Raw genomic sequence first — 57,671 nt, forward strand, 5'->3', positions numbered from 1 at the left:
TTTCTACCCCTTCTTCTGAAGCTGCGTCAAACATCTCCGCTAATGCCTCGCCTGCCTCTTTCCTCATGAGTTTCTTTTCGTGTTTTTCATCAAATGAGAATTTTACCTCAGGAACAACCAAATCTCCCGGACGGTATCCGATTGGGAGGCTATAATCCTTATTGACCAGTACTTGAATATTCTCTGGATTTTGAATAAAGTTTACCCCGTCCTCGGTTTCGATTACATTCAGCATCTCTGCTGTCAGTGCATACTCTTCTTCCGGTGCTGCCTCTTCTTGTTCACCTTCTGTTTCCTGCATGCTTGCCGCTTCTTCTGCTTCTTCCTTGCTCTCGGTCCCCAATAACGAATTATTGCATGCTGTTAGAAGCAATGCCGTTGATGTCATTAATGCAAGAAGTGTCTTTTTCAATGCTCTCATCCCTTATCTTTCAATCTCTATCTTCTTCGTATGTAATGGATAAAGGCTTCGGATTAAACCGAAGCCTTCCACACTCTTTCTATTATACTTCAATAGCAGCGTCTAAAGCTACTTCTATCATATCGTTGAAAGTCGTTTGTCGTTCTTCTGCTGTTGTCTCTTCCCCTGTCAGGATGTGATCGCTGACCGTAAGGATGGACAACGCCTGTCTGCCGTATTTTGCAGCCAATGTATAGAGAGCTGTTGTTTCCATTTCGATAGCCAAGATACCGTATTGTGCCCATAGCTCATGATTGGCTTTATCATTATAGAATTGGTCTGCCGTAAAGACATTTCCCACCTTTAGATTGAGGCCTTTTTGAATACCAGTATCATATGCTTTCTTCAGCAAATCAAAATTGGCAGTCGGCGCATAGTCGATGCCGTCAAACAAGAGTTTATTCATGTTTGAATCGGTTGAGGATGTCATGGCAAGAATGACGTCTCTGACCTTTACATCTTTTTGAATGGCTCCGCAAGTACCGACACGGATTAATTTCTGAACATTATAACTGGACATAAGTTCATTGACGTATATAGAAATGGATGGCACGCCCATTCCAGTCCCTTGGACGGAAACACGTTTACCTTTATACGTACCTGTGTAACCAAACATATTTCTTACTTCATTATAGCAAACAGGATTCTCTAAAAAGGTTTCAGCAATATATTTTGCTCTCAGCGGATCTCCTGGAAGTAGCACTGTTTCTGCGATTTCATTTTCTTTCGCTCCGATATGTACACTCATCTTTGAATTTCCTCCTTACAGTTGGATATAACGTGATTCTATTCAAAGATTACTATATCATAAGCGCTTTAAAATGAAAAAAAGCTGACTATTCAGAATTCAGCACACATGCAAGCGGTTAACCTCAGTCCATCCGCCAGATTGAAGCCTGTAATACCGCTTCTTTTCATAATGGTCTACAATCATGATAATATCTCCGCTCATGACCGTTCTTCCCTGATAGTTTTTAGGGATGAGATCTTTTATATTAAACATTTTAAATACCTTTGTTACTACATCAAAATGGCTTTCCGCATTGATGATTCCGCGGTAAACCATTCGATAGCCCTTTCTATCCCTTGGATGCTCCGTTTGGAACAAGGCTATTTCATAATCTTTTTTCCTCAAGGCTGACCAGCTCAATCTCTTTGATTTCAACATAACTATCCCCTCCTTGAATCATTATGATTATATTAATTGCACATTCTTATCGGAAAATCCTCTGATGAAATTATTCTAGTTTTGTCGAATGCCGATAAGACTGTCAAAATGAAAAAAAAGAACTACTCGAATAGTCTCGAATAGCTCCTAATCTAATGCGGTTCTTTTTTATCCTGCTTCTGACTGACCAGCTTCTTTAATTTCTTAACAGCTGTCTTCATAACCTTCTCATAGCTCTCATCACCGAAAAATTCTTTTAAAATCCGATAATCATTATAAATATCAAGTAGATGATTGACCATGATTTGATGGTCATCCTCTGTCCCTTCAGGATTCGGCAGTTCCAGTAATTCCTTCCGTTTTCGCTTGCCCTTTTGGGTATTCCTCTGTGGTTCTTGATATTTAGCCAGAAACGCATCGGCATCCTTTGCATCTGCCAGGAAATTTAAATCGTCCTCACTGCACTCGAGCCATTCCTCATCGTCAATTCTGGAGAGCTCATAAATGACATCCTCCCAAGATTCCTCCTGGTAGCGCCATATTTCTGTCCGAAACCCAATGACCTTAAATATGTCCTTTCCGTATCCCTTTACCTGTACTAAATCACCGAAAAAAAACTTATAATCAATGTTGATTTGTTCTGCATCAAACAATAAACCTTCAAATTCCTGTAAATGAATGAGTGCGGATTCTGTATATACCCCTTCCGCTCCTTGCACCTCATACAGGAAGGCCTGATTAAACTCTTTTACATTTGAAACGACACCGACAATGCCATTCACTAAGATAACGACGGAATCTCCTACCGCAAACTTCGGTTTATTTCGTTTGCCCACTAGCTGCCACCCCTTGCAGATCGGGTAAAGTTTTTTATCATTATATGCAAGGAAGATTGATGCGGATAGCCTATAATTATCTTATTAATGCATAAGCCTTAAGCTGTTTTCCTTGAACCAGTCGAAAAAAGCAGGCAGCCTTCTTTTGATAAGAAAGCTCCCTGCTCTTCGTATGATTATTTCTTTGCCGGAACGGTCAGTACAATTCTCGTTCCTTTTCCTATCCTGCTCGTTACTTCAAATGAGCCTTCAAGCTCTTCCATTATCTTCATGCTTGTTGCAATACCAAGCCCTGTTCCATGCTCTTTCGTTGTATAAAAGGGTGTGCCAATCTTGCTTAAAACACCCTTTGGCATGCCAGGACCATCATCAGCGATAATAATCCTCACTGTATCATCCGTGCTTTCAAAGGAAATACGGATGCTGCCTTCCTTTTGAAAGGCATCCTTCGAGTTCTGAATCACATTAATAATAACCTGGAATAATCTATTTCGATCCGTGCAGATCAATTTATCACATTCATTCTCTCGCAGAATCTTAATATTCTTCCTGTAAAGTTCTCCTTTTTGCAGAAGAATAATTTCGTCCATGAGCTCATTTACATTATGTTCCTTCACAATCAATTGGTAGGGCTTAGATAAATTCAGCAGCTCTCCCACAATGCCATTCATGCGGTTTAACTCTTCTATAATAATATCAATATAATTTCTAAATACTTTTTCATCATATGGATGGTCCTTCAACAGCTGGAAGAAGCCGCGTATCGTCGTGATAGGATTTCGGATTTCATGAGCTACTCCAGCGGCTAGCTGGCCGACATATTTCAGCTTTTCTGTGCGAATAAGCTCCTTTTCCCTCTGTTCGATTGCTTCCACCATTGACTGAAAGCTGCGATTCAAGACATTAATCTCATGATAGGCGCTTTCTGTGCGAGAGAACTTCTCACCCCTTGAATACTTCTCTACACGTCCAACCATGTCCTCGACCGGCTTTATAATAATCTTCGTCATATAGTATGCAGCAGCAATAATGGCACCAAGTATAGGGATACTGATCAGCAGGTATCGACTGAGCAGCCCTCTTAATGGAGCATAGACTGCTTTCTTTTCCGTTGTCGTCACGATATACCAATCTTCTTCAGCTAGTGCCTTTGTTCGAATAGGATTAACCGTATAAAAACTCTTTCCATCATTTGATTCCAGCAGTTTCCTCTTTAAGGCAGCCTGATGGATAAGCTCAGGCGACAAATCATTCTCCTCGATGAAATTGCGATTCATAATCTCTTTCTCATCTTTATGCGTGACAATCCAGCCGTCCTTATTGATCATGAAGGCAGTATAAGGGAGCTTCTCCCGCTCTAATTCAAGTTTAGCAGCTACAGTCTCCCATAAATAGTAAATATTAAAGGATGGAGCAAATATTCCAGCTATCTCATTATCCTCCGTATACACCGGGGTACTGATCCAAAAGAAAGGTTTCTCTCCCTCCACTGTATAAACCTTTGACAAGAAAGGCTGACCATTCATGGAACGTACAAAGGATTCACTTTCAAGGAGCGCCTCTCCAGTCTCTAAGGGGTACGTTTCCCGCCAAATCTCACCCGCGCTGGTAACATATGTATAACCGGAATAAACCGGCTTCAGCTTTACGTATTCATCAAGTAGTTTCAATGATTCCGTTTTATTATTATTCGTAATGCCGGAGTTTTGACTTAAATATTTCAAGTCATTCATCCGCTCTTCGATAAACATATTGGTTGTATCTGCCGCATGGTAGGAGGCAGTCTTTAAAGTCGCCTTCGCCTGATTTTCCAGCAGATGCTTTTGATTAAGGAAGAAGGTAAACCCAATACACACGATTGGAATAATAGAGATAATGAGCGAATAGTACAGCAGTCGTGTTTGTAATCGTCCTGGCATAAAAAGCACCTGTTTCCTTCCTCAGATTCCAGAACAGAAGTTATAGAAAATCACCCAAGAATTCAAACAGGGAACCATTCATTTGTTCTGCCGGTCCGGTCCATTTTATTCCCCCATATGCTGCAGGTACGCATTCCACGCCTCATCAAAAAGACTCATATCAAGAATATAATCGCCATTCATTTCTAAATAATGGCTGACTTCATGATAATCAGAGGAATTCTTCGGAAACCCGTGGTCATAAAACACATTTTCGGCGAACAAGGACATTTCCGTTTTCTTCAAGGCATTTCTGTATGTCATTAAATATTGATAAAAGGATTTCATCTTATTCATCTCCACTCTCTTGGCTTACTTTTGACCATAATCATCATACATAAATGAGAATGATTATGCTACATCTGGAAAGCTAACAGCCTGCAGCCATTTTGTCAAATAGCGGGCCGATTTCCTGAAACCAAGAGGCATAGCTATGAAACCTATAACTTTTAACCTATCCTGTATGTATCAGTATACATGATTTAAGCCCGTTATGGTAATGAACACCATTTTTGGTCATGAATATTTCTATCTGTTCTCTAAGCTGCAATATGTAAAAAAAGGACGGATTTACCGTCCTTTTTCTCCATCATTAACAGCCACAATAGAAGGAAGCGCCTATAATGACTAACAAGATGAAGAGAACAACAATTAATGCAAAACCAGAACCGAAACCTCCGCCGCAGCCATATCCATAACCGCCACCGTAGCCATATCCGCCACCATATCCATAGCCGCAAGGATTGCAGCCGCCTCCAAAATTACCGTACATTCGAACATCCAACTCCTTTTAAAAGGTCTCAATTACACTGTTACTATATGAGCTAACTGCCCTCTGGGTATGTGCATTCGCCCATATTTAGATTGTTTTTTATCCATAAACTAGGTAATATGGAACCAGATACGTTCGGGAGGGTGGGTTTTTATGACCGTCAAGTTGAAACAACATACTATTTTTGTACTTTCCTTCCTAATTGCCATCATTGTCATCTTAATCCTTTCGTTGCGTCCGGACACGGTCAAAATGGTGGATCAAACCCTATCCGAAAAACTGAACAATGGCAATACCATTTATTATGTAGTTGTTGGTGACAGCATCGGTAGAGGAGCCGGGGCTGAAACAATGCGGGATAGCTGGCACGGCCAACTGGAGAAGCTGGTCAAACAAAGATATGGTGCCAGAATGGAGGGCCAGCATATTGTTCAGAGTGGAGCAACAGCTTTTGAAGGATTATACAAGCTGAGAAACTCAGAACTACTCATTCCTGCCGATATCATTTTCCTGGTTTTTGGAGAAAATGACCGAAAATATATGGAAACAGAAGAATTCGCTAAGCATTATGAGCTATTAATTCGCGAAGCAAAGGTCCGAGCACCGAACGCTGAAATCATAACATTCATTGAAAGCCCTTTAAACGTTCAAGGCTTTGCGGATCAAATTCAAATCTTAAGTGATCACTACGGAGCGATACCAATTGATATGCGAGCAGCATACGCCCAATCAGGCATTTCTGTGAAAAAACTGAATAAGGATCAGGTTCATCCTAACAGACGGGGATATGAACTGTATGCAAACACCATTCTCGCGATGTTGGAGGATTACCCAAACAGGAAAGCACCGGCATTGGAGGAGTCGTTGTACACTCAAGGCGATACTCCTTTTCATCTAACAAAGACGATTGATTCCCAGAAAGGCTTTATGTATGCTGACAGTTACTGGACCGCTGGAGAGAAAGGCAGTTCCATCCGCTATAAAATTGAAGGCAATACGGTAGGTGCCATCATTAAGCGTAATCCAAACGGCGGCATGGTAGACGTCTTCATTGACCATCAGTATTACAAGACCATTAACACGAACTGGCCATTAGTGAAGGAGCGCTATATTATTCTTGCGACAGGGCTCGAGGAAGGGCAGCATCAAATTGAGTTTATGATGAATGACGATGGTCACCGATTTAAAGGACTCGATGAAAAACCGTTCCAATTGGGAGGCATCATATCAGCAAATATTCTCGAAAAGGAAATAATGGAGTAACTATTTCTATAGAAGATATACAAAGACTAAGACACCGTCTAGTCTTCTTTTTTTGATCCTTTCATCCAAAAAAAATCCGCCTGAATCTCTTAGGAGAATCAGGCGGAACGTTTTATAAGCCCCTTTATTCAAATAGCCGTAAATATTCTCCGTAGCCTTCCTTCTCAAGGTCAGCCTTCGGTATAAAACGCAAGGCGGCAGAATTAATGCAGTAGCGCAATCCAGCCGGACCCGGGCCATCCGGAAAGACGTGGCCTAAATGGGAGTCCGCTTCCTTGCTTCTCACCTCAGTCCGAATCATATTATGGCTGAGGTCCTGTTTTTCCAGGATTTCATCCTCATCAATCGGTTTAGTAAAGCTTGGCCAACCGCAGCCGGCATCATACTTATCCTTCGAGCTGAAAAGAGGCTTTCCGGAGACGATGTCAACATAAATGCCATCCTCTTCTGTCCGGTAATACTCATTACGGAACGGCGGTTCTGTCCCATTGCTCTGGGTCACATGGCGCTGCATCTCGTTCAATTGGTTAATGCGTTCCGTGTATTTCCCCATATAGCCTTACCTCCAATTCTCCTTAATGAAGCCGGCTCTGCCAGAGCTGACCTGATAAGATTCATAATGCTCCTTATTCTTTTTGTAGAAATCCTGATGGTAATCCTCTGCCGGATAGAAGGTTTTAGCTGGAAGAATTGGTGTAACAATTTCCTTTTGGAAACGACCGCTTTCAGCCAAGTCTCTTTTCGATTCCTCAGCAGCTGCCTTTTGCTCCTCAGTCATGTAGAAGATTGCTGTTTTGTATGAATCGCCTCGATCACAGAATTGACCGCCTGCATCAGTTGGGTCAATTTGCTGCCAAAATAATTCAACAATGGACTTATAAGTAATAAGACTAGGATCATATGTAATCTCTACAGCCTCAACATGACCGGTTGTGCCCGAACATACCTCTTCATAAGTAGGATTTTCTTTATGGCCGCCTGTATAGCCTGATACAACCTTATGTACTCCAGGGAATGTATCGAAGGGTTTAACCATACACCAAAAACATCCTCCGGCAAAAATTGCTTTTTCCATTCTAATCCCTCCAGTATATTATGTATGATAAATAGCTTGATATCTCCTTACTATACTCCTAATTTGCTTTCTTGCCTATTCTTTAAGTCACCGCTTTCCCTGCTTCCGCATATAGGTAGCATAAATGAACGTAATGACAGGAGTGAGTAATATGGCCGCCAATCCTTATCCGCCTTATCTGTACCCTTCTCAGTCCCTGCCGTCCCGGTCAGGATTCTACCCATGGCTTAACAGACACAACGGCTCAGCAGGGCAGAATTATATGCCTTCTTACCATCACTATACACATAATTTGGAAGAAATAAAAAACATATGCAAGATTCGTTTTTACCACGGTTCCTCTTTTTGCGGTACTGTAGACATGTATATTAACGGCATGAAAACCTTTAAGGATATGCCCTTCAATTCAGCCAGTTCTTACTTATCCTTAACACCAGGCGCCTATTATGTTGAGGTCTTTCCATCAGGAACGACCTATCCTTTAATCATGCACAGGAAAATTACGATTGGCGATACACCTAATACAGTTGTCCTGACGGGGAAAGAGGATGATCCACGGCTGGTCGTGATACCGGAAAACCATACGGTTCCCCATAATGAATCAAAAGTGAAGACTCTTCACCTTGCTCCCTCACATGACATTCTCCAAATCGGCGTGAAGGGCCGGGATGTACTTTATCCGAGTCTTCCCTACAAGCATCAGACAGACTATTTAGGACTGACCCCTATGACCATTGAATTTGAGCTGAAAAATCCCGAAAAAGGCGAGCTTCTTCACCAAAGCGGCTTCATTCAATTTGAACCAGACAAAGTGTATACGATGATTATCTACGAAGATGCAGATGAAACCCTCGGAATCACCCTTCTGCATTAATAAAAAGAGGCATGCAATCTTCATTGCTGCCTCTTTATCATGCTTTTATTCAACGGGAACCAGCAAATTCATCTGGATATCATCATTGCGAAGGTCAAACTTCTTCGCCTCCACTGTTATCCCGCTCTTTAAGTCCATTTCTTTTAATGATAAATAAATGGTCTTCTCAGCCGGGTTGATGGTAACCCATTCCGGCATCTTATATTTCTCATTGATGTAGTTCAGCACGAAAGTGGCCGGCAGATTCATCTCGCCAATTTGGATGGAACGGTGGCGAAGAAGGATATTTCCGTCATCTGTTGTATACGGTTCAAATAATACTTTCAATTGCACATCTTTTCCGAAGGCACTTAATGTACCATACAGCTCCAATTTATCTGTCAGCAATACCTCGTAATCAATCGGACTGTCTGCAGCCTCTTCATCAATATAATGATTAATTATCCTGTTCAAATCTTCCTTATTTGAGGAGAAAGGAATGCTCACCATTTCCTTGTTCTCATTCAGTTTCTCCAAAGCTCCTGTATCCTTTATAGGCCTTGTCATCCAGTAAAACAGCACACCGGCAATCACAAGATTGACGGCTAGCAAGGCAAAGAACAATGACTTCCACAATCCCCACTCACTCATCCACTTCTTCATTATTGGCCACCCCATTCCTTTGTCCAACAGCATACATGTTATCAACAGTCTTTTCTTTCATCTCTTCATAAATGCGAGCAGCAATCAGCTCATACCCCCGATCATTCGGATGAAAATAATCCTCCTGATACAGCAGATTCTCATCGGATGCTGCAAAAATATCATCAATTCGGATAAAATAAGCATTCGAATCTGACTTTGTCACTTCCATGCCAATCTCATTCCAGTCATCCATAATGATGTCAAGCTCACTAAAGGCAGACATCCATTTGCCGAAAGGGTTGTATAGCCCAATATAATAAATTTCAGCCTCCTGATTATATTTTCGGATTGTCTTAAGGATTTTTTCAATTCTTTCCTCATAGCTAACGGAGGCCTCTAAGAAATCTGCCATCGTCAAATTGGTAAATTTCTCTTTAACTACCTTCATAATATCATTGCCGCCAATAGTGATGACAACTGCATCAGCCTGCTCTATGTCACGCTTTATTTGTTCATCTTGAAGCCGATTCAATAAATCACTAGTTCGATTACCACGAACGCCGTAATTTGTAAAAGTTGCTTCCTTTATTCCCCGATTTGTTTCCAGATAGGCAGAAAGATAGGGGATATACCCTTCTTGGTCATCACTTGCGCCAACACCTTGTGTCAGCGAATCACCTACTGATACAACGGATAATTCTGTCGGAATGAAATCATCCGGGATATCCTTCTTAAGTGATTTCGTTAAATAGGATTTGGAGTGCTCCGCAGATTCCTTCCCCTTAAGAAAGGGCAGTCCGCCGCAGCCGGCTAATAATAATGTGACAAGAAATATTGAAATCATTTTTTTGTCTAACATGGATGTCACCTGCCTGAATAGTCCTCTTATTGTATATCATATGTCATAAAGCACCATGCATTATGGAAAACTGGATGGTAATGATTACTTTTTTTATGAACGATTCTGTTCATCTAATTTGTTGCTTTACGGTGCAGAGGTATCTATGAACTACATTTCATCTGTCGCAAAGCCTTTTGATAAAAAAAAGACAGGGATATCCTGTCCATTACAATTGCAACATTTTTATATGCTGAATTATGTCATCCATCGGGATATCATCCAAACCTGAATAGGATTGAACCACTCTACCCTCTTGGTCTACAAGGGAGAAGCTCACAGAATGGATAACCTGGTCATTCCCGTCCGGCTTTTGGACAGTTGCCTTAAAGCTTTCAAGAGAAAAGTCCTCAATCTCATCTTGGCTGTATCCCGTTAAGAAATGCCAATTCGTAAAGTCAACATTAAACTGCTGGCCATATTCCTTTAATACTTCCGGTTTGTCAACCTCCGGGTCCACACTGAAGGAGATCAGCTTAACATCCTCTAATCCTTCCTCCTCAATTCGTTCCTGGAGTTTCTTCATGTTGGCTGTCATCGGCAAGCAAACGGTGTTGCAGTTTGTAAAGACGAAATCAGCCACCCATACCTTTCCCTTCAGGTCTTCAAGAGAAACATCCTTGCCGTCTTGATTGGTATAGGTAAAGGATTCAACCTCATAATCTGTCGCATTAGGAATCTTCTGTTCACTTGAACAAGCGGCAGCTAGAATAACAAACAATAATGGCACTAAAGCTTTAATATATGATTTCATATGAACTGAACTCCCTGTATGCCCCATATTCGTAATCTTTCTTATCTATCTAAATATTAACAAGAATGTGTAGATATAGAAAGGGATTTGCCTTTTTTTCGTAAGGCTCATGTATGCGGTACATAAACCTTGAAAATGCTTCCTACTCCCTTTTGACTGTCCACTTCAATTCTTCCGCCCATCTTTTCCATGATTTGATAGCAGACCATCAAGCCCATGCCTGTTCCTTTATCTTTTAATGAATAAAAGGCCGTTCCTAACCGCTCCACCTGCTCCCTTGTCATGCCTGTTCCGGTATCCTCAATTGAAAAGACGATATAAGGTTCTTCTAATGTGACGGTGAAGCTTAGCTCTCCTCCCTCTTTCATTGCTTCCATCCCATTCTTTATGACATTAATCAGCACCTGTTTCACTTCATTCTTGTAAATATGGATTGGCCTGTCAAAGTCCAAATGATAGTGAAGCTGGATATTGCCAACCATTAAGGCATACCCATTCATCAGGTCAACAATATGCATAACAAAATCAGAAAGTAACAATTCTTCCTTTGATTCAAAATCAGTCTTTGTCATGGATAAATAATCATTGATAATTCCTTCTGCCCGGTTTAATTCATCCATCATTAACTTTATGTATGCTTTTTCCTGATTTCCAATGCTTTGTCTGTCCTCAAGAATTTGGAGAAATCCCTTGACAACTGTCATCGGATTACGGATTTCATGAGCCACCGATGCTGCAAGCTGTCCAATGGCGTTCATTTTCTCCGCCTTTTGTAATTCCTTTTGTATGTACGCATTATAGACAATGTTATCCATTTCTTTGATTGCATCATCAAAGGTACTGATTGGCAGCTCCTCATCTGTCGCTTTTCCTATGCGAGAGGATGTTTCTACTAATTTAGCAAACAGCATTTGGAGCTGTTTCACCATATAGTTAAATTGGTCAAATAACGGCTGAAAGTCCGGTTCCTTAGGCTTAGTGAGTTTAACATGGAAATTACCGTCACTAAGCTTCTTCACTCCCTCGACAAGCACATTAATAGGCTCGAGCAGTCGGTTAAGGAACGCCCGTATGATGAATATCCATATTAGAATAATAAAGACCATAGCAATGATAAAGGTTTTAGCCACATTCCAATCATTTACTTGAACATCCTCCATGTTAATCTTAATGCCAAGAATATAGGAAGAGCCGTCCCCTATCGATACCTTCTTTAATCCGACAGCAGACTCATTGTCAGAGGAATCATAAAGAAAGGAGGCAGAACGACCATTCTTACTGAGCTCATGAAGTCCCTCCCTCGTTTCTTGCCGAGAAAGGCTTGGAAGACTATTCGCTCTTGATGATACAAGATGCTTATAGCTCCCCTCTTCCTTCGAATACCCCAGCAGAAACGCATTCAAAAGAACAGGTGCCTCATGATCAATCACCTCGGATAGATATCCCTTCAGGATATTAAAATCCCTTTCAGTCAATTCATCAGGGTCTCTCTGTAAAATGCCCTCTATCTCTTTCGGTATATAGGAGACATGCAAGTCTGCTATTTCCTCCGCTCTTTGCATTAGTATATTTTCTTCATATTGAATAATCATCCTATAGGCAATTCCCGCCATCAAAATCATACTCGTAATAAGCAGCATCGCCGTAAGAATTAATATTTTCATCTTTACCGATAAATTGGGGACGAGTTGTTTCATCTTTTGTTCCTCACATAAGTCTGTCATCATACTCTACTATTTGACAAAATACCAAAAAAATCCTGTGTTTTATCCTAAGTTAATCAAATAATTTATGAATGAAGACACCATTTCCAAGCTAGGAACCATGCCCATCAGTACAAAAAATCAACTCGACCCCTAGGACCTTTTGATTTGGAAAGACGAAATCGCATTGGTTTTTCCTATGTCTATTCCTTAGATGAAGCGTCCAATCATTTCCTCATCATAAGGTTCGTTATCCAGTATGTATTTCGTACCCAATCCATGGTGACGATATACTCACGACCATCATGTTATAGCGTAAGTAATCTCTATCTTGTTCCTATGTTCAAGTCTTTACGCTTGTTGTTTAGAGCATGTCGGACACATTACGGCCTAAAGCAGATAAACTATTCTGAGGAAAACAAAAAAATACTGCAGACCCGGCACATCGTTCATGCTGATTCTGCAGTAATGAGGTTTCTCTATTCTTACTCAGCGTAATACATGAAGCCAATCGCTCCTACGCCAGTATGTGTACTGATAATTGGCGTTGTAGGGTTGATTGCCACATCATTCAGAGACGTAACGTCTAAAATAGCTTCCTTCAGTTTAGTGGATAATTCCATAGCATCAGCTTCTGTTATTCCGATACCTTTAATTTCTTTTCCTTCTGTATCCTGAAGCATTTGTTTGACGAGGTATTTAACGATTTGACTTTGGCTTCTCACTTTTGCAACAGGTGTGTATTCCCCTGTATCCAGTGAAGCAATTGGTTTTATGTTAAGCAATGAGCTGATCATTGCTTTCCCTTTCCCGATTCGTCCGCCCTTTACGAGGTTTTCGAGCGTATCAACAACAACGAATAGCCTTGTTGCTTTTTGAATCTCGTCCATCCGTTTGATAATCTCTTCAGAGGTTTTGCCCTCTTTCGCCATTTTAGCGGCTTCAAGCACCTGGAAGGCTAAACCGTGGGAGATGTATTTAGAATCTATAACTGTGACTTTGCCCTCAGCCATTTGCGCAGCTGTTTGAGCTGATTGCACCGTTCCGCTCATTTTAGAGGTCATGTGGATGGAGATTACTTCACTGCCGTCTGCAGTCAAGGAGTTGTACACTTCAAGAATCTGGCCTGCGGGAGGTTGTGAACTTTTGGGAAGCTCCTCTGATTGTTTCATTTTCAGGATAAATTCATCAGGGGTAATATCAACACCATCCACATATGATTGGCCATCGATGGTAATTGAAAGCGGCACTACGATGATGTCATTCTCTTCTAGTATCTGCTTTGGCAAATCAAGAGTGGAATCTGTTACAATTTTGATATTTGACATGTTTTCACTTCCTATATTTATACGACTACGAACATTATACACGTTTTGTATCTAAATTTAAATGTGTTCTGTCACATACATAGCAGGATTTTGCCGAAATTTGAATGAATGAAAAACAGGCCTCCCCCGTGCTGGGAAGAGGGCCTGATTTATCTTTATATTCCATGTATCTGGTTGTGCTCCCTTTCGTATTGTGCTTCTTTGCGGAGCTTTCGTTTATAGACGATTTTTGACAGACTGACACTGATTTCATAAAGGAGCAAGAGCGGAACGGCTACAATGAAATCAGACAGGAATTCCGGCGGAGTAATCGATACCGCAATCACAATCAAGACAAAGTAGGCATATTTCCGAATCTTCCCCATGACATAAGGATTGAGAATCCCGAGAGATGTCAGGAACATCATCACAACCGGCAGCTCGAATAGGACAGCAAACGGCAAGGACATATTGATGATGAACTTAAAGTAGCGATCTGCCGTGTATGCCGTTGTCATCACTCCTTCTCCCAGCTCATTCAAGAAATTCAAGACAATCGGATAAATGACAAAATAGCCAAAGCACAAACCCGCGATAAACAAGAGAAACAGGGCGGGTATATAAAAAAGGGCTGTTTTTCGCTCATATTCTTTTAACGCTGGTTTGACAAACAGCCAAATTTGCATAGACAGGACCGGAATCGTGCAGGCAATAGCCACTACCGATGCCAGCATAAAATAAATCCAGACAACATCACTTGGTCCAAGGATAATAAGCTCTTCTGATAAATCCCGGGTGAAAAAACGGTAAATATCCTTCACGAAGAAGAAAGACAGGCATAAAAATAAGATAAAAGCACCTACTGTGATCATCAGCCTTGATCTTAGTTCCTCCAGATGCTCTACCATGTTCAGTTCTTTTTCATTCATCTGTATGAGAATTCACTTCCTTCTAGCAGCAATTTAATAGAGGTGCAAGAATTCCTCACACCTCTATCTAATAGTCATGGACTTATTTTTTTGGTTCCTTCTTTGAATCATCCAAGTCACTCATGACTTCATTGCTCAGGTCTTTAGTCGAATTCTTGAATTCACGCAAGGTTTGTCCGAAGGCTCTCCCAATCTCAGGCAATTTCTTTGGACCAAATATAATTAAGGCTAAAAGCAGGATAAGGATTAATCCAGGTACCCCAATATTTGACAACATTCTATCCCCTCCATTTTGGTGCTCACTTCCCATTATAATAGTTTTCGGAAATATGAAAAGAATTAGTTGCTATTTTCACCAATATTTCAACAAAATAGAGGGAAGTTCAGTCAAGAACACTGTCAAATTAACAATTGATGGAGGCTGCTGCCGCTTTCCACGACAAGGAAGGAAAAGCCCTTTTTCTCCATCCGCTCCATCAATTCCGGATAATCTTCCTTACACTGGAGTTCGATGCCGACCAGCGCTGGACCGTTATCCTTATTGTTCTTCTTCGTATATTCAAACCGTGTGATATCATCTCCCGGGCCAAGCACCTCATCAAGAAATTCCCTGAGAGCTCCGGCCCGCTGCGGAAAATGCACGATAAAATGGTGCAAGAGTCCCTCGTATTGAAGAGAGCGTTCCTTAATATCCTGCATTCTTCCAATATCATTATTTCCGCCGCTGATAACGCACACAATATTCTTTCCTTTGATTTCCTCCCGATAGAAATCCAGGGCGGCCACTGGCAGTGCACCTGCCGGCTCGGCTACGATGGCATATTCATTATACAGCTCAAGAATCGTACTGCAGACCTTTCCCTCTGGAACGACTAGACAATCATGCAGAAGGCTTTGACAAATCTGATAGGTCTTCAAGCCGACCTCCTTTACAGCAGCCCCATCCACAAAGCTGTCAATCTCAGGTAATTTAATGATTTTCCCTTTTATGATGGACTCCCTCATAGAGGCAGCACCTGCTGGTTCCACTCCGATGCACTTCGTGGCTGGAGAGACACTTGCCATATAAGATGAGACACCTGCCATAAGACCGCCGCCCCCTACACTGGCGAACACATAATCCACAGGGACTTCACTATCATGCAAAATTTCCACTGCCACCGTCCCTTGACCGGCAATGACATTCCCATCATCAAATGGATGTATAAATATGCGGCCATCGGCTTCCTCACATTTCTTGGCCTCTGCATAAGAATCATCAAATGTATCACCCGAGAGAATAATCTCCACGAATTCCTTTCCGAACTTCGCTACCTGATTAATCTTCTGCTTAGGCGTTGTCGTCGGCATATAAATCTTGCCGTATACCTTCAGTTCATGACAGGCATAAGCCACACCTTGTGCATGATTCCCCGCACTTGCACACACAACCCCGTTTTTCAATTCCTCCGCTGAGAGACTCATCATGGCATAGAAGGCACCGCGAAGCTTGAATGAACGGACATGCTGCAGATCTTCTCTTTTTAAAAAGACCTGGCAGCCATATTTCTCTGATAACCGCTGATTCAGCTGTAAAGGGGTATGAGCCACCTTTTCCTTAAGTTTCTGGTAAGCAATTAGAATTTGTTCCACCTGTACACCCTGTTTTGCCTTAACTAGATGACTCATTGTCTTTCCTCCAAACTTTTCTTAATTTGTAAATTATAGCAGGTCTCCAAGATAAATCAACAGAATAATTAGAAAATTCACTATTTTAATTTATGCAAAAAAAGCTGCCTAGCTCGTTAATCTCTTCAAACTAGACAGCTTTTTGTTTTATGCACCTTTTAAGTGTTGGTCTCTTTCCTCATTAATGATTGCTTTAATATCATTTGCCACCTGTTCCATACCCGCCTCTTCATAGCGCTCGGCAGGAATAGCCGGAAGGATGACTAATTTCACCGTACCCGGTTTAATACGATTTTGATTATTCTCGAAGATATCGGCCGTCCCTTGAATCATGAATGGGACGATTGGAACTTTGGAATCCTTTGCAAGACGAAGACTTCCAGCCTTGAATTCTCCTAACTCGCCGCCTCTATTCCGCGTTCCCTCAGGGAAGATGAGAACAGAGTGGCCTGCTTTTAGCTGTTTAATGCCATCGCGAATGGATTGAATAGCCGCACGCCTGTCACTGCGATCGAGAAATACGCAGCCCATGACCTCCATCCAGCCAGCTACAATCGGAATTTTTTTGACTTCAATCTTTGAAATAAAGCCAAAAGGCTTTGGAATACCCGCCATTAAGACCGGCACGTCAAAATCACCCTCATGGTTACCGACAAAAAGCACTGGTCCGTCTGGAATATTCTCCAATCCAGTTACCTCAAGCTTGCAGCCTGAATGTCTCAAGAAGCCGGCTGCCCATTTTTTCGGTACTGTTTGGATTTTTTCATCATTTTCCGCCTTGTTAACTGCATGCAGCTTTTTCGCCTTAGCCAGGCTAGGCAGACTGTATAAAAGATAGCCGCATAAATAAAAGAACATATAGATTAATCGAAACAATGATTGCTCCTCCTTACGATATTGGGGTCATTCTTCTATATTCCTGGAAATAATAATCATATGGGTTTTTTTCATCTTTTGGTCCTTTAACCGAGGATATCTGTTCCCATCCCTCCTGGAAATTCACCGGAGGAAAATAGGTATCTCCCTCAAACTCTTCATCAATAAAAGTCAGGTAGATCTTCATTACATACGGCATGAACATCTCAAATAAGGCCTGACCGCCAAAAATAACGCATTCCTTATCAGTCTGTTCAGCAAACTCCATGATTTCTTCTTTCGTATGGAATACCTCCACCCCTTCATGGCTCCAGCTAGGGTCATTCGTCAAAACGACATTTACCCTTCCAGGTAAGGGCCTGCCAATGGAATCGAATGTTTTTCTCCCCATGATAAGGACCTTTCCCATTGTTGTTTTCTTCACATGTGCAAGATCCGCCGGCAGACGCCAAGGGAGTTGATTATTCAAGCCAATTACACGATTCCGATCATAAGCCACGACAATTGAAAACATATGTACCTCCAAATGATTAGTAGTCTCTTACCATTTTAGCAATATATTTATAAGCCATGTACATTATTGTAGAAAAATAAAAAGCCCCTGTAAAGGGGCTTTTATGCTAACATTTTACCCGGAAATAATCCAGTGTATCCTTCACGCTGCCTTGTAACGAATAGCAGGGGACAATCCTCCATTTCTCGGCATACCTGCCAAATAGCTGATTTCCTTCTATTCGCTTCTCCATTGACTCTTCCTCCCCCATCATCCTCATCCGAATGATTACAGGACCTTCAGATAACTTTTTATAGTGATTAGCCAGCTCTTCTAATGTGCAAAGGGTGCCTCCGGCCAGCTCATATACCACTCCAGCCTTCCCCTTATCTAATATATCTTCGTAAGCCTTCACCGCATCACGGACATCTAGAAAGGTTTTCGGGGAAGAAGCCGTGTTGATTTCTAAGATTGCGCCTCCCTCCTTTTCACCCTTTACGATTTTTTTCGCAAATAGGGCACTGACACCAGTTGATGGGCCAGGGCCAATGAGATTAGGAGCCTTAACGACTAAAACATTCATTTGATAGAAATGATGCCAAGCGATGGCTAGTGAAGTTTGCATGGCTTTGGAATAGCCATATGGATGGTTTGGCTTATCCAGTGCTGGACAGACCTCAAGGGCAGAACCAATGATAAGTATTCTAACCTTCGGGCAAATCCTGCGAACAGACTCCAAAAGGTGAAGGGTCCCTTCCACATTTCCCTTCATGAAGGTTTCCGGGTCGATCCAGGAATCGCCGGCATGGTTTTTGCCAGCTAGATGGAGAATGTAATCTGGATTCGCTTTTTTGAGAGTCTGGTCAACCTCTTCCTTCTTGGTTAGATCACAAAGAAGCTCATCTGCGAGAGCCGTTCCCGACCTTTTTGTAGCTATGACCTGATATCCTTGTTTTCGAAAATGGCTGCATGCAGCTGTGCCTGTAAATCCAGTGCCTCCCGTGATGAGAATGGTCTTCATGCATGAGCCATCCATTCGCACAGCTCTGCCATCATGGCTTGATAGGAAGGAACCGTATAGACTATATCCTTACGTGTACTGATTAACGTCTTATCAGATACCATCTCACCGTCAGGGCGAATATTCACGTCATCCTTTAACAGGAATTCTTGAAAAAGCATCAATAATTGGTATTTATTCACCTTCTCAGGAGCATGCAAATGGCAAAGTCCATTCAGCTCATTTTCAATCGCATAATGGATAAATTTCGCCAGTTCAATTGTCGTTACACCGTTCCACCAAACATTTGTATAGCCATATATCGTTCCCTTTTGCTTCAGAAACCAATTCAGCAATCCAATTCCATCCTGCTTCTTTTCGGGCCCGATGATTGAGGTGCGGATGGTTAAATGATTGGTTTCATTTAATTCCCCTAACGCCTTCGTCTTTGCATATAAAGATAATCCGTCTGCCGGTGAATCTTCGGTATATCCCCCCTTTGTTCCACTGAAAATGCAATCTGTGCTGATATGAATCAGCTTGCCTCCGTATTTATCCAACTCACGGGCAAGAAAATGCGGAAGCAAGCTGTTCAGTGTTATCCCTTCATATAAGCTTCGATCAACTCCCTGATTGAGAATGCCTATTGCATTAATGACGAAGTCCGGTCTCCAATCAGATAGGATTGATCCAACATGATCAAAATCTAGTGCATCGCATTGGACCGAATCCTTGCTCGCGCGTCTTCTTGTCGTACGCTGTACCTCATAATCAGATAGACCCATAAAATAAGCAGCAGCCACATGTCCAGCCATGCCATCCCCGCCTAGAATGAGTATCTTCATGAGAGGAACCCACCTTCTTCTAACAGGGTTCGTAATTCATCCTTGTTCATCAAATTTTCACCCGAATTATAATTCTCCATTTCAACTGGTTTATAGCTGGCATAGTACTCTTTCAATCCATCAATCTCAATGCTTGGCAGAATGACGAAATAATGCTGATCATAATGTACTGTACTGGCACTCTCGTATTCTGAAAAGAGGATTTCATGAATCTTCTCACCTGGTCTCTTTCCAAGCTCAATAATCTCGACACCCTCTTTGCCAGAATCCTCGATCAATACTCTAGCTAAATCCAGGATGGTGCATGTCGGCATTTTCATGACAAAAATTTCACCGCCGATACTCTCATAAGTTGCCTTAAATAAAAGGCTAATTGCTTCCTCAATCGTGAGAAAGAATCGGGTCATCCGCAAATCGGTAATACCGACAACCCCTTTTTCAGCAATTTGATTCTTAAAGACATGAATGACACTTCCATTTGTTCCAAGGACATTTCCGCCCCTGACACAAACAAATTTCGTATCTGTGTTCAAGGTATTGGCGTGAATAATAAGTCTCTCTCCCATAGCCTTCGATAATCCGTAGAAGTTGGATGGATTTGCTGCTTTATCAGTTGAAATATAGACTACTTTTTCAACATGATTATATATGGCTGCATCAATGACATTTTGCGTGCCGAGTACATTCGTTTTCAGTGCCTCAAGCGGCTGCTCCTCACATACGGGTACATGCTTCAGTGCTGCCAAATGAAAGACATATTCAACGTCCTGACACGCCTGCATCAAGCCTTCTCGCTCTTTAATATCCCCAATGATGAATTTTAAGCGCTTATCAGAGAACTGCCGCATCATCGCTACCTGACTTGATTCATTACGGGAGAATAACCGAATTTCCTTCGGCTTTTCCTGTAACAGCTGACTTACTAACTCATGTCCCCACGACCCTGTTGCACCGGTAATCAGAATTCGCTTATCCTTAAACAACTCCCTTCACTCCTAACAGGTAATTAATGACTTTCTGTGATACATTTCGATCTTGATAGCCTTGAGGGAGTTCCCAATAGAGCGCCTGTTTCATCATAATCCCCACACTTTCTACTATACTGTCCGCCTTAGTCCCTGACAGGATATTGCTCCCGCACTCCACTGTTTCTGGCCTTTCTGTCGCATCTCTGACCGTCACGGCAGGAACATGCAGAATGCAGCATTCTTCCTGCACGGTCCCGCTGTCTGTCAATACACATGCTGCGTTCTCTTCAAGCTTCACAAAGTCAAACAATCCAAATGGTTCATGTAATTCAACCAATGAATTCAGTTCAAATTCATTCAACACACTTAACCGGGCATTTGTTCTAGGATGGAGACTGCAAATGATTCTCTTCCCATGAATCTCTGCCAGCTGATTAAAGCCTGTGAAGATTTCCTTTAATATTTCCGGTGAATCTACATTCTCAGCCCGGTGTATTGTCGCAAGGAAATAATCCTTCTTTGCAAGTGAAAGTCTCGTCAATATATCTGAGGATTGTATCTTCTTTCGATAATGCATGATCACTTCGTTAATGGGATTTCCCGACAGGAAAATCCGATTAACCGGTACATTTTCATCAAGCAGGTTTTGCCGGCTTTTTTCCGTATAGGGAAGATTATAGCTGCTGACCGCATCCACTACCCTTCTGTTCTTCTCCTCCGGCACCCGTAAATCAAAGCATCTATTCCCTGCTTCCATATGATAGACAGGGATTCCATATCGTTCAAAAAGGATGGCACTCAGGGCACTGTTTGTGTCACCAAGAATCAATACTCTATCAGGCTTATCCTTCTTCAATACTTCTTCAAGAAAGTCATACATGGAAGCCAATTGACCACCAAGATTCATATTCCTCATATGAAGATGGTAATCTGGCTTTCTAATGGATAATTGCTCAAAGAACACATCACTTAAGGAATGCGTGAAATTCTGGCCGGTATAGACAACCGTATGCTTCGTACAAACCTCATCCAGCTTTTTCATAATAAGGCTCAGCCTGATAATCTCCGGCCGTGTCCCTAGTACCGTCATGATATGCACTGCTTTTCCTCCTTCTCGATCACACCTTATCCGCTCCTATAAATTATGTGATTCTTCTAATTTATGAATAGACATTTCACCCTGTCACGGCAAAAAAAGAAAGCCGGCCTTGTTCATGCCAGCTCTGAAAGAAATTCAACCAGTCCATCTACCCTTTGAGCGGTTGAATGCCTTTTTAGAATAAGTTGATAGCCCTGATTAACAATTCGCTCTCTTTCCTCTTGATGGGCGAGATAATACTTCACCTTCTCCACGACCGTATGCTCATCAGCTGCCACATAAGTCTCCCCATCAATAAACCCCAAGTCCTCCAGTTCCCGGGAGGCAGTTGCCACAAGGAGCGTCCTACAGGCAAGCGCCTCAAAATATTTCATTAAAGGCAGCTTCTCCTTAGAATCACATGTAACGAAGATTTTCGCCCGGGCAAGCTCCCTTGCATAAGCATTACCGACATAGTGCTTAGTCTTAGCTGGAAGAGAGCCATAACCCGGATGCTCATGATAGACAAACCCAGGATATGTTTTTAATTGTTCATAAAAGGCGGTTCTCTTCGGGTAGAGCCCCTTCAGCAAAATACCCATCATCAGCACATCAATCTCCCTAGCCTCTCCGTAATCCTTAAAGACATCCACCGGAACATGATGCGGGAACCAAACGAAGCGATTCTTTAGCTCTGGCAGAATTTTTAAGGAGGCATCCCGATAATGTACGAACAAATGCTGGATATTCTCCCGCTCATAAAATTGCTTCCTGCGATAAGGCTTATGATTGATTTCATGAAGAATTGCCCCAACCGGTACCGGACTGGCAGCCAAACCATAAATACGCGGAGAGTAATCGAACTTAAAATCATTTAAGAGAATATAATCTGGGTTTACCGATAGGCTTGAAAGAATAGCTGGAAGATCCCCGTCCTGCTCCCAAATGAATAGATTGACTCTTTGCATTAGTTCAGCAATAAGGTATTCCGTACTTTTCTCCATTCTATGGTGGAATCTTTTCGTACAAAATAGAATGGTTAGCGGCTCACTCATCATAGAACCTCCCTATTAAAAAAGCTTCATGTATACACATGAAGCTTTTTTGTGATTCCTTTATGCTACTTCGAAACCAATGATATCTTGAATTCGGATGGTGATTTGTGCTCCGCCCAAGCTTGCAGATTGCTGGAATGTGACAAAATCGCCGCCAACAGCTACAACCGTTACATTGCTAAGGTCAGGCTCTCCCGGAATTTGGGAGGCAACCGTAAAGACCTCCGCAAGCGTTGTGCCGCTTTGCAAGAATCGTATCAGCAGCTGGCGGATGGAAGTATTGCTAAGAGGCGTAAGAGAAATCGGTTTTGTTCCTGGAGGGAATTGTCCAGGGACAATACCAGATCCCGTGCACCTGCAACGAACTGGAGCATGATGCGGGTGAGGCTTATGATGATTTGACATTTCTGTTCCTCCTATCAAGTATTAGCTTTTCGCTATATACCTTTTATATGACCATTTTCATGTTTAGACTGTATATATGTCATGGTTTCGGAAGAATTCTCTCTCTTTTTTCAGCCTCACCTGCCTGCCCAAACTCTTAACGCTTCCTTTCCATTCCCCCTTTAAGAAAGATGTTCAATTTCTTCAAGGAATCGATTCACACTTCTATCCCACGTCCACTTCAATGACTCCGCATGCCCCGCAAAAGCAATCCTTTCCCTTAAACCCTTATCAAGGATAAGCCTGGCAATATGATCATACAGATTTCGCTCGTATGCGAATGATGTCAAAGCAGTGTCTTCATGACGGCAATATCCTTTATTCCCTCCTGCATAATAGGCAGCGACTGCTGCCCCGCATTTCATTGCTTCAAGCGGCGGCAAGAGTGCAGATTCATGGATTGACGAGGAGACAAAGATATCCGTTTTGTTATACAGGTCGCTTAATTGCTCATCCGTTGTCGGACATTGCAAATTAAACAAACCTAGTTTCATGATTTTTTTTAGCTGGGCGGATAACCGGTATTCATTAGCTGGGACAATACAATTCACCTGTACATATGGATATCCAGCCTTGATGTTGGTTAAGGTTTCCACCAATTCGTCTTGATTCCTTTGCCAAGAGTGACCGCCCTCTGGTCTTCTTAACACGGCAGAAATCGTTAGTGCTGCATTGCTTTGTCTAAGATTTTTATTATGAAACAGATCGCTTACCCCAACAGGAATGATTTTCGCTTGAATGCCATGATTGATCGCAATCAATTCCTTCTGATACTCCGACAGAACAAATATATCCTTCGTGACGTTATATGATGGGAAAGTAATATGCTGGTCACTCAAAAAGATTGGTTCATAACATAAGCTAAGTCTGACATGCCTCCCTTTGCCCGCAAGACTGGCTTCCTGGGCAATAGGAACCGTCGTAAAAAAGTTCGAAATAATAAAATCAGCATAAGGAAAATCTGATTCCATCAAAACCGTTTTATCCGTTCGATGTAATCTTGACCTAATAGGATACTCAACATCACCATGGCGGGGCATCACGATTGTGACCTCATGCCCCCTGTCACTCAATCCATTCGTAATCTCAGCTAACATCCGCTGAGCACCGCCTTTACACAAGGTCAATATCGGAAAGACAAATCTCATCTCTCAGTCCCCCATTCTAATTGCGCCAAAATCCGCTTATACTTGGCACGTAATTCAAGAATTTCCGCTCGCTGGGCACGTGGATACTGTTTTGAACCCATATTAGAATGGACACGATACAAGGTTAATGGCTCATCAAGATAATCAAACGGATAATGCTGCACGACTCTTAACCAATAATCATAATCCTGTGTATATTTATAGGAAGAATTAAACTCCCCCACTTTATCATAGACTTCTTTTTTAAACATGATCGTACATCCGTTTATATGGCAGCCTTTGCTTAAATGACGTACAAAATCTGCTCTATCGGGATAATGTGTTCCTGCCTTTTGTGTCACGACCCTGCTTTTCTCATCGATGACAGAGAAATTTGTATAGCTAATACTGGATTGGAGAGCCTGCATGTAAGCAAGCTGTTTTTCGAGCTTGCGGGGCTGGAATTTATCATCAGAGCTCAGCCAGGCAATATAGTCCCCACTCGCTCTCTTCAACCCTTCATTTAATGCACTGGCCGTTCCTCCATTACTCTTTTCAATATAGATTAGCTTGCCGATAAAAGGGCGAATTTTATCGGCATGGATTGTTGACCCATCATTAACGACAATAATTTCTACATTCCGATAGGTTTGTTTCAAGGCACTTTCAATTGCTTGTGCGACATAGGGGCAATTATAAAAAGGGATAATGATTGTCACCTTTGGACCCATAATTCCATTCACCTTTCCGCCATGTGCTATCTTTTGTCCCATGACTCACACTCCCCTTCCACCCTCTCTGGCGAAAAGGAAGCCTTTCAAACATTGTATGCACCAATTTTCCCATTGTTCTCGCCCAATCAGACGGGGCATTAATTCCCTCAGCCCTCATATAGTTATAAAAACAAATTAAATGGAGGTGATCACCACAATGAGAAAAATGCTGTTTGTATATAACTACCCAAGCGGCGGGGTAGAAACATTAGCAAGACAGCGCAGCATGGCTCTTGCACCGTATAAGATTAAATTTGACCTATTATACTCCTCCACAGGTCCCGGTCTGCAAAACATCACGAATGAAGCAGCCTTTGTCATTACAGACCCTTCTGAACGGCAAAAAATGGTCATGGAAGGAAATTATGAAGCTATTATTGTGTGTTCTACCTATACCGACCTTGAAGTGATTCGGAATTATGGCTACACCGGCATCTTAATTTATGAAATCCAGGGACTTGGGTCAATCCCAGAAGCAAAAGTCTTCTTACAACAGCTAGCAAAGCCATACATCGATCTATATGCTGACGCCATCCTGACACCGCAGACACCCCATTTAATCAATATTACTAACAGAGAATTTCCGAATAAACGAAAATATCATTTTCATAATGGCATTAATACCATTCAATTTACTTACATCAATCCGGAAAAAGAACCCGACCCCATCATTGGCTGGGTTGGACGTATCGAACCGCACAAGAACTGGCGGGAATTCATACAAATTTATTTACATTTAGTCCCGAATAATCCGCGCTTAAGGGCTTGGTTTTTCTTAGACAGCACAATCTTCCTTCCAGCTGATATGAAAGAATTCAAGGAGCTATTAGAAACAAACCCTTCCTTAAAGAACTGTCAAATATTCTATAATATTCCCCACGAACAAATGCCAACTTATTATTCGCGAATTGCCAGCTCTGGCGGCTTTCTATGCTCCACCACCATCACGGAGGGTTTTGGCTATGCGCTGCTAGAGGCTATGTGCTGTCTATGTCCTATCCTAACGACGAATTCTGATGGCATCTCAAGCTTTGCATTCCATAATCGGACCGGTCAGATTTATCAACAGGGTGACATTCAAAAGGCTGTCCTTGAAGGGCAGAATCTCCTTCATAACGAACGTCACCGTAAATTAATTACTCAAAGGGCCGTCCATTATGTGAAAGAGCATTTCTCCCTGCAAAAGTATGCCAACAAATTCCTTGCGATGATTACTGAGCTTAAAAGAATATAAACAGTAAAAAGCCTGATCACATGATGATATCAGGCTTTTTCACTGGTATACCGAATCATTGGGATATGTATCTCCGTATTTCTTCTATTTGTATACCCTATTCAATAAAGCTTTTGTACAAGCATCTCCAGCAAACTGGCAACTGCTGCAACCGATAAGATAGCTAAAACCCAAATCCCAACAGATGGAAGAAGTGAATATAGCACGATCAATAAACCGCTTGTCCATATTCCTGTACACCAAAAGCAGCTGATTAGCTCCCCAATAAATTTTCTCACACCGCTTCCTCTTGGAACTAAATAAATCTCTTCCCCTTCTTGCCCGTTTTCCTGTACCACTTCCTTCATAAAAAAGGCACGTATTTTTTCCGTTATAGCATCAAATACAATTAATCTAGTCAGACGAAAGGAAGCAAGTCCCAGCAGCAAAAGAGAGAAAAAATCCAGCTCAAGCATAAAAAGCACCTCCATATCTCCAGAACCATTACCAAATTGCCGAAAAATAGGCTATTTAATCAAACCAGATAGGTGAAATCTTCATAGTCTGTTAAGGAAATAAAACATCAAGGAGGAAAAATCATGAGTTGCGGTTCTGAGTATGAAACACAAAATTGTATTACTGATACTTTGCTTGCAATTGTGGAAGCTCAAGATAGAGTGGAACCTGGCCAAGAAGGAGCAACTGGCTGTAATCGTGCTATCCAGGAATTAATTGGCGGAATTACAACCTCTGGCTACAATACAATCCCAATCATTCTTCAATTGAAGTGCACAGGATTGCCTTTCATCGGATACGGCGCTGTCAGGGAGAATGTCGCTCCATCGACATCCAGCCTGCTTTATTCAGCCATTTTCCGTGTAGAAGATGTAGATCCGGAGAACAATTGCGCATCCCTGGAATTGCTAAAAAGCTCCAGCACCATTCCATATATTACTGACACCCAGCTTACACCGTCACAGGTTCTATTTGAACTACAAAACGAAGTGCTGACTTGCACAGATGCCTTTATAACAGTCGATTTGAAAGCCTTCGTCTCTGTCTCCTGCCTGCCTCCAATCACACTTACCTAACCATATGTTGGAGACGGCAGAAACATGTTGCCAAATTATCACGAAATCGTTCAACCAGCCTGGGGGCCCTAAACCTCAGGTTGTTTTTTTGATTCCTTTTTACAGATTGGGCTTGGCCGCTTAGAATCAGGATAAGACGGGATTTAAGATGACGGCTTGTCATTCGTCTTTCATTTTCTACTGTATCTTATTAACCAAGCCCTCAATTGGTTTGGACAAATTCCTTATTCTTTCTATTTTTTAGAAGACCAATTGGCAAGAACATAACACCACAAGAGACAATATCTATTTAGGATTGAATTTTCCTTATTCATGTTATTGAAGTTATTTTCCTTTCTCCATTCTGATTCAATCTTTTCTGGAGAGTCATATCCCTTCATAAGAAAACCCCGTACAGCCGTACGGGGAAATGGCAGGTACATTTTATACTATTTTTATATCCTCAATCTCATCTATTGAAAAGGATTTGGTGACTGATCCAACCCGAAGCCTCACCATTTCACCGCGCTTGCTTTCAATGATGGCGTTAACCTTTTCGCCTTGAATCGTCAATTCGCAAACAGGCTTTGGTACAACAAGCGGATACCGTGCCAGGCGGGTGACGGTCATTCTGACAGCTTTTTTGCGTTCTGCTTCAGATTCACTTACCTCTGCCACTGACTTCACCTCGGATGCTATTGGAGCTTCTTTCTCAAGATGAACAGGCTCCTCCTTAACAGCACCAAGCTCCTCCATTTTCTTCATGGCCTCTGCTTGAATATTGACAGGAATGTTAAACTCCGTTGAAATTTGTTTGACTTCCTCTTGAATTTCCTGCATTGACTGAGCCGCTGCAGCTGCAGCTTTTGCATGCTGGGCGTCATCTTGCTCAAGCTTTGCTCCAACAAGCGACGACTCCACGATTACTTCTCTGCTATGATAAATTTCTTGATTATTTTGCTCTGAACGTTTTATTTGGATCTCTGGCTGAATAATATAGAATAAAGGGGCAACCGAGCCGCCGCCATTTTGTTCATTCATATGGACTCCTCCGTTTCTCACGTAAATATCATTCATGATATTTATATGCAGCAGGCGTTTGTCCATTGACTCATGAAACGAAAGAAACCGGGACTGTCATCGTCATTAACGAGACAGCCCCGGTTTTCTCTTGCTGTTATACCGCTATCGGAGCTTTAATGGTCGGATGCGGGTCATAGCCTTCAATTTTCAACTGATCCAAGCTCAATTCGAAGATGCTTGTAAAGGACGGATCAATTACCAATTGCGGAAGCTCTTTCGGCTCCCTTTGCAACTGGGTCCGTACCTGTTCTTCGTGATTCAGGTAAATATGAGCATCTCCTAAAGTGTGAATGAACTCGCCTGCTTCTAGACCGCATTCTTTCGCAATCAAGTGCGTCAATAGGGCATAGCTTGCGATATTAAATGGCACGCCGAGGAAAATATCTGCACTGCGCTGATACAGCTGGCAGGATAATCTTCCATCAGCCACATGGAATTGGAACAGACTATGACAAGGCGGGAGGGCCATATTAGTCGGCACATCCTCTGGATTCCACGCGGACACAATCAATCTCCGTGATGAGGGATTATGCTTAATATCATGGATGACATCCTTCAGCTGGTCAATTGTTTCACCCGTAGAGGTTTTCCAAGCTCTCCATTGTTTCCCGTACACATTGCCCAGCTCGCCATATTTAGCAGCGAAATCATCTTCTTCAAGCACTCTCTTTTTGAAGATTTCCATTTGCTCATCATAGACCTTTTTAAATTCCTCATCCTTTAGTGAACGAATGCCGAAGTCTGTCATGTCAGGTCCTGTGTACTCATCACTTTCTACCCACTTTTTAAATGCCCACTCATTCCAAATATTATTGTTATGCTGAAGCAAGAAACGAATATTCGTATCTCCGTTAATAAACCAAATCAATTCACTCGCAATTAAGCGAAACGGTACACGCTTCGTCGTTAATAAAGGGAAACCATCCTTTAAATCAAACCTCATCTGATGCCCAAAAACAGACATCGTACCTGTTCCAGTCCGGTCTGATTTCCTCGTTCCATTCTCCAGCACATGCCGGCATAAATCTAAATAGGCTTGTTCATTTTTACTCAATGCGATCCCCTCCATGGCGAATTATCTCTATATTATCAAGCAAATTGGGTTAATTCCAGCTGCTCAAAAAACGCAAAGGTCTTTGGCGCATTTGTGTATAAACGGCTGCGCATTTCCTCATCATAATAATAAAGTGTAAATGTTTCAGCAAAGTATTCTTCCGGGTAATCAAGGAAATAATCTCTTCCCGGGAAGACATGAGCAACCTCTTCCTGCCAAATTTGTTTAAATTCTTCTGATTGGCTTCTATCGGATAAAATAATGGAATCGATTGAATGGGCAAGCTCATGCAGTTCAAGATTCATGGAATCATGCCCCATTCCCATATCACTTGAGCCGGCCTTCACCAATACCGTCCTTCCGCCGCCCATGCCCGGCACATCATCCCAGGTTGTAGTCGTATACCCCCTTGGCAGAACACCCTTGAGATGGGCTGCTTCCGGCTGGTCAGTCAATTGATCGGTAAATATTTTCAGCCGAATGCCATTGTCCTTTATTTTTTCCAGCAAACATTCTGGCAGTGAACTGATCCTCGCAACGATCTCTCCTGCCTCGTTCCAATCCTCTTCTTTTTCGGGTAAAATAATGATAGATGATAGGATGGCTGGATTCGAAACCTGGCCACCCTTATCTCGTAGAAACATCGCTTCAGCGTAATAGCGGCTGATCGGCCATATCAGCATTAAACTCATACATAAAACAGCGATAACAGCAATGCCATATCCTTTTCTTCTTCCCAACGTAATCACCTTCTTAGGAGCGAATGAACTATGATACAAGAATTTCAAACACCGCCTGCGCACCATCTCTACTATGCTATCTTTCTATTAATCGAAAAGGAATGCGAGGTTGAAATAGGCAAACTAGGCACCTATTCCTTCCAAAGGGGTGTCTATGTATATGTCGGCAGCGCCAAGCGTAATCTAAAGAAACGGATTGAGCGCCATATATGTAGAGAGAAGAAGAAACGCTGGCATATGGATTATATCCGTCCATATGGAACAATCTTAAAGATTATAACATATGATGATTCTTTATCAGAATGTGAACTTGCTGGTAAATTCATTGCCAAGGGAAAAATTCTCGTGCCGCGGATGGGTTCCTCGGACTGTAAATGTCCGTCCCATTTCATTTATTTAGGGACACCTGCGCTTCCTTTGACAGATGAATATATCAAGAGTTTCAACTATAAATAAAACGGTTCTATACTAAATGTTGGGGTGTCCACAAAAAACGGACATAAAAAAAGAGCACACATGCTCCACTTTTCTTATACTTGAATTGTCGAGAAACAAGTCGAAAAGGAGATGTGTGCTCTTGAATTTTAACATAACATTGCCAGGTTTAGAAGACGTTAAGGTGATAAAGTCCAAGGTAAATGATCATGGTGTTTTTGAAATGACCGTGGAGATGCCCCTGACCCCGCATATTTGTCCAAGATGCGGCGAGAAAACAGGGAAGGTTCATGATTATCGCATCCAGTCCGTTCGACATCTGAAAATGGCGGAACGACCAACGATTCTCCAGTATCGTAAACGCCGGTATGCCTGTCAATGCGGGAAAAGGTTTGCCGAACAGAATCCGTTTGTCGATCGGTATCAACGCTTCTCAAAAGAATGGAACCAACAAGTACAAATACGAGCCATCAAAGCGAAGACATTCAAGGAAATCGCCGCTCAATACCACACATCCGTCAGTACCATCATCCGGCGGTTTGATGCCATTGTCCCGTCCTCCATGAAGGGGAAGTCAGCCTTACCAGAAGTGATTGCCATTGATGAATTCAAGGGGAATACAGGCAAGGAAAAGTACCAGCTCATCATCGCAAATGCCGAGACTCGCGAGCCAATTGACATCCTACCAAACCGGCGAAAGGACACCATCAAGGACTATTTGCGCCAATACGGCGCGAAGGTGAAAGTGGTGGTCATGGACATGAGCCAGGCCTTTAAAGCGGCGGTTCAACAGGCGTTGGATCGTCCCATCATTGTGGCGGATAGCTTTCACTTTGTGCGATATATGAATTGGGCGCTGGATCGGGTTCGAGTGAGGGAACAGGCCAGGTGGCATGAATATGACCGAAAGAAATGCAAGAAAGCCCGCTATATCTTTCATAAAGCTGCTCATAAATTAACGGAGAAAGACCAATGGCTTCTTCAGCGATACTTCAGCTTTTCCCCTGAGCTCCAGAAAGCGTATGAGCTCAAGGAAGCCTTTTATACTTGGTTTTATAAGGCAAAAGAAAATGGAGAAAATGGGATTGTGGAGACGCAGAAAGAACTTCGCAAGTTCTATCAGAAGGTAGAAGAGAGTGGCATTCCTGAATTGAGCAAGACAGTCCAAACGTATCGAAACTGGGAAAGAGAAATCTTAAATCGCTTCGAGTTCAATTACTCGAATGGGTTTGTGGAAGGCTTAAACAATTTGACAAAGGTCATGAAACGGAATGGATTTGGCTATCGGAATTTCACCCGATTCCGCGCGAGAATCCTTCTCCATCATCAATATAAAAACATCGGCGATTCATTAGGATAAGGGATAGAGCAAAAAGACTCTACCCCAACACTTGAAAAAGAACCAATAAAACAAGCGGCAAGAAAGCTGTATGCTCAAGCTCCTTGCCGCTTATCTTTTTTAAGAATGGGCTCTTTCTTGATGGTGTTTCTTCCGGTAATAATGAAGCCCAATCGCTCCGCCGAAGATAACAGCTAAGATAGCAAAGAATAAGCCGTGTCCAATATGGATTTCAAAGATGGATAAAAGCATCTTTAGGGAAATGACGGCAATCAGCACGAAAGCCGCACTTTCCAATTCCGGTATCTTCGTAATCAGTCTCAAGAATACACCAGCTACCCCCCGCATCATCAAGACGCCAAGAATACCTCCAACAAATAAAATCCATACCTTTTGGCTCACACCGAATGCCGCGAGTATGCTGTCAACGGAGAAGGCTATATCCATTAGTTCAACCGAAACGACTGTTCCCCAAAACGGTCCAAAAAGCCGAATAAAAAGTCCTTTCTTGTTAACCTCCAGCTCTTCTCCCTCATTCTTAGGCTTACGGAAGAAATGATCAAAGGCAAGCCAAGCAAGGTAGGCGGCACCAAGGGCTTTCACCCACTCTATCTTGATGAGATAGACGCCAATCCCGATAGCGAGAAAGCGGAAAAAGTAAGCGCCGAGCAAGCCATAAAATAACGCTTTTTTCCTTTGTTTATGCGGCAAGTGCTTGACCATGACCGCAAGGACTAGGGCATTATCAGCTGAAAGCAATCCTTCCATCACGACCAATGTGGCTATCAAGCCCCAGCTGACTGGGTCCGTTAAAACATTTACCCACATTTGCCAATCAAAGAAGGAAGCATATGTGTCAATCAATTGCATTAGAAAGTCATTCATTGATGTATGTCATCTCCTGTTTCTTTACACTAAAAATAAGAAAAATACGTTGTCTCCAACGTATTCTTCCCTAAAGTCCCCATGGCAGAAACATTTTTCAGCTCAGCCATTTTGGCGGGGTATTTTGGCTCCAATAAATTCGTGCAATCGAATGATGATTGGTGAAATCATCCTTATATGTATGGTAGTGAAATTCGAACCAATGACCTTCCCCAGGAGGGTTTTCGCGCCTTACATGGAAACGAATCAGGTCTTTTTTTGTTTCACCGTCATACAAATGGAAGATTTTCTCACCTAAACCACCTGCCGGCTTTTCCGAAACCACGATATCCGAAAGACGTTCATTCGGATATTCAGCGGAGAATTCTTCAAGTGCTGTCTGCATGCCCGGCAGCACGGCAGAATAGAATTCATCTTGGATTATCGGAGCAATCCGCGGACCAAACTTTTCAATCGATTGTGATTCTGCTTGGCTTACCATAAAAGAAAGAAATTCACCTTGCGGGTCGACCGTTTCTGCCGCATCAAATGTCTGTGCGACATCTGTTATGGCATACGGCTTGTCCTTCACATCCTTGGCGCTTGTTCCCTCATACCAATCCTGATACTGGGAAGGAGTGATTACCCCGAAGCTTAAGACCGAAAGACCAACGACCAATGTCTTTTTCAAAAACCTGGACCAATTCTTCATCGATTCACCTGCCTGCTATATGGCTCTATTGAAATGATTTGTCCAAAAATAAAGAACTATTAAATTAATTCTATCACACCAAAATGAAATTTTGCAGACTTTCTTTTCTGTATAGTGAAACCGTATTTCTCAAAACGGCCGCTCCTAAAATGATCCTTTAGAACAACTCGTTTCCTTGCAACTCGCTTTGCATTCTCAATTGCTTCACTCGTTACATCATCATAGGAAGCAAATCCTTTAAGCCCAAACATACCCATGCTTTCCTCAACCGTTTCCGTAAACATAGGATCGAGATAGACCACATCATAGGTATTATCCTCTGCCTCTCGCAGATAATCATTATAATCAGCTCGAATCATCCTGATTCTTTTCAGAGCATCTCCATAAGGTGAATGACTGTCTTCATAATGTTTTCTGCCTTCATTCATGATGAAATGAATATAGGGGTTAACCTCTAAGCCAGTTACCATTCCCGAGCTTCCGACAACATAGGCAGCCACCCAGCTATCCGCCGCCATCCCCATTGTACAGTCAAGAATAGACATTCCTTCATGAAGACCAGTCATGTCGATGAATGGATCCATCTCTCCCCTTTCAATCCGCTTCATACGAATGGCAGCCATATTCGGGTGAAAGAATAAAGGCTTATCGCTGCCGAGGTCATACAATTCCGTACGAGCCTTCCCCACCACAATACATGGCATTTGGAGATCAGCCTGAAGCTGCTTGATTGTCCGCTTCTTTCTTTCCACATAGAGAAGCCCTAGCTGCTCGGCTGACTTCATAGCCTTATCATTCAGTTGTTCATTCGTTCTCTCAATCGTTGTAACAAACAAGCTTCTTACTCCTTTTTTAACGAACGAAAGAGAGACTTCCCAGTTCCGGAAAGTCTCACATCCATTCTTATTTGCAGTATTGGTTAAAGGCACCGAGCAGGTTTTCCCGGACATCCTCAAGCGTGAAGCCCTCAATCTCGTGCCTTGGGATAAAGTGAACCAATTCATTTCCCTTAAAGAGAGCCATAGAAGGACTTGACGGTACTTCCGCGATGTATTCCCGCATCTTAGCTGTTGCTTCTTTATCCTGCCCGGCAAAAACCGTCACAAGATGGTCTGGTTTCACCTCTGCCTGAATCGCCTGAGCAGCAGCAGGTCTTGCAAGTCCGCCTGCGCAGCCGCAAACAGAGTTAATCACAACAAGTGTTGTTCCTTCCGCATTCTCCATGAATGCATCTACTTCCTCAGAAGTTGTCAGTTCTTTAAAGCCGGCTTCTGTTAGCTCAGCACGCATCGGCTTCACCATTTGTTTCATATATTCATCATATGCCATGGACATATTCATACCCCCAAATTCTTACTGTTCTCCTGTTAGGATACATCAGAACACGAGCTGGCGCAAGGATAGAAGAACCATCGGCACACCCAGTTTATCTCTTCACCGTATGCAGTACAGCTTCACCTTCAAATAAATCTGTCACGGCTCCCTTAGAAGAACAGGAAACAAGCCTTGCATACTTGCCAAGCGTTCCATTTGGATGAAGCGGCGGAGCAATCCAGTTCTCTCGGCGGCGGGCAATCTCCTCATCCGAAACATGCATATTGATGATTTGTTCCTCCGCATCAATGCTTACAATATCACCTGTCTGCAAGAATGCAATCGGACCGCCAGCCTGCGCCTCTGGCGCAATATGACCAATAACAAGGCCGTGAGAACCGCCTGAAAAACGACCATCTGTAAGCAATGCGACCGATTCTCCTAGACCCTTTCCGACTAAAATAGCTGAAATGGACAGCATTTCCGGCATACCCGGGCCGCCCTTAGGTCCTTCAAATCGAATCACAAGCACATCACCCGGCTTAATTTCACCTTTTAGTATAGCTTCTGTTGCACTCGGCTCGTCATCAAACACCTTCGCCGGCCCAGTCATTTTTGTTACCTTAAGGCCATTCACCTTTGCTACAGCACCAGAAGGCGCCAAGTTCCCCTTCAATACAACAAGCGGGCCATCCTTTCTAAGGGGTTGGTCAATTGGATAAATAACCTTCTGCCCCTCCTTCAAATCCTCCACTTCCGCCAGATTCTCGGCAATGGTTTTCCCTGTAACGGTTAAGCAATCTCCGTGAAGAAGACCGGCCTCAAGCAATCTCTTCATAACAGCTGGAACACCGCCTGCCTCGTAAAGATCCTGCATAACATATCGACCGCTCGGCCGCATGTCTGCGATATGCGGAACCTTCTTCTGAATGCGGTTAAAATCAGCAAGCGTTAAATCCACGCCAGCAGTGGTTGCAATGGCCATAAGATGAAGGGTCGCATTCGTCGAACCGCCAAGCGCCATAACAACCGTAATCGCATTCTCAAAGGCTTTCTTCGTTAAGATATCCTTTGGCGTAATACCAAGCTCTAATAGCCGATAAACCGCTTGTCCTGCCTTCAAGCAATCCTCCTTCTTATCAGCAGACACAGCTGGATTCGAAGAAGTATACGGCAAGCTCATTCCAAGCGCCTCTGCTGCACTCGCCATTGTATTCGCCGTGTACATCCCGCCGCAAGAACCAGCTCCAGGACAAGCATGACATTCAATCTTATACAAACTCTCGTCATCTAAATTACCCGCATTATGCTGGCCGACGCCCTCAAAAGCAGAAACAATATCAATATCTCCGCCATTCAATTTTCCCGGAGCAATCGTTCCGCCGTAAACGAAGACAGAAGGCAGATTTATCCGTGCCTGAGCAATCAAGCAACCAGGAATATTCTTATCGCAGCCGCCAATAGCGACAAAGCCATCCAGGCTCTCCCCTTCAACCACCGTCTCAATAGAATCAGCAATCAAATCCCGGCTCGGCAGCGAATAACGCATCCCTTCCGTCCCCATGGAAATCCCATCCGAGACCGTAATCGTATTGAAAATGAGCGGAGCTCCCCCTGCCTCTGCCGCCCCTTGCTTCGCTAAACGGGCTAGTTCATCAATATGAATATTACACGGCGTCACCTCACTCCATGTACTAGCGACACCAATCATTGGTTTTTTGAAATCTTCATCTTTAAATCCAACAGCTCTCAACATTGCGCGGTTAGGCACTCTCGTCGGTCCGCCATCACTGATCACTTTACTCTTTACACGCAAGTCTTTCTCCATCTCCCATGCCCCCATATGTAAGTTTCTATTCAATATAGTACTTTTTTCTAAAAATTTCAACTATTTCTTCAATTTAGCAAAGAGTTCGCAGGTGAGGGACGAAATTACATTTTACCCGAGGGAGATAAGGCATGGGTACAGGGTGGACACTGCCTGGCTTTTCCCATACTCCTCGCACCCTTCCCCCTACACCTCCACATAATAAAGAAACGCAGGCATCCCTGCGTTTCTCATTCATCCTCATTCACCCAATAAATGCAGTCTTTTATTTAATATTTTCCCAAACAAGGTTGCGCTTAGCTGCTGAAAGAGCATGCCGAGTACAACTGGTACAGCGGCGGATGGCGGGAAGTAAGTGGTTGCAAGAACAGCTCCAGCGCTGATATTACGCATCCCTCCTGAGAAGGTCATGGAGACGATTGATTCTTTGTTCTGGCCAGTTATTTTGGCGACAACATAGGAGAGAACATAGCCTGATAAGGCAATCCCGAATACAGTGATTCCGACGAGAAGCAATCTTCCGCTGATGGTTTCCTTGATATAAGGTGCGATGACTGCGCCGTTTAGCATGACGACAAATCCGAGTCCAAATTTGGTTATGGGCGTTAAGATCTCGTCGAGGCGGAGGATGACTTCTTTTTTCGTAAAGGAGTTGAAGAGCATACCGGCTAGTGATGGGAAAACAACCATCCAAAAGAGACCTTTCATAATTTGCAGCGAGTCAATATGGACACTCTCTCCGACGAGTACCGCAAGATTAAAAGGTACGATGAAGGGTGATAATAATGAGCTGATTAAAATAATGGCCAATGTTAGAGTACGGTTTCCATGGTAGATGACAACCCAGACAAAGCTCGTGATGCCTGCCGGAATAGTCATAGCCAAAACGATGCCGGTCACGGTATATTGGTCATCCGGGTAAAAGAGCTGCCCTACTCCGTAGGCGAATAAGGGCATGATAATATGTAAGCTGACTAACGTAATGAGGATGGGCCCTGGATGCTTGACGATCCCTTTAAAGGAGGAAAAGCTGGAGTTCAAGCTACCTGAAAAGGTCATGAAGGCAAAGACCCATGGGATTAATCCGGACATCCACAATAGCTGGTCGGTCAGAAAAAAGCCGATGACCAGACAGGCTGGTATGAAGAAGGCCATGATGGAGTTTAGTATTCTATTAATCGATTGAAGCATATGTACATCTCCTTGCTGTGTTTAGATGGATGAACGGAAAAAGGCTGCCGGCAATACCCGGCAGCGAGATTTCTAGTTTATTGGCCTTTACGCGCCTCGGTCATTTGTTTCCAGACAGAGCCCAGTGCTTCTTCCCCTTTTTCAATCCGCTCAATGGCCATCTTCACCTGCAGAGCAACCTCGAATTCTTCATCATTCTCTGCTTGACGCAAGGCTGGCAGCGCGGATTCATCTCCTACTTCATATAGATACATTGCCGCTCTCCAGCGTACAAGTTTACTAGGGTCCTTTAATGCTTCCATTTGGGCAGGAATTGCTTCTTTAAAGCCAAGATCTGAGAGACAATCACCAGCCGTTCTTCTGACTGTAACACTCTTATCCTTTAATCCTTTATACAGGTATGGCAGCACCTTTACATCTTCTATCATACCTAAATAGACAACTGCAAGCCGTCTGATGGAAGCTTTCTCATCTGCAAGTGCTTTGTCGAGCAGCGGAATATCTTCCAAGGTAGGGTCCTCCATAAGGTCGAGGGCCTTAAAGCGCTCCCGCCAATCTGGATGGTTTAAGTCCTCTTCTGTCAGCTTCTTTCGTTGGACTCTCCTGATCTCTATACTATCATTCTTGGAATTCTTCGCATCTTCGACAAGCTGATTCAGACGTTCTGCCGGATACGTTGCAAGCAATTCATCCATGACTTCTTGGCCGATTTGATCTAAATTGCCGTATCTGCTGCCATAATCACTCCATTTCCTGATTAATACGGCATTGTCCGCGGCAAATTGGGCTTGCTTGAATGCATGCAGGAATTCATCCGGCATGGACCATCTCTTTTCCTCGAGGTCGCTGTTTGCCTTGATTTGTATAGGGATTCCCTTAAATACTTGAATTTGAACTTTCACCTCGCCAAATCCTTGTCCTGAGGCAAGTGAGTTCAATCCATTTTGCTGCTCACCATCACCAAAGATGCTCTGAACCTGCATCAATAATGCCGGCCAATCATATTTGGCATTTCTTTCTACGGCGAGGAAATCAGCAACATGATAAACGCCTTTTACTCCTTCAATTTGAAGGATTTCTTTAATGAATGGCGGAGCGGTTTCAGCCATCTCTTTTTTGTAATTAGTGCTTTTGCCCATTGGCAGTTCTTCATTTAAGATGACCTTCATTGTATTTGGGCTTGGTGTTGGTTCAATTGATATTATTTTCATCATAAAAAATCCCCCTGACCACTTAACTCTAGGGGGATTGTAGCATATTTGACAAAATATTTACATTCGTATGATTTTAACCTTCCTGCTTCTCGGATAAATAGGTCCAGCGCTCAATCAAGTGTTCAAGCTCTTCGTTCAAGCTGTTCTCTTCCTCCGTTAGCTTCGCGGCCAGCTCAAAATCACTTCCTGTATTCGCTAGTTCTTCTGCGATTGTTTCCAATCTTTCTTCTACGCCGGCAATTTTATCTTCAATCCCTTCCCATTCCCGCATTTCATGATAGGAAAGGCGTTTTTTCTGCTTTGTCTCATCTTTTCGAGCAGGTTTAGGAGCAGGGTTTTTCTGTTCGGGAACCGTCTCTCTCTCCAGTGATTGACGCCATTCGAAATAATCGGTAGCCTGGCCAAGATATTCATTAATCTCTCCCTGTCCATCAAATATCCACAGCTTTGTACATGTTTTATCAAGGAAATAGCGGTCATGTGACACGGTCACGACAACACCAGGAAAATGCTGCAGGTATTCTTCTAACACCGTCAATGTTTGGATATCCAAGTCATTGGTAGGCTCATCGAGCAGAAGGACATTCGGGGAGCCCATCAAAATCTTAAGCAAATAAAGGCGCCTTCTTTCACCTCCGGACAATTTCCCAATGATGGTCCCATGAGTGTATGGTTCAAACAGAAAGCGCTCAAGCATTTGTGCGGCTGATACCCGCTCTCCATTTGCGAGCGTGATCGCTTCAGCTGTTTCACGAATGTATTCAATCATGCGCTTGTTCAATGGCAGATCTTCATTTTCCTGTGTGTAATAACCGATATTCACGGTTGCACCACGGTCAATCTCTCCGCCGCCAACAGGAATTTCTCCAGCCAGCATCTTCAGCATGGTTGTCTTCCCGCTCCCATTAGATCCGATAATACCGATTCGGTCCCCTTTTTGCAGGATGACGGAAAACGGCTTAAAGAGAACCTTGTCTCCAAATGACTTCCGTACATCTTTCAGCTCAAGTACCTTCTTGCCCAGTCTTGATGAGGAGACGTCCAAGCTGAGGTCCTCTGTGCTCGTTGTTTGGTTTGTTTTCTCCTGCAGGCTTTCGAAACGCTGGATTCTTGCCTTCTGCTTTGTTGTCCGTGCCTTTGCACCCTTTCTCATCCAGGCAAGCTCAGCCGCGTAAAGTCTAGAGAGCTTATGAGCAGCCCGTGCCTCCACCTCGTCACGAATGGATTTAATCTCCATGAACTTCTCATAGTTCCCATCATAGGCATTAAGCATTCCCCTATCAAGCTCCCAAATCTTCTTGGTTACAGCATCCAAGAAATATCTGTCATGCGTCACGAAGAGAACGGAGCCTTGATAGTTTTGTAAATATTCCTGCAGCCAAGCAATGCTCTCATAATCCAGATGGTTCGTCGGCTCATCTAGAATGAGAAGATCTGCTTTTTCCATTAGAGCCTTTGCCAAGGCACATCTTTTCTTCTGACCGCCAGATAAATGCCCCATCTTTGCATTCATGTCTGTAATTCCAAGCTTATTGAGCATAATCTGAGCATTGGAGTGTACTTCCCAGCCGCCCTCAGCATCCATTTTGGCTTGAAGGCTGAACATTTTATCGAGCAAGGCTTGATTATCGGGAGCAAGCTTCATATCTTCGAGCAGTTCCTCGTATTCTTTTACCACACGGAATACGGGTGAGTCATTACGGTAGATAAAGGATAGAACCCTCTCCTCCTCATCCACCTCAAAGGTTTGGCCAAGGAAGGAAATTCGGTAGTCCTTCGGTTTATCAATGCTGCCGCCGTCTGCCTCTTCCACACCTGCAATTATTTTCATTAAAGATGATTTACCGGTTCCATTTAGTCCAATTAATCCAATTTTTTCATTCTCGCTAATAGAGAATTCGATTTGGTCGAATAGCACCTTATCGCCATATTCCTTTTTTAAGCCTATTCCTTTTAGTACTTTCATTCTTTCCATTCCTTTTCAAACTGGCAAAGATAAGACTGCATAAAAGTATGCCTTTCTTCAGCCATTTCTCTGCCTGTATCAGTATTCATAAGGTCTTTGATCACTAGTAATTTATCATAAAAATGAGCAACCGTACTACCGCTTTTCTTCTTTCTATCTTCCTTCCATTCTCCCTGCCTGCAAATGAGCTGGCCGCTTTTCGAGCCGTAAGCGAATGCTCGCGCGATTCCGATAGCCCCGATGGCATCGAGCCGGTCAGCATCCTGAACGATCAATGCTTCTGGTGAGAGCAAGGAACGATTTCCCTTTCGAAAGGAGATATTAGCCGTATCGGTCAGGATCTTCTCCACCATGTCAGACGGGACCTTATTCATTATTAGCCAGTCCTTAAGCGTTAAATCATTCGCGGTTAATGCCAGCTTGTCATCATCCACATCATGGAGAAGAGCAACCAAATCCATGTATAGCGGGTTGCCCATTCGTTCCTTTTCCCAAATCTTGCGAGAATGTCGACGGACTCTTTCCATATGGAGCCAGTCATGTCCTGTGACGTCCTCTTTAAATCGCTCGCTCACAAAGATCTCCGCTTCTTTTATTAGCTGTTCCAATCCATCATTCCCCTTTTATTTTTCCAGCCAGCCAATCCCAACCGTGCCTGTACCTGCATGGAGGGCTAGTGCTGTCCCAAGCGGGTTAGCACTGAGGGAAGCATCCAGCCCTTCCGCTTGTATCATCTCTTTCCATTCGAGGGTTTGCCTTTCATCACGACCATATAGCATAAAGACCTCTTCAATTTTGCCTGATGCCATGGATTCCTTTAAATAGCTGTTTATTTTATCTGTCGCCTGTTTCCACGTCCGTACCTTTGCCTTAATTTCAAGTTTTCCATTCTCTATTGTTACGATTGGCTTAATTTTCATCAAGCTCCCAAGGAAGTACTTGCTCGCTGATAGTCTTCCGCTTTTATGCAGCTGCTGAAGGGAGCCAATCCAAACAAATACCTTCAGCTTTGATTTTATGGCATGAATGCTCTGAATGACAATCTCCGGCTCCTGGAAGAAGTCCCACAGCTTGATGGCTTTTTTGAGCAGAAGCGTCAATGGATAGGACAGAAAGCTTGAATCCACACTGAAGACAGGAATTCCCACCATCTTTCCTGCCTGCACGCTTGAAGAATAAGTACCGCTGAGCTCACTCGACACATGAAAGGAGAAAATGAGATCATACTCCTCCTTTGCAAGGCGCTCATATAACTTTTTAAAGTCCCCTACAGATGGCTGTGAGGAGGAGGGTACTTCTCCATTGTCCAAATGACGGACTAGCTCCTCTGTCGTCAAATCAACTCCATCCAAATAGGATTTCCCATTTATGATTAAGTGAACAGGCAGAACATACACGTGAGGATTTTCCCGCAAACTTTCATCCAGCACAGCAGAACTATCTGTAACCCAGGCTACTTTTTTCATGCTTTTCCTCCTACTATATGAGACTACAACATTTTATTCTTCCTTCAACCTAATATGACGAATCCCTCCCAGGCGGGAGGGATTCCATTAGAGTAATTCCTTGATGCTGTGTTCGACCTCTGACATTTTCGTAGAAGGAGCAAAGCGTTTAATGACATCGCCGTTACGGTCGATCAAAAATTTTGTGAAATTCCATTTAACTGCTTTTGAGCCCATTACACCAGGGGCTTTTTCCGTCAAATATTTATAGATTGGATGGGCACGTTCCCCTCTAACATCAATTTTACTGAACATCGGGAAGGTTACACCGTAATTTGTCTTGCAGAAGGCTTGAATATCCATATCATCCCCAGGCTCCTGTGCCATAAATTGATTACATGGAAAGCCTAGTACGACAAATCCCTGCTCACGATATTTCTGATAGAAATCCTCTAATTCCCTGTATTGAGGGGTAAAGCCACATTTACTTGCTGTATTCACGATTAGGATAACCTTTCCCCGATACTCGCTTAACGAAATATCATGACCTGATATGGTTTTAGCCTGTAAGTCATAAAGGTTCATTATTACCCTCTCCATTCGTGAAAATTGCCGTTTCTTTATTACATTCCTGCACTTAAGATATGCTGTATTTGCTGTACATACGTTTGCAGCAAGGAAACATCTTCTTCATAAATCAGTTTTTCCCGTTCAATCTCAATCGTCACATAGGTTTCATCGCGGTTATGGCCAATTGGCATATGCTTCAAAACCCGGTATTGATGTCCCTTATCCCATGTCTGTTTCAGGATGTGTATGATCCTAAGCGGGTGCTCAGGGTTGATAAAACGGAACATGAATTTAAGCGTACAGCCGGGATTTCTTTTCGTGAAGGCAATGAGCTTCTCTTCAGCAAAGGCAGACATGGAGGCAGATAAAGTAAACGTACATTCCACATCCTTTTCCTTGTCTGCATTCAATCTGGCGATAATCTCAAATTTTCTAGACATATGGGCAAGGTCAACGAGATCATGCCGGTCTATAACAGCTAACTCTCCATCAAGATCCAAGTCATAGAAGGCTCCTTCAGCCACAACCTTTAAGTTCTCAAATACCGTTGGATCAAACAAACGATCACTCCCAATACCCCTGATTTTCCCCGCTTTACCGAACTGTAAGATCGCGCCTCTAAACTTAATATAACGCAGGGTGCTTAGAAGGATGATCATCGGTTCGTGAATCAGCGGAGAAGCTCCCCGCTGATTGAAGTTTTATGTTTTGTTAAAAAAGACCAGCTGCATTACCACTTTCATCGACATCCATTTGAAGGGCTGCAGGTTTTTTCGGCAGACCAGGCATCGTCATGACATCTCCGGTCAAGGCAACGATAAATCCGGCTCCGATAGAAGGCTTTAATTTTCGTATGTTAATGGTGAAGACTTCCGGACGTCCAATTTTGGCTGGGTCGTCAGAAAGAGAGTATTGGGTTTTCGCCATACAAACCGGGAGTTTGCCCCAGCCTTCACCTTCAAACTGCAGAAGCTGCTTCCGGGCTTCCGGGGAATATTCGACTCGATCTGCTCCATAGACAATCTGGGCAATCTTACTGATTTTTTCACTGATTGTGTCTTCATTATTATAGAGCCTTTTAAAGGAGGAAGTATCTTTTTCGATTATTTCCTCAATCTTTTCTGCCAGGTCTATACCGCCGGCTCCACCTTTTTCCCACACCTCAGTTAATGAACATGTATAGTGATATTTCTCGCATAATTGCTGGAATAAAGCAACCTCATTCTCTGTGTCGCCGGAAAATTTATTTAGGGCAATGACAAATGGCAGTCCAAATGCCGTGATTGTTTCACAATGCTTCACTAAATTGGAGAAACCTTCTTCAAGAGCAGCCAGATTCTCATCTTTTAAATCTCCTGCCGGGACACCCCCATGTAATTTCAGGGCTCTAATCGTTGCAACTATCACGACAGCATCCGGCTTTAATCCGCCTGCAGCCGTTTTAATGTTTAAGAATTTTTCTCCGCCGAGATCAGCACCAAAACCAGCCTCTGTCACACAATAATCTCCCAGCTTCAAGGCCATTTTTGTGGCGATGACACTATTGCAGCCATGAGCAATATTTGCGAAAGGTCCTCCATGAATGATGGATGGCGTATGCTCGGCCGTTTGCACGAGATTCGGCTTTATAGCTTCCTTCAGAAGCAAGGTTAAGGCACCTTCTACTTTTAAATCTGCCACGGATACTGGCTTATCTTCATATGTATATCCGATAATAATCTTTCCAAGTCTTAGCTTTAAATCTTCTAGATCATTAGCCAGACATAGGATTGCCATGATTTCTGAAGCAACCGTAATGTCAAAACCATCTTCACGCGGTACACCTTGTTTTGGTCCACCTAGTCCGATGACAATCTGGCGCAGTGCACGGTCGTTCATATCAAGCACTCGCTTCCAAATAATCTTTCTCGGGTCAATATTCAGGTCATTTCCTTGATGGATGTGGTTATCGATGAAGGCCGCTAAAGCGTTGTTTGCCGTTGTAATGGCATGGATATCACCTGTGAAATGGAGGTTAATTTCATCCATTGGGAGCACTTGCGCATAGCCTCCGCCTGTTGCTCCCCCCTTAACTCCCATTACAGGACCAAGAGATGGTTCACGCATGGCAATGACCGCTTTCTTTCCAAGCTGCGAGAGGGCATCGCCTAAACCGACAGTAACGGTTGATTTGCCTTCTCCTGCTTTTGTCGGATTTATGGAAGTAACAAGAATCAAACGGCCATCGGCTGTGTCAGCCTTCTTCTTCAGAACATCCAAAGAGATTTTCGCCTTATATCTCCCATAAGGTTCCCATTCTTCTTCCGTTATGCCCAGCTTCTCGGCAATTTCGGCAATCGGCTTCAATTCCGCTTCCATCGCAATTTCAATATCGGTTTTGACAACTGTGTTCGATTTCATGGTAGTCCCCCTCTTACTTTCTCACCTCTAGTTTAACAAAAATCATATCAGAGACACACATTTTATATTTGCCAGCCAATAAAAATATGAATACAATAGTAAATATTGCAACCATTGATTGAATTTTCCAATTATTATAACTCCATCGGATAATCCATTCGAGGTGAAAAGGAGGCTTCCAGCATGCCAATTACCATTCCTAAGCTTCTTCCTGCGAAGAAAATCTTAGAGAACGAAAATATTTTTATCATGGATGATATTCGAGCGATGAGCCAGGATATCCGCCCGCTCAAGATCTTAATCCTTAACTTAATGCCGGAAAAGGAGAAAACTGAAACCCAGCTTCTCCGCCTCCTCGGAAATACGCCCTTACAGGTGGATATTACCTTTCTTAGGATGCGGACACATGAGAGTAAACATACATCAGCTTCTCATTTAAATCAGTTCTATAAGACATTCCACGAAATTTCTAACAACCGGTTTGATGGAATGATTATTACTGGAGCACCGGTTGAAAAGATGGAATTCGAGGAAGTGAACTATTGGCAGGAACTAAAAGATATCATGGACTGGACAAGGGAGCATGTTACCTCAACGATGCATATATGCTGGGGAGCTCAGGCCGCCCTCTATCATCATTTCGGTATTTCTAAACAATTATTATCAAAGAAATGTACAGGCATTTACAGCCATCATGTCCTTAAGCCGCACGAACAGCTGGTCAGAGGGTTTGATGATATCTTTTACGCTCCCCATTCCCGATATACAGATGTAGAAGCTGAAGAAATCCGCCATCATGAGGAGCTGATGGTACTGGCCGAATCCGACCATGCGGGATTATTTCTCGTCTCATCAAAAGACGGGAAGCAAATTATGGTTACCGGGCACCCTGAATATGAGCTGTCCACATTAGCCCAGGAATATGAACGCGATTTGATAAAGGGAACTGATGCGCCAATACCAGAGAATTATTTCCCTAATAATAATCCAAAGGAAAAACCATTACATACATGGAAGAGTCATGCAAGCCTCTTGTTTGCAAACTGGCTGAACTATTATGTCTATCAGGCGACACCATATGATTGGAATTGATGTTTGCATAACAATGCATAAGGACAATCAAGAATCAGCAGCTTTTCCCACTAATTAAATATTCACTTAATTCGCACGATTCATTTTGACACCATCTATTTAAATATTGTATATTGTAATTGTCATGACCACCCTATTGCGGTTCTGATAATATGTTATTGGCTCATATGGGCCACAGTTTTAGGAGGAATAAAAAGATGCAAACTGGTAAAGTAAAATGGTTTAACAACGAAAAAGGCTTTGGATTCATCGAGGTTGAAGGCGGAGACGATGTATTCGTACACTTCACTGCTATCCAAGGCGAAGGCTACAAATCCTTGAACGAAGGCGAAGAAGTAACTTTCGAAATCGTCGATGGAGAAAGAGGACCGCAAGCAGCGAACGTTCAAAAAGCTCAATAACTACTTAATAAGCAAACAGCCGCCATACTTCCATATGGCGGCTTTTCTTCTTTCTACTCTTCATTCAATCGGCTGCCTATCATTTTCAGCTGCTCGCCGACCGTACATTGTGTAATGCAGAATCTGTGGGCATGTCTCCGTCCATGATCCGACACGAGCTGCTTATGCAAAAAGCATCCATTGCAATACGTATTCAATAAATGATCAACCTGCCGAAACGTTTGTTTCTTTTGACCTCTCTCCCTCATTCGTTCATCCTCCTGCCGGCACTTCAAGCACACTGTTTATAGAGGTACCTTGAAGCGCCTGCTGAGCTAATCGATGTGCTTCTTCATTGGCTTTCCGCTGAACGGGCTCGACCTCATATTCAAGTCCAAGTTCCCTCAGCTTATTCTCAATCCGGTCAAGCCACTTGTTCAATGCTTCATCAAAGCATGGCCATTCCCCTGAGAGCTGATTTAACACAACCTGAGAATCGCCTTTTAGGCTAATGCGCTGATGCCTTGCTCCCATTTCCTCTACTTTAAGACAGGCTGCATATAGGGCACAATACTCGGCTTCATTATTATCCTCGATTTGATCAAAGCGTTCATTATACCTTGCACGGAAGATTTTCCCGTTTTGTTTGTAATATATGACGACACCCGCGCCCGCTGAAGTTTCTCCCGGCACATGGCTTCCATCAAAATAGACAACAAACTCATGCGGGTCTTCCTTTGTTTTCTCCGTCAGCTTGAGGAACTGTTTCTTTGTCCACTCCTGTCCAATCTCATCGATGAATATCATTTCCTTTGCCCGACCGATTTTTTCTAGGTCCGCCGCAATCTGAACGGCGGTTTCACTATCCATTTCCTCTGAAGTAAACAGGACGGAGGGAAGCTTTGATTTCGTATAATTCCATCTTAATGTAACCTTCATTTGGGTCTCCTTTCGAATGAAATGATCACCGTATAACTTCTTATATGCCCCGAAAGCATTACTCATACTTAACGTAACCTTTTTTACGGTCCAGTATAACTATGGACTTTTCCCTTCAACTGAGGTAATTTGTATCTAAAAGCGTTAATTTGGCTGAATAGAAGGATGTTTTAACCATGATAGAAGTATATATTGACGGGGCCGCTAAAGGCAATCCCGGACTGAGCGGGGCCGGTATTTTCATTAAAACCGGTGAGGGTCAGGAACGTTATTCTATTCCCCTTGGTACGCGGGATAATCACGAGGCAGAATATTTAGCCTTGATTCATGCCCTTCGCATTTGCCAGGAGAAGGGCTATGACGATATCATCTCTGTCCGCACAGATTCCAAGCATGTCGCCGATGCGGTTGAGAAGGAATTTGTCAAAAAGGAGCCGTACCGTTCCCTGCTCGCCGAAGCATTGCAGCTCGCCGCAGCGTTTCCTCTGTTTTTTATTAAATGGATTCCTGAATCACAAAACAAGACAGCTGACCAGCTCTCTCGAGAGGCTATCCGTAAGAATGACCAGTAACCCATAAGAAATGGCCCAGATTCAACTGATGAATCTGGGCCATGATATTTAGGAGACCTGTATTCCATATTCCTTCATTAAGTAATAGGCTTCCTTCCTTGAAGAAACCTTATTATTCATTAATGTTTCAAGCAATGACACATAGAAGCCGCCATCAAAGCGTCTTTGCGCTTTCAGTGTGCATTCTATGGCAATATTGGCGATCCAATCTGGCGCCGAAGTCATCTCTTTTCCAAAATAGATAAAACCAATTGCCTCTTCTCCAAGCTTGAACCCCTTTGAAGACAATGTACATATGTATTCTTCTAATTTTTCCATGACCCCTGAAACACACTCCTTCACGTCAATACATGATAATTGTAAAACATTTTTATGGAGTTGGATACAGTTTTTTGTCGAATTGTCTGAATAAGGCCATAACATAGAGGTTGGGACAAAACTTAATCAATGATCCTCAAAAATGAATGATTGTCATTTATTCTTTGTAATCAATAGCAGTTGGAAAGACAAGTCCGTTTCATTTCACGAAATGCACTCGCTTCCCTCTACTTCCCGCAGGAGTCGAGTACATTTCGCTCCATTCCCCTAGTCACTAATAGTAGAAAGCCACAATCAACTCATACAGGGAAAACAACAAATAAAGACCCGAATGATTAGACGATAGAATCATTCCTTTATCGTCTAATCATTCAGGTTTATCATTGACTGAAGTATTTATGTCCCAGCCTTTTTCAGTTTAACGTGTCCGTATATTCAAGTCTAATTTCGACAGCTCTTCCTCTAAGCGGTCATGGTCAGGCATGTACATCAGCTCTTCATGCGTCCAGGCTGTGAATTCCTCGATATCACAGATAATTTGTGCAAGCTCCTTGCTGATAAAGGCTGACTCTCTCCCAGCATGTAATTTCTTTCGGCAGCGGTTGAACTTCGAATCAAGTTCCTCCAGCTGCTCATAAAGACCCTCAAGCGATTCGTAATGCTGGATAAGCGGCAAGGCCGTCTTCTCTCCAATTCCCGGACATCCCGGAATATTATCGCTTGAATCTCCGAGCAAAGCCTTCACATCCACCCACTGCGCTGAATCAATTCCATAATCAAGTCTGAACTGGTCAATAGTATAGTGAGTCTCACCCGCCCTACCGGCAATAATCTGTGTTGTCCGTTCATTGAGAAGCTGGAATAAATCTCGGTCATTACTGTAAATATAGCAGTGCCCAAATTCATTCATGCTCCAAAGCGTCGAGATGGTTCCAATCACATCATCCGCCTCATAGGACGGTACGGAAAGCTGTTTTACTCCTGCCTTATCCAGTACCTCCCGCAATACCTCATATTGCATAATAAGCGGTGCTGGCAGTTCCCCTCTTGTCGCCTTGTAGAAATCATACTTCTGGCGTCTAGAGGACTCTTCCCTCTTCACATCCCAAGCAACAGCCAGATGGGTCACCTCATTTGTTCGCACAAGAGAAAACATTTTCTGGAAGAATACCCGAAGTGCGTTCGTATATACGCCATTGCTGCTTTTATATAATTGGTCCTCTGTCTTGCCGTACGCTGTCGCAAAATAGCCGCGGCTGAGCAGATTGAAACCATCGATTAATAAGAGTGTACGATTGTCCTGCATGATTGCATCCCCTGTTCTCTATTCGGTCTTGAAATAATATCATGATTGCTCCATTTTAGCATAGGAAGCCTCAGGCTGCCCCAAATAAAAATTGCCAGAAGCAAAGGTCTTCCTCCTCAGTTTGTTTCAACAGGGTTTTCATCATAAGAGATCCAATCGCTAAAACTGCCGCCATAGACTTTTACATCCTGATAACCAGCCTGCTTGAGAGCAATGTAGTTAACACATGCGGTAATGCCAGACCCGCAATAAACCATAATGGATGTCTCTCTATCAATATCGGCAAAGCGGCCGGCAAGCTGGCTGTCCTTCAAATAGAGGCCATCATCTAGATTTCCCATCCATTCATAATTGATGGCTTTCGGGATATGGCCGCACTTCGCATCAATTGGCTCATAGAGACCCATGTAACGGCCCTCTTCCCTGGAGTCAATCAAAACACCAGCTGCTTTGCCGGCTGAGAGTGCTTTCACCTCTTCGTATGCAGCCAAGACCTTATTTTCTTCTTCTGGCCAGTAATCAGAAGATGGCAAATTAGGAATTTCGGCTGTTACTGGATAACCCTGCTCTTTCCAAGCCTTCAAACCTCCATTTAAGACGTATACGCCGCTATAGCCATAAAGCTCGCTAAGCCAAAGAAATCGGGCAGCAAAGGCTCCTTCTCCTCCATCATAGGCAATGACGATGGAATCTTGGTCAACGCCTAATTGCTGCATAAAACGGACGAACGTTTCTTTTGAAGGCAGCGGATGCCTGCCCCCATGCTCCAATACTTTTGAGGAAAGGTCTCCTCCAGTATCTGCATAAGCAGCTGAGGGAATGTGCTCTTCATTATAGCTTTCCCGACCCTTCCCCTCATTAGATAGGTCATATTGGCAATCGACGATCCTCACGCGGCTGTCGGTCAATCGCTGGAACAGCCATTCAGGTTCTTGTATAAGTGTCAACCTTTCGATCATTCCCTTCTCTCTTCATTATGCTGCCAAGACGTTCAGCCGCCTGCTCATAAGCAGCCGAATTCGACTGCTCCTCTAGCATTTGCTTTAGGCCAGAAACAATCTCTGCCCCATCAGCCAGCATGGAGCTGGTCAATTGTTTGCCTAATGCCTCAGTTATATGCTCTGCATACGATAACAGACTTTTCTTTTGTTCGGTATAGTATTCATCAATCAGCGTCTCAAGCTTGTCATAAACAGACCGCTCCATCGCTTTGCGTCCATCCTTTTCGAAGAAGGCATTTGTCCCCTTGAATAGTCTTAATTCCTCCTTGAAATCTCTTGCACTCACATTCTCTAATGGAGATTGTTGGAGGAATTCCTCTTGGACTGCGAGAGAAGGCGCGCCAAATGCCCAATCCTTCTGAACTGCTTGAGCTGATTCTGCCAGTCGCAGATAGGCTTCCCTCATTGTCTTCTCAATCACCTTCTCTAACCGAAGCGAGGCAGCCTGCCATTCATTCATAATCACCAGTTTCATATCATCAAGCAGGAGATTCATGCTTCTGACTAATGATTGTCTATCATTGGTTATTCTTCCCGGGTGGAAGTATTCCTTGAAAACACTCGGGAAATTCAAGCCTAAACGCTGCTTGCTGTAGAACAGGAGCTCTTCTGCCTCCTGCCTTGCCAATTCACCTTCATGAGTAAATGTTTTTTCTTGCAGGAGCTTTTGAATCTCTTGCCAGTTTCGTTCAAGCGATTCTTTTCTCTCCTGCTTCTTCTCTTCACTCTCATTTGCCAACTCAACCGACTGACACAATAAATGATAGGCTTTCTGCAGCTCCGACCAACTTGCGGTGAGCAGCAAGGATTTTAAGTCATGATCAAGAAACCCATGGAAGGCCTCCTCAAATTTTTCGAACAAATAGACATAGCGCTCGGCATTCTCATCCTGCGAGCCTGTTCGCATCTGTAGTGCCGATCGGCTCGAGATAGGGAATATACGTGGATTCCTGATGCCAGATTCCCTTAACTGAGAATCCAAGTATTCCACCACTAGCTCTCGTTCCTGTTCATCCGCTGCAAGGTCTGCCGCATTCAAAAGGAAGAACATTTTATCCAAGCTGAAGGAATCCTTTACCCGGCCCAATTGGTCAAGGAAGTTCCTGTCTGCCCTCGAGAAAGGATGGTTATAATATGTTATAAAGCAAATCGCATCCGAGTGCTTAATATAATTGAATGATGTACCTGTATGTCTAGCATTAATCGAATCTGCTCCAGGAGTATCGACAAGAATGACTCCTTTTCTCGTCAGTTCACAATCATAATACAGATCAATCTTCTCAATGAAGCAGGATTTTGCTTCATCCGTCGCATAGGCGGCAAAATCATCGATGCTAACCGTGAATACTTCCCCAAGATTGGCTTTGAACTGGTCAATACCGGTCATGAATGCTTCCAGGAAGGAAGCGCGAAGTCCAAGTGCCTCTCTTTTCTTAGCTAAAAGAGTCTTTGCCTGGCGCTTCGCCAGCTCCAAATCTTGGACATTAAGCCCTTCATCCAACCATATACCGTTCAAATCATCAATTAGCATCTTTTCTGTCTTAGCGAAAATGACCGCCGTTCCATTCCGATGCTCACCAGTGGGCGGGAGAATTCGATTGATAACGGCCGTTGTTGGATTTGGAGAGACTGGCAGTAAATTAGACCCTAAAAGAGCATTGGCAAAGGACGATTTGCCTGCACTGAAGGCACCAAATAAAGCTAATGTATACGTTTGGTTTTGGAAGCTAAGTGAACGAGCGCTCAATTCTGCCGCTTGCTTCTTAAACCCTGGAACATCCTTTAATATCGCAGCAGCTTGCAAAAGCCGGTCCATAATATCATTAGCGGGCGGAAGATTTACTTGATTCTTTTCAGCTCCGTCAACCGCCGGTTCATCCAATTCTTGCTCTGACTGATTCATCTCATCCGTTTCTTTCGGAATGATAACCTCCACCTGTTCTTCCGGTTTCAGGAAATCCTCAATCTCAGCTAGCGGGAACCTTGGCCGCTTCCCTAATTCTTTCATAACCTCTGCCTCATAAGCCAATTGCTCCTGTTTGGCATTCTGCCACTTATCCCATACTTCCAAGAGATCCGGGGTTTCTTCCATTCTTACTTTCACCGTTTTAAATAAGCCTTTACGTTCCTTTTCCCAATCATTAAACAACCTGTCTGCCAAAATCTTTGCCTGATGTAACGATGATTTCTTAATATCTGAAGCAAGACGGTCAGAGAAGTTCAGAACAAGGTCACCTGTCATAGCGGCAAGCGGCTCTATCTTTAACAAATCACCGTACGGAATTTCATACGTAAACGCTTGTATAAGATCCAATCCCTTTTGCTTATCACCAGGATACTCTGAAAGCAGATTACGAAACAGTTCCTGCAGGTGCCAGATGACGGTAGAATCTGTCTGCTTCTTCACATCCTCCTCTAGCAGCTGCCTTCTTCGCTCACGCTCCTGCAAGGTTTTCTGTTTCCCAAAGAAGCCAATCTTAAAGGAGGTAACATTAGCTTCAAGGTATTGCCTTACAATCTCCCTCGTTTCATAAGGAGTCAGGTTTGCATTCTTCAGAATGGCATTGGCCTTCTCCTCAAAGCGGCGTTTCGCTTCCTCACCGTATGTCTGGATTTTCTTATCCAGCCGCTCTGACTGCTCAACAGCTTCCAATAAGACAGGATCATAGGAACGAAGCTTTTCAGATAGGGCCATATACAAATCCTCATCCTGTGCATTCCTCCATGCAAGATGCTCATCAATAAGTCTTCTTACAAGGGAAGGAATATCCATTTGTAACGGGATCCTTGAAAGCTCTTCAATCTTCTCCTTCACCTTCCGAGCCTGATTATACGGATGGTCTTCCTCTCTCATGGTTGTATAATAAATCTCTTCAGGCTTTACATCCCACTCATGGAATGCCCGCCTCACACTCTCCTTGATGGTGGAGAAGGGAAGCTCTCGATCGTCATGCTTATCGATCTGATTGATGATGATATACAGCTTTTTCCCCATCTTCGTTAAATCTTTCGTAAACTGAAAATTGACCTCTGACTGAATATGGTTATAATCCGTCACATAAAAAACAGAATCAGCCATATGAAAGCTTGAAGCAGTCGAACGTTCATGTGCATCATCAGTCGAATCAATTCCCGGTGTATCGAGAAGGGCAACCTGGTCCCCAAAGGGAAAACCTTCGATTCGTAAATTAATACTTTGTATTTCCGCACCATTCTTCGCATAATCTTTCATCACTGAAAAATTGATTGGCGGAGGAAATACAGCAATCCGTCCGTCAGCCAATGTAATTCGAGCTTCCCCGTTACCGCTTTCAATACGAACGATATTCGCACTCGTTGGGATAGGACTCGATGGCAGCACAGTCTGGCCAAGCAAATAATTGATAACCGTAGATTTCCCAGCCGAAAAATGTCCGCAAAAAGCTAAACTGTACTTATTATCATACATTTTTTCCATGATTTCCTTCGTCTTTTCTGACCGCTCCCTATCCCCGCTTCGGTCAAAAAATCGATATATGCCGTAAAGATACATGTAATCATTCTGACTCTTGTGTGTGATCATAGCAATCCCCTTAAATTGTCGTGACTTCATTTTCTTATTTTACATGAAAGACCGGCAAATTGACCATTGTTTATCCCCAATTCTGAAATCACAAAAAAAACAAAAAAGGAATCCGAAAGATGACTCTCCTTACGCATTCCTATACCGTTCACTTATTCATTTATACCAAGTCTAATCCAGCTAACCAAAGAGAGCGTTTGTATTTGGAATTTCTGAGACAAACACTCACTTTGGGCTGGCCACATTATTCAAAACATAAACCATCACCGTGCTAAAAGTTGTAACAGTTGTGCCGACAAATACCCAAACCATGATATGCACCTTCCCTGTTATGTAGTACAGTTGAGAATGTCTCTCACTATACTTATATCTTAGCATGGGTGATAATCATTTTCAATGGAAATTGAAACTTCCAAAACAACTTCCTCACAATCATTCAATCTTTTTCCTTCTCATTATGCTGAATCGTAATGGAAATCTCCTTCAATTCCTCACAGCCGCAGATATCACATTGGATAGGCCTATCATGCAATGTCCTGCAATGTGGACAATAATATTTCTTCATGGAATGTTCCGCCTTTTTCATCTATCTTATGCACTTGCTGACCAATCGGACCCAGATTTAAGGTCTAGAGGAATCAGCCACAGAACATCTTTCAAGGCTAAAAAACGAGCATTCCATTCTGATCAAACTGGAAGTTCGGTCCCCAAACAACCTCCCAGTAATATCCGTCCAAATCGGCAAAATAGGCATGGTAGCCGCCCCAAGAGGCATCCTGCGGTTCCTTCACGATAGTCGCACCAGCGCTACGTGCCAGTTCAATGATGTTCTGAACATCCTCTTTCTGCTCCACATTATAGGCCAGAGTAATACCGTTAAAACCCGTTCCAATTGAAGGAGGGTCTGATTCCCGAATATCCTTTGCCAATTCTTCGAGCGGGAATAATTCAAATTTCGTCCCCGGAGTGTTGAAGAATATGACTTCCGGTTGATTCCTTTTCTCATTTGTCTGAAAACCTAACTTGTCCCTATAAAACCGGACTGATTGCTCCATACTTCTGACACCTAAACAAATACATGTCACCTTATTCATATGAGTAACCTCCTTATTTCTTGAACATCCTGCTATAATAATACGACGCCGACCATAACCCCTCAGGTGAAAATACGGACTTACCTTGGCTCTCCTTCGTTATATCCTTCATGGCAAGAACATAAAAATCAGGAAAACTCATCTTCAGACATTCTTCCGTAATACGCCCCCTTCCTTTTAACCTTTTCTACCATTATACCAAATAATCCCATTTGAGCTTTTAAGTAAGACGAAAAAAAACTCTGCTTTTGGCAGAGTTCCCATTTAATAGAAAAACGAATATAATAGTAGAAAGTCATATCATAAAAAGGAGTTCATAATTGTGGATTTGTTAATTGGAATAGCCCTCATTCTTATCGTATTCATTACAGGAAATAACCTGGAACGAATCCTTAAGAGCATCAAACAGCAAAACAAAGAAATCATTGCGTTATTAAAGAAGGAAAAATAACTACATAAAAAAATAGCCCGCTGCTTAAAGACTATTTAAACCAGCCCTTTTCCTTAGACTGTGTAATGGCTTCTATCCGGTTCTTCACATCCAGTTTATCGAAAATGGCTGATATATAGTTGCGGACCGTGCCTGTCTTAATGTCCAGCTCTGCGGCAATTTCTTTCGTATTCATTCCATCCGCAACAAGAACAAGCACCTCCCGCTCGCGGTCTGTGAGCGGGTTTGCTTCTGCATAGGCACTATCTATCAGCTCAGGTGCGTAGATTCTTCGTCCTCCATGAACAAGACGGATTGAGCCTGCCAGTTCTTCGCTTGGGCTGTCTTTAAGGAGATAGCCGCTCACCCCAGCCTGAAGTGCCCGCTGAAAATAGCCAGTTCTCGCAAATGTCGTCAAAATAATGACCTTGCAGCCATGCCCTTTTAGCTTTTCAGCCGCCTCAAGTCCGGTCATTCCCGGCATTTCAATATCCATTAAACAAATATCTGGCTGATGCTTCGCGACAAGTGCAAGTGCCTCCTCGCCATTTGATGCTTTCCCAACCACATCCATATCGTCCTCAAGCGCCAGCAAGGAACCAAATGCTCCAAGAATCATTTGCTGATCCTCCGCAATCACAATCTTGATCATGCCCGCCCCTCCTTCACAACCTGCTTTGTTTCATTCGGCACTTTAATAATCAGGCAGGTACCTTCATTCAGAGCAATTTCAAAGCTGCCATTTACAAACTCCAGCCGTTCTTTCATCCCCATGAGGCCATGACCTCTGTCAAGGCTGGACTCATATCCTTTGAAGACACCATTATCCCTTACTGTCATAACGGTTTCCTTCCAATCTTGCTCAAAAATCACCTGACATTCCGTTGCACCGCTGTGCTTAACAATATTCGTTACAGACTCCTTTAAGCACATGCTGAGGATATTTTCCGTCAAACTCGGGATATCCTTTAATTTTTGCCTTTCATCAATGCTAAAGTGGATATTAGCTGCATTCAGCATCGTTTCCGCTAACACGATTTCATCCTTTAAACGGATACTCCTCATCGATGAAACCATCTTTCGTACCTCGTTCAGCGCCGTCCTAGCCGTCTGCTGAACATCGACAAGCTCTGCGGCTGCCTGTTCCGGATTCTTGTAAACTAGTCTTCTGGCCAGATCACTCTTTAACCCTATGAGACTAAGCTTTTGCCCTAATGTATCATGGAGATCACGGGCAATCCGTTCTCTCTCCTCTACCACCAATAATTCTGAGATTTTCTTATTGGCATCATCCAATTTTTCTTCCAAACGCCCAAGTACTTTGCGATTTCGAATCGTAAATGGGAGCAGAGTAATACTGAGCCACGTGATGATGATAAACGGCATTTGCTTCAGGAAGAAAGCCTGATGCAGCAGGATGCCCAAATAAATCGAGACGCCTGTACTGATCAGCAGAAGGACATAAATGGCGATAAAATCAGCCTTCTTCTTAATATTCCCTGCCAGATAAGCAAGAAAGAAGGCAAAATAAATATAGCCAAACAAAATGGTCATAACTGTAAAACCGCTCATCAGCACGATCGCCCATACA

64 protein-coding genes (2 of these 64 cut by a window edge) are annotated in these 57,671 nt (G+C 43.1%); 10 read left to right on the top strand and 54 right to left on the bottom strand.

The annotated features are described in order from the left end of the window. The 7 genes from ACY8DX_RS12370 to ACY8DX_RS12400 form a co-directional block, all read right to left on the bottom strand. Positions 1–412, bottom strand: the 5' portion of a protein-coding gene (locus ACY8DX_RS12370) for a M15 family metallopeptidase (protein ID WP_462405289.1). Its footprint begins 386 nt before the window's first position; 412 of the gene's 798 nt are visible here — the first part of the coding sequence; the start codon lies at positions 410–412; the stop codon falls past the left edge of the window. Between the two features lie 91 nt (positions 413–503). Beyond that, positions 504–1,208 (bottom strand): purine-nucleoside phosphorylase, encoded by a 705-nt coding sequence (deoD, locus tag ACY8DX_RS12375; protein ID WP_049670668.1) that lies wholly within the window; start codon positions 1,206–1,208, stop codon positions 504–506. 99 nt (positions 1,209–1,307) lie between these two features. Beyond that, entirely contained in the window at positions 1,308–1,628 is a 321-nt protein-coding gene (locus ACY8DX_RS12380; protein ID WP_049670667.1) for a YodL domain-containing protein, read from the bottom strand. Positions 1,629–1,780: 152 nt separating this feature from the next. Then, positions 1,781–2,464 carry a hypothetical protein gene (locus ACY8DX_RS12385; protein ID WP_049670666.1) on the bottom strand — a complete coding sequence of 228 codons (684 nt, stop codon included), beginning with the start codon at positions 2,462–2,464 and terminating at the stop codon, positions 1,781–1,783. A gap of 176 nt (positions 2,465–2,640) precedes the next feature. Beyond that, positions 2,641–4,383 (bottom strand): ATP-binding protein, encoded by a 1,743-nt coding sequence (locus tag ACY8DX_RS12390; RefSeq protein ID WP_462405290.1) that lies wholly within the window; start codon positions 4,381–4,383, stop codon positions 2,641–2,643. Between the two features lie 105 nt (positions 4,384–4,488). Next, positions 4,489–4,719: a YozE family protein gene (locus ACY8DX_RS12395; RefSeq protein ID WP_462405291.1), complete on the bottom strand. Its 231-nt coding sequence runs from the start codon at positions 4,717–4,719 to the stop codon at positions 4,489–4,491. 295 nt (positions 4,720–5,014) lie between these two features. Further along, positions 5,015–5,194, bottom strand: a complete 180-nt coding sequence (locus ACY8DX_RS12400) for a YjcZ family sporulation protein (RefSeq protein ID WP_049670663.1) — start codon at positions 5,192–5,194, stop codon at positions 5,015–5,017. Positions 5,195–5,347: 153 nt separating this feature from the next. Between ACY8DX_RS12400 and ACY8DX_RS12405 the strand changes: the two genes are divergently transcribed. Further along, positions 5,348–6,457: an SGNH/GDSL hydrolase family protein gene (locus ACY8DX_RS12405; protein WP_462405292.1), complete on the top strand. Its 1,110-nt coding sequence runs from the start codon at positions 5,348–5,350 to the stop codon at positions 6,455–6,457. A gap of 124 nt (positions 6,458–6,581) precedes the next feature. On the opposite strand, the gene msrB is transcribed toward ACY8DX_RS12405, so the two are convergent. Together msrB and msrA are read right to left on the bottom strand one after the other, a co-directional pair. Then, the gene (msrB, locus tag ACY8DX_RS12410; protein ID WP_462405293.1) at positions 6,582–7,010 is read right to left on the bottom strand and encodes a peptide-methionine (R)-S-oxide reductase MsrB; all 429 of its coding nucleotides are present in this window, start codon (positions 7,008–7,010) and stop codon (positions 6,582–6,584) included. Between the two features lie 6 nt (positions 7,011–7,016). After that, positions 7,017–7,532, bottom strand: coding sequence for a peptide-methionine (S)-S-oxide reductase MsrA (gene msrA, locus ACY8DX_RS12415; RefSeq protein ID WP_462405294.1), 516 nt, complete (start codon positions 7,530–7,532; stop codon positions 7,017–7,019). A 124-nt stretch (positions 7,533–7,656) separates the two neighbouring features. Here msrA and ACY8DX_RS12420 point away from each other — a divergent pair, with 124 nt between their 5' ends. Further along, positions 7,657–8,406, top strand: coding sequence for a DUF4397 domain-containing protein (locus ACY8DX_RS12420; RefSeq protein ID WP_462405295.1), 750 nt, complete (start codon positions 7,657–7,659; stop codon positions 8,404–8,406). A 45-nt stretch (positions 8,407–8,451) separates the two neighbouring features. Here the strand turns inward: ACY8DX_RS12420 and ACY8DX_RS12425 are convergent, their stop codons facing one another. From ACY8DX_RS12425 to ACY8DX_RS12510, 18 genes are all read right to left on the bottom strand, one after another. Then, a complete protein-coding gene (locus ACY8DX_RS12425; protein ID WP_462405296.1) occupies positions 8,452–9,048 on the bottom strand; it encodes a YpmS family protein in 597 nt (198 codons plus the stop codon). Further along, positions 9,029–9,889, bottom strand: coding sequence for an SGNH/GDSL hydrolase family protein (locus ACY8DX_RS12430; protein ID WP_462405297.1), 861 nt, complete (start codon positions 9,887–9,889; stop codon positions 9,029–9,031). Before ACY8DX_RS12430 ends, ACY8DX_RS12425 begins: the two co-directional genes overlap by 20 nt. Positions 9,890–10,097: 208 nt before the next feature. Beyond that, entirely contained in the window at positions 10,098–10,682 is a 585-nt protein-coding gene (locus ACY8DX_RS12435) for an SCO family protein (RefSeq protein WP_462405298.1), read from the bottom strand. Between the two features lie 107 nt (positions 10,683–10,789). Further along, positions 10,790–12,379, bottom strand: coding sequence for an ATP-binding protein (locus ACY8DX_RS12440; RefSeq protein ID WP_462405299.1), 1,590 nt, complete (start codon positions 12,377–12,379; stop codon positions 10,790–10,792). A gap of 491 nt (positions 12,380–12,870) precedes the next feature. Continuing rightward, complete coding sequence (locus ACY8DX_RS12445; RefSeq protein ID WP_049670655.1) at positions 12,871–13,713, bottom strand: DegV family protein; 843 nt, start codon at positions 13,711–13,713, stop codon at positions 12,871–12,873. A gap of 155 nt (positions 13,714–13,868) precedes the next feature. Further along, positions 13,869–14,621 (bottom strand): twin-arginine translocase subunit TatC, encoded by a 753-nt coding sequence (gene tatC, locus ACY8DX_RS12450; RefSeq protein WP_049670654.1) that lies wholly within the window; start codon positions 14,619–14,621, stop codon positions 13,869–13,871. A gap of 82 nt (positions 14,622–14,703) precedes the next feature. Then, positions 14,704–14,898, bottom strand: coding sequence for a twin-arginine translocase TatA/TatE family subunit (locus tag ACY8DX_RS12455; RefSeq protein ID WP_049670653.1), 195 nt, complete (start codon positions 14,896–14,898; stop codon positions 14,704–14,706). A gap of 122 nt (positions 14,899–15,020) precedes the next feature. Further along, complete coding sequence (gene ilvA / locus ACY8DX_RS12460; protein WP_462405300.1) at positions 15,021–16,289, bottom strand: threonine ammonia-lyase IlvA; 1,269 nt, start codon at positions 16,287–16,289, stop codon at positions 15,021–15,023. 147 nt (positions 16,290–16,436) lie between these two features. Next, positions 16,437–17,165: a lysophospholipid acyltransferase family protein gene (locus ACY8DX_RS12465; RefSeq protein ID WP_462405301.1), complete on the bottom strand. Its 729-nt coding sequence runs from the start codon at positions 17,163–17,165 to the stop codon at positions 16,437–16,439. Positions 17,166–17,178: 13 nt separating this feature from the next. After that, complete coding sequence (locus ACY8DX_RS12470) at positions 17,179–17,679, bottom strand: dihydrofolate reductase (protein WP_462405302.1); 501 nt, start codon at positions 17,677–17,679, stop codon at positions 17,179–17,181. 106 nt (positions 17,680–17,785) lie between these two features. After that, positions 17,786–18,679 (bottom strand): NAD-dependent epimerase/dehydratase family protein, encoded by an 894-nt coding sequence (locus tag ACY8DX_RS12475; protein WP_462405303.1) that lies wholly within the window; start codon positions 18,677–18,679, stop codon positions 17,786–17,788. Next, positions 18,676–19,503 carry a dTDP-4-dehydrorhamnose reductase family protein gene (locus tag ACY8DX_RS12480; protein WP_462405304.1) on the bottom strand — a complete coding sequence of 276 codons (828 nt, stop codon included), beginning with the start codon at positions 19,501–19,503 and terminating at the stop codon, positions 18,676–18,678. Before ACY8DX_RS12480 ends, ACY8DX_RS12475 begins: the two co-directional genes overlap by 4 nt. Further along, complete coding sequence (locus ACY8DX_RS12485; RefSeq protein WP_462405305.1) at positions 19,500–20,486, bottom strand: polysaccharide biosynthesis protein; 987 nt, start codon at positions 20,484–20,486, stop codon at positions 19,500–19,502. The genes ACY8DX_RS12480 and ACY8DX_RS12485 overlap by 4 nt, the downstream gene beginning before the upstream one ends. Beyond that, positions 20,479–21,570, bottom strand: coding sequence for a non-hydrolyzing UDP-N-acetylglucosamine 2-epimerase (gene wecB, locus ACY8DX_RS12490; protein ID WP_462405306.1), 1,092 nt, complete (start codon positions 21,568–21,570; stop codon positions 20,479–20,481). The genes ACY8DX_RS12485 and wecB overlap by 8 nt, the downstream gene beginning before the upstream one ends. 113 nt (positions 21,571–21,683) lie before the next feature. Continuing rightward, positions 21,684–22,553: a glycosyltransferase family protein gene (locus ACY8DX_RS12495; RefSeq protein ID WP_462405307.1), complete on the bottom strand. Its 870-nt coding sequence runs from the start codon at positions 22,551–22,553 to the stop codon at positions 21,684–21,686. A gap of 111 nt (positions 22,554–22,664) precedes the next feature. Further along, a complete protein-coding gene (locus ACY8DX_RS12500) occupies positions 22,665–23,009 on the bottom strand; it encodes a hypothetical protein (protein ID WP_049670644.1) in 345 nt (114 codons plus the stop codon). A 161-nt stretch (positions 23,010–23,170) separates the two neighbouring features. Continuing rightward, positions 23,171–24,196, bottom strand: coding sequence for a glycosyltransferase family 4 protein (locus ACY8DX_RS12505; protein ID WP_462405308.1), 1,026 nt, complete (start codon positions 24,194–24,196; stop codon positions 23,171–23,173). Beyond that, positions 24,193–24,948, bottom strand: a complete 756-nt coding sequence (locus tag ACY8DX_RS12510; protein WP_156185590.1) for a glycosyltransferase — start codon at positions 24,946–24,948, stop codon at positions 24,193–24,195. Before ACY8DX_RS12510 ends, ACY8DX_RS12505 begins: the two co-directional genes overlap by 4 nt. Positions 24,949–25,105: 157 nt before the next feature. Between ACY8DX_RS12510 and ACY8DX_RS12515 the strand changes: the two genes are divergently transcribed. Beyond that, a complete protein-coding gene (locus ACY8DX_RS12515) occupies positions 25,106–26,182 on the top strand; it encodes a glycosyltransferase family 4 protein (RefSeq protein WP_462405309.1) in 1,077 nt (358 codons plus the stop codon). A gap of 101 nt (positions 26,183–26,283) precedes the next feature. Here the strand turns inward: ACY8DX_RS12515 and ACY8DX_RS12520 are convergent, their stop codons facing one another. Then, on the bottom strand, positions 26,284–26,637 hold the full coding sequence (locus tag ACY8DX_RS12520; protein ID WP_462405310.1) for a DUF1360 domain-containing protein: 354 nt from the start codon (positions 26,635–26,637) through the stop codon (positions 26,284–26,286). A gap of 123 nt (positions 26,638–26,760) precedes the next feature. Here ACY8DX_RS12520 and ACY8DX_RS12525 point away from each other — a divergent pair, with 123 nt between their 5' ends. Next, positions 26,761–27,252 carry a CotY/CotZ family spore coat protein gene (locus tag ACY8DX_RS12525; protein ID WP_049670640.1) on the top strand — a complete coding sequence of 164 codons (492 nt, stop codon included), beginning with the start codon at positions 26,761–26,763 and terminating at the stop codon, positions 27,250–27,252. A gap of 423 nt (positions 27,253–27,675) precedes the next feature. Here the strand turns inward: ACY8DX_RS12525 and ACY8DX_RS12530 are convergent, their stop codons facing one another. The 3 genes from ACY8DX_RS12530 to ACY8DX_RS12540 form a co-directional block, all read right to left on the bottom strand. Beyond that, complete coding sequence (locus ACY8DX_RS12530) at positions 27,676–28,272, bottom strand: hypothetical protein (protein WP_462405311.1); 597 nt, start codon at positions 28,270–28,272, stop codon at positions 27,676–27,678. Between the two features lie 136 nt (positions 28,273–28,408). Beyond that, a complete protein-coding gene (locus ACY8DX_RS12535; protein ID WP_439802428.1) occupies positions 28,409–29,368 on the bottom strand; it encodes a thymidylate synthase in 960 nt (319 codons plus the stop codon). Positions 29,369–29,403: 35 nt separating this feature from the next. After that, a complete protein-coding gene (locus ACY8DX_RS12540; protein WP_462405312.1) occupies positions 29,404–30,108 on the bottom strand; it encodes an anthrax toxin lethal factor-related metalloendopeptidase in 705 nt (234 codons plus the stop codon). A 30-nt stretch (positions 30,109–30,138) separates the two neighbouring features. Here ACY8DX_RS12540 and ACY8DX_RS12545 point away from each other — a divergent pair, with 30 nt between their 5' ends. Next, positions 30,139–30,564 (top strand): GIY-YIG nuclease family protein, encoded by a 426-nt coding sequence (locus ACY8DX_RS12545; protein ID WP_439802430.1) that lies wholly within the window; start codon positions 30,139–30,141, stop codon positions 30,562–30,564. 115 nt (positions 30,565–30,679) lie between these two features. Beyond that, complete coding sequence (locus ACY8DX_RS12550; protein WP_462406874.1) at positions 30,680–31,903, top strand: ISL3 family transposase; 1,224 nt, start codon at positions 30,680–30,682, stop codon at positions 31,901–31,903. Positions 31,904–32,002: 99 nt separating this feature from the next. Here ACY8DX_RS12550 and ACY8DX_RS12555 read toward each other — a convergent pair whose 3' ends face one another. From ACY8DX_RS12555 to ACY8DX_RS12615, 13 genes are all read right to left on the bottom strand, one after another. Next, positions 32,003–32,767 carry a TerC family protein gene (locus ACY8DX_RS12555; RefSeq protein ID WP_049670636.1) on the bottom strand — a complete coding sequence of 255 codons (765 nt, stop codon included), beginning with the start codon at positions 32,765–32,767 and terminating at the stop codon, positions 32,003–32,005. A 97-nt stretch (positions 32,768–32,864) separates the two neighbouring features. Then, positions 32,865–33,458 (bottom strand): YpjP family protein, encoded by a 594-nt coding sequence (locus tag ACY8DX_RS12560; protein WP_462405313.1) that lies wholly within the window; start codon positions 33,456–33,458, stop codon positions 32,865–32,867. Between the two features lie 59 nt (positions 33,459–33,517). Further along, positions 33,518–34,294: a class I SAM-dependent methyltransferase gene (locus ACY8DX_RS12565; protein WP_049670634.1), complete on the bottom strand. Its 777-nt coding sequence runs from the start codon at positions 34,292–34,294 to the stop codon at positions 33,518–33,520. Positions 34,295–34,361: 67 nt separating this feature from the next. Next, complete coding sequence (locus ACY8DX_RS12570) at positions 34,362–34,793, bottom strand: BrxA/BrxB family bacilliredoxin (protein WP_439802431.1); 432 nt, start codon at positions 34,791–34,793, stop codon at positions 34,362–34,364. Between the two features lie 91 nt (positions 34,794–34,884). Then, entirely contained in the window at positions 34,885–36,600 is a 1,716-nt protein-coding gene (ilvD, locus tag ACY8DX_RS12575; protein ID WP_462405314.1) for a dihydroxy-acid dehydratase, read from the bottom strand. 240 nt (positions 36,601–36,840) lie between these two features. Next, positions 36,841–37,791: a bile acid:sodium symporter family protein gene (locus ACY8DX_RS12580; protein WP_462405315.1), complete on the bottom strand. Its 951-nt coding sequence runs from the start codon at positions 37,789–37,791 to the stop codon at positions 36,841–36,843. 77 nt (positions 37,792–37,868) lie between these two features. Continuing rightward, entirely contained in the window at positions 37,869–39,002 is a 1,134-nt protein-coding gene (locus ACY8DX_RS12585) for a conserved virulence factor C family protein (protein WP_049672851.1), read from the bottom strand. A 76-nt stretch (positions 39,003–39,078) separates the two neighbouring features. Further along, positions 39,079–40,971 (bottom strand): ABC-F family ATP-binding cassette domain-containing protein, encoded by a 1,893-nt coding sequence (locus ACY8DX_RS12590; protein WP_439802434.1) that lies wholly within the window; start codon positions 40,969–40,971, stop codon positions 39,079–39,081. Next, the gene (locus ACY8DX_RS12595) at positions 40,968–41,579 is read right to left on the bottom strand and encodes an HD domain-containing protein (RefSeq protein WP_462405316.1); all 612 of its coding nucleotides are present in this window, start codon (positions 41,577–41,579) and stop codon (positions 40,968–40,970) included. The genes ACY8DX_RS12590 and ACY8DX_RS12595 overlap by 4 nt, the downstream gene beginning before the upstream one ends. 15 nt (positions 41,580–41,594) lie before the next feature. After that, positions 41,595–42,437: a DegV family protein gene (locus ACY8DX_RS12600; protein WP_462405317.1), complete on the bottom strand. Its 843-nt coding sequence runs from the start codon at positions 42,435–42,437 to the stop codon at positions 41,595–41,597. An 87-nt stretch (positions 42,438–42,524) separates the two neighbouring features. Beyond that, on the bottom strand, positions 42,525–43,001 hold the full coding sequence (locus tag ACY8DX_RS12605; protein WP_462405318.1) for a glutathione peroxidase: 477 nt from the start codon (positions 42,999–43,001) through the stop codon (positions 42,525–42,527). A gap of 38 nt (positions 43,002–43,039) precedes the next feature. After that, positions 43,040–43,645: a hypothetical protein gene (locus ACY8DX_RS12610; protein WP_462405319.1), complete on the bottom strand. Its 606-nt coding sequence runs from the start codon at positions 43,643–43,645 to the stop codon at positions 43,040–43,042. A gap of 52 nt (positions 43,646–43,697) precedes the next feature. Further along, positions 43,698–45,386, bottom strand: a complete 1,689-nt coding sequence (locus tag ACY8DX_RS12615; protein ID WP_049670626.1) for a formate--tetrahydrofolate ligase — start codon at positions 45,384–45,386, stop codon at positions 43,698–43,700. Positions 45,387–45,569: 183 nt separating this feature from the next. Here ACY8DX_RS12615 and metA point away from each other — a divergent pair, with 183 nt between their 5' ends. Continuing rightward, a complete protein-coding gene (metA, locus tag ACY8DX_RS12620) occupies positions 45,570–46,478 on the top strand; it encodes a homoserine O-acetyltransferase MetA (protein ID WP_049670625.1) in 909 nt (302 codons plus the stop codon). Positions 46,479–46,675: 197 nt separating this feature from the next. After that, positions 46,676–46,879 (top strand): cold-shock protein CspD, encoded by a 204-nt coding sequence (gene cspD, locus ACY8DX_RS12625; RefSeq protein ID WP_049670624.1) that lies wholly within the window; start codon positions 46,676–46,678, stop codon positions 46,877–46,879. Positions 46,880–46,932: 53 nt separating this feature from the next. Here the strand turns inward: cspD and ACY8DX_RS12630 are convergent, their stop codons facing one another. Both ACY8DX_RS12630 and ACY8DX_RS12635 read right to left on the bottom strand, forming a co-directional pair. Next, a complete protein-coding gene (locus ACY8DX_RS12630) occupies positions 46,933–47,127 on the bottom strand; it encodes a zinc-finger domain-containing protein (RefSeq protein ID WP_049670623.1) in 195 nt (64 codons plus the stop codon). A 4-nt stretch (positions 47,128–47,131) separates the two neighbouring features. Continuing rightward, complete coding sequence (locus ACY8DX_RS12635) at positions 47,132–47,797, bottom strand: reverse transcriptase-like protein (RefSeq protein ID WP_462405320.1); 666 nt, start codon at positions 47,795–47,797, stop codon at positions 47,132–47,134. A gap of 176 nt (positions 47,798–47,973) precedes the next feature. Between ACY8DX_RS12635 and ACY8DX_RS12640 the strand changes: the two genes are divergently transcribed. Next, positions 47,974–48,369: a reverse transcriptase-like protein gene (locus tag ACY8DX_RS12640; RefSeq protein ID WP_439802438.1), complete on the top strand. Its 396-nt coding sequence runs from the start codon at positions 47,974–47,976 to the stop codon at positions 48,367–48,369. Between the two features lie 48 nt (positions 48,370–48,417). Here ACY8DX_RS12640 and ACY8DX_RS12645 read toward each other — a convergent pair whose 3' ends face one another. The 6 genes from ACY8DX_RS12645 to ACY8DX_RS12670 form a co-directional block, all read right to left on the bottom strand. After that, positions 48,418–48,687, bottom strand: coding sequence for a DUF6123 family protein (locus ACY8DX_RS12645; RefSeq protein WP_049670620.1), 270 nt, complete (start codon positions 48,685–48,687; stop codon positions 48,418–48,420). A 418-nt stretch (positions 48,688–49,105) separates the two neighbouring features. After that, positions 49,106–49,993 (bottom strand): 5'-3' exonuclease, encoded by an 888-nt coding sequence (locus tag ACY8DX_RS12650; protein ID WP_049670619.1) that lies wholly within the window; start codon positions 49,991–49,993, stop codon positions 49,106–49,108. A 116-nt stretch (positions 49,994–50,109) separates the two neighbouring features. Beyond that, entirely contained in the window at positions 50,110–50,952 is an 843-nt protein-coding gene (locus ACY8DX_RS12655; RefSeq protein WP_439802439.1) for a sulfurtransferase, read from the bottom strand. Beyond that, positions 50,918–54,556, bottom strand: a complete 3,639-nt coding sequence (locus ACY8DX_RS12660) for a dynamin family protein (protein ID WP_462405321.1) — start codon at positions 54,554–54,556, stop codon at positions 50,918–50,920. The genes ACY8DX_RS12655 and ACY8DX_RS12660 overlap by 35 nt, the downstream gene beginning before the upstream one ends. A 436-nt stretch (positions 54,557–54,992) precedes the next feature. Further along, positions 54,993–55,121 carry a hypothetical protein gene (locus ACY8DX_RS12665; RefSeq protein WP_269431779.1) on the bottom strand — a complete coding sequence of 43 codons (129 nt, stop codon included), beginning with the start codon at positions 55,119–55,121 and terminating at the stop codon, positions 54,993–54,995. A gap of 97 nt (positions 55,122–55,218) precedes the next feature. Further along, complete coding sequence (locus ACY8DX_RS12670; protein ID WP_462405322.1) at positions 55,219–55,650, bottom strand: VOC family protein; 432 nt, start codon at positions 55,648–55,650, stop codon at positions 55,219–55,221. 322 nt (positions 55,651–55,972) lie between these two features. Between ACY8DX_RS12670 and ACY8DX_RS12675 the strand changes: the two genes are divergently transcribed. Beyond that, a complete protein-coding gene (locus ACY8DX_RS12675; protein WP_269431778.1) occupies positions 55,973–56,101 on the top strand; it encodes a hypothetical protein in 129 nt (42 codons plus the stop codon). Positions 56,102–56,132: 31 nt separating this feature from the next. On the opposite strand, the gene ACY8DX_RS12680 is transcribed toward ACY8DX_RS12675, so the two are convergent. Together ACY8DX_RS12680 and ACY8DX_RS12685 are read right to left on the bottom strand one after the other, a co-directional pair. Then, positions 56,133–56,732 carry a response regulator transcription factor gene (locus ACY8DX_RS12680; RefSeq protein ID WP_049670615.1) on the bottom strand — a complete coding sequence of 200 codons (600 nt, stop codon included), beginning with the start codon at positions 56,730–56,732 and terminating at the stop codon, positions 56,133–56,135. Then, positions 56,729–57,671 carry the 3' portion of a sensor histidine kinase gene (locus tag ACY8DX_RS12685; protein ID WP_462405323.1) on the bottom strand. It continues 197 nt past the right edge of the window, so the window shows 943 of its 1,140 coding nt (coding positions 198–1,140); the start codon falls outside the window, past its right edge; its stop codon occupies positions 56,729–56,731. The genes ACY8DX_RS12680 and ACY8DX_RS12685 overlap by 4 nt, the downstream gene beginning before the upstream one ends.

This window comes from Gracilibacillus sp. Marseille-QA3620 (genome assembly GCF_054950035.1).

Bases quoted from the DNA above. Each gene is read 5' to 3' on its own strand.
- ACY8DX_RS12515 (WP_462405309.1), top strand. From the start codon at position 25,106: ATGAGAAAAATGCTGTTTGTATATAACTACCCAAGCGGCGGGGTAGAA.
- ACY8DX_RS12480 (WP_462405304.1), bottom strand. From the start codon at position 19,503: ATGAAGATACTCATTCTAGGCGGGGATGGCATGGCTGGACATGTGGCT.
- deoD (WP_049670668.1), bottom strand. From the start codon at position 1,208: ATGAGTGTACATATCGGAGCGAAAGAAAATGAAATCGCAGAAACAGTG.
- ACY8DX_RS12655 (WP_439802439.1), bottom strand. From the start codon at position 50,952: ATGATCGAAAGGTTGACACTTATACAAGAACCTGAATGGCTGTTCCAG.
- ACY8DX_RS12665 (WP_269431779.1), bottom strand. From the start codon at position 55,121: ATGAAGAAATATTATTGTCCACATTGCAGGACATTGCATGATAGGCCT.
- ACY8DX_RS12395 (WP_462405291.1), bottom strand. From the start codon at position 4,719: ATGAATAAGATGAAATCCTTTTATCAATATTTAATGACATACAGAAAT.
- ACY8DX_RS12680 (WP_049670615.1), bottom strand. From the start codon at position 56,732: ATGATCAAGATTGTGATTGCGGAGGATCAGCAAATGATTCTTGGAGCA.
- ACY8DX_RS12455 (WP_049670653.1), bottom strand. From the start codon at position 14,898: ATGTTGTCAAATATTGGGGTACCTGGATTAATCCTTATCCTGCTTTTA.
- ACY8DX_RS12600 (WP_462405317.1), bottom strand. From the start codon at position 42,437: ATGAAAAAAGTAGCCTGGGTTACAGATAGTTCTGCTGTGCTGGATGAA.
- ilvA (WP_462405300.1), bottom strand. From the start codon at position 16,289: ATGAGTCATCTAGTTAAGGCAAAACAGGGTGTACAGGTGGAACAAATT.
- tatC (WP_049670654.1), bottom strand. From the start codon at position 14,621: ATGAATGAAAAAGAACTGAACATGGTAGAGCATCTGGAGGAACTAAGA.
- ACY8DX_RS12645 (WP_049670620.1), bottom strand. From the start codon at position 48,687: ATGGAAAAATTAGAAGAATACATATGTACATTGTCTTCAAAGGGGTTC.
- metA (WP_049670625.1), top strand. From the start codon at position 45,570: ATGCCAATTACCATTCCTAAGCTTCTTCCTGCGAAGAAAATCTTAGAG.
- ACY8DX_RS12405 (WP_462405292.1), top strand. From the start codon at position 5,348: ATGACCGTCAAGTTGAAACAACATACTATTTTTGTACTTTCCTTCCTA.
- ilvD (WP_462405314.1), bottom strand. From the start codon at position 36,600: ATGGAGAAAGACTTGCGTGTAAAGAGTAAAGTGATCAGTGATGGCGGA.
- ACY8DX_RS12630 (WP_049670623.1), bottom strand. From the start codon at position 47,127: ATGAGGGAGAGAGGTCAAAAGAAACAAACGTTTCGGCAGGTTGATCAT.
- ACY8DX_RS12425 (WP_462405296.1), bottom strand. From the start codon at position 9,048: ATGAAGAAGTGGATGAGTGAGTGGGGATTGTGGAAGTCATTGTTCTTT.
- ACY8DX_RS12505 (WP_462405308.1), bottom strand. From the start codon at position 24,196: ATGAGATTTGTCTTTCCGATATTGACCTTGTGTAAAGGCGGTGCTCAG.
- ACY8DX_RS12615 (WP_049670626.1), bottom strand. From the start codon at position 45,386: ATGAAATCGAACACAGTTGTCAAAACCGATATTGAAATTGCGATGGAA.
- ACY8DX_RS12585 (WP_049672851.1), bottom strand. From the start codon at position 39,002: ATGAAAATAATATCAATTGAACCAACACCAAGCCCAAATACAATGAAG.
- ACY8DX_RS12510 (WP_156185590.1), bottom strand. From the start codon at position 24,948: ATGGGACAAAAGATAGCACATGGCGGAAAGGTGAATGGAATTATGGGT.
- ACY8DX_RS12500 (WP_049670644.1), bottom strand. From the start codon at position 23,009: ATGTCAAATCATCATAAGCCTCACCCGCATCATGCTCCAGTTCGTTGC.
- ACY8DX_RS12470 (WP_462405302.1), bottom strand. From the start codon at position 17,679: ATGTTTTCAATTGTCGTGGCTTATGATCGGAATCGTGTAATTGGCTTG.
- ACY8DX_RS12590 (WP_439802434.1), bottom strand. From the start codon at position 40,971: ATGAAAGTACTAAAAGGAATAGGCTTAAAAAAGGAATATGGCGATAAG.
- ACY8DX_RS12605 (WP_462405318.1), bottom strand. From the start codon at position 43,001: ATGAACCTTTATGACTTACAGGCTAAAACCATATCAGGTCATGATATT.
- ACY8DX_RS12520 (WP_462405310.1), bottom strand. From the start codon at position 26,637: ATGCTTGAGCTGGATTTTTTCTCTCTTTTGCTGCTGGGACTTGCTTCC.
- ACY8DX_RS12570 (WP_439802431.1), bottom strand. From the start codon at position 34,793: ATGTCCATGGCATATGATGAATATATGAAACAAATGGTGAAGCCGATG.
- msrA (WP_462405294.1), bottom strand. From the start codon at position 7,532: ATGGAAAAAGCAATTTTTGCCGGAGGATGTTTTTGGTGTATGGTTAAA.
- ACY8DX_RS12495 (WP_462405307.1), bottom strand. From the start codon at position 22,553: ATGGAGAAAAGTACGGAATACCTTATTGCTGAACTAATGCAAAGAGTC.
- ACY8DX_RS12445 (WP_049670655.1), bottom strand. From the start codon at position 13,713: ATGTCAAATATCAAAATTGTAACAGATTCCACTCTTGATTTGCCAAAG.
- cspD (WP_049670624.1), top strand. From the start codon at position 46,676: ATGCAAACTGGTAAAGTAAAATGGTTTAACAACGAAAAAGGCTTTGGA.
- ACY8DX_RS12475 (WP_462405303.1), bottom strand. From the start codon at position 18,679: ATGAAGACCATTCTCATCACGGGAGGCACTGGATTTACAGGCACAGCT.
- ACY8DX_RS12640 (WP_439802438.1), top strand. From the start codon at position 47,974: ATGATAGAAGTATATATTGACGGGGCCGCTAAAGGCAATCCCGGACTG.
- ACY8DX_RS12400 (WP_049670663.1), bottom strand. From the start codon at position 5,194: ATGTACGGTAATTTTGGAGGCGGCTGCAATCCTTGCGGCTATGGATAT.
- ACY8DX_RS12545 (WP_439802430.1), top strand. From the start codon at position 30,139: ATGATACAAGAATTTCAAACACCGCCTGCGCACCATCTCTACTATGCT.
- ACY8DX_RS12650 (WP_049670619.1), bottom strand. From the start codon at position 49,993: ATGCAGGACAATCGTACACTCTTATTAATCGATGGTTTCAATCTGCTC.
- ACY8DX_RS12430 (WP_462405297.1), bottom strand. From the start codon at position 9,889: ATGTTAGACAAAAAAATGATTTCAATATTTCTTGTCACATTATTATTA.
- ACY8DX_RS12560 (WP_462405313.1), bottom strand. From the start codon at position 33,458: ATGAAGAATTGGTCCAGGTTTTTGAAAAAGACATTGGTCGTTGGTCTT.
- ACY8DX_RS12390 (WP_462405290.1), bottom strand. From the start codon at position 4,383: ATGCCAGGACGATTACAAACACGACTGCTGTACTATTCGCTCATTATC.
- msrB (WP_462405293.1), bottom strand. From the start codon at position 7,010: ATGGGGAAATACACGGAACGCATTAACCAATTGAACGAGATGCAGCGC.
- ACY8DX_RS12380 (WP_049670667.1), bottom strand. From the start codon at position 1,628: ATGTTGAAATCAAAGAGATTGAGCTGGTCAGCCTTGAGGAAAAAAGAT.
- ACY8DX_RS12530 (WP_462405311.1), bottom strand. From the start codon at position 28,272: ATGAATGAACAAAATGGCGGCGGCTCGGTTGCCCCTTTATTCTATATT.
- ACY8DX_RS12420 (WP_462405295.1), top strand. From the start codon at position 7,657: ATGAACGTAATGACAGGAGTGAGTAATATGGCCGCCAATCCTTATCCG.
- ACY8DX_RS12610 (WP_462405319.1), bottom strand. From the start codon at position 43,645: ATGATCATCCTTCTAAGCACCCTGCGTTATATTAAGTTTAGAGGCGCG.
- ACY8DX_RS12555 (WP_049670636.1), bottom strand. From the start codon at position 32,767: ATGAATGACTTTCTAATGCAATTGATTGACACATATGCTTCCTTCTTT.
- ACY8DX_RS12435 (WP_462405298.1), bottom strand. From the start codon at position 10,682: ATGAAATCATATATTAAAGCTTTAGTGCCATTATTGTTTGTTATTCTA.
- ACY8DX_RS12525 (WP_049670640.1), top strand. From the start codon at position 26,761: ATGAGTTGCGGTTCTGAGTATGAAACACAAAATTGTATTACTGATACT.
- ACY8DX_RS12660 (WP_462405321.1), bottom strand. From the start codon at position 54,556: ATGATCACACACAAGAGTCAGAATGATTACATGTATCTTTACGGCATA.
- ACY8DX_RS12635 (WP_462405320.1), bottom strand. From the start codon at position 47,797: ATGAAGGTTACATTAAGATGGAATTATACGAAATCAAAGCTTCCCTCC.
- ACY8DX_RS12580 (WP_462405315.1), bottom strand. From the start codon at position 37,791: ATGCTTCAATCGATTAATAGAATACTAAACTCCATCATGGCCTTCTTC.
- ACY8DX_RS12670 (WP_462405322.1), bottom strand. From the start codon at position 55,650: ATGAATAAGGTGACATGTATTTGTTTAGGTGTCAGAAGTATGGAGCAA.
- ACY8DX_RS12440 (WP_462405299.1), bottom strand. From the start codon at position 12,379: ATGAAACAACTCGTCCCCAATTTATCGGTAAAGATGAAAATATTAATT.